Origin of the sequence: uncultured Nostoc sp. (assembly GCF_964247315.1) — a bacterium.
Taxonomy (GTDB): domain Bacteria; phylum Cyanobacteriota; class Cyanobacteriia; order Cyanobacteriales; family Nostocaceae; genus Nostoc.
Genome location: NZ_CAXTTT010000058.1, coordinates 1 through 46,331, shown reverse-complemented (window position 1 = coordinate 46,331; position 46,331 = coordinate 1). Strand labels below are relative to the sequence as shown.

Below are 46,331 nucleotides of genomic sequence, written 5' to 3'. Positions count from 1 at the left end.
ATTCAATAAACGACTGCCCGAATTCAATAAACGACTGCCCGAATTCAATAAACGATCGCCCGAATTCAATATAGAAACTTAGCTAATTTGCTTTGATTAAACACGGAAGCGATACCTACGGTAAGCTACGCTAACGCCATTGTCTGCAAGATCACTCAAATCAGCAAGCGATCGCTTGACTTGACTCTGACTCCTGAGTTCTTTTTTTGATAAATCGTGTATTCATAAAGGTTTAAGAGAAATAAAGTTTATGGATGGCGATCAGTGATGAACCAATACTCAAGATTAATTCGCAATGCTAGCGATAGCGTCCGCTCTGCATAAGCGCCGATTTGTCGGTTCGCAATCTGGGACAAACGCACTTAATCCTTATTCTTTTATTTCGTGTTTTTTCTAACCGTTTTAAAAATAAGCGAACCACTTTTCAAAAAACCTTTGAACTAGTACTCGTTTTTTCATTATTAGTAATACTTAGTTATTAACCAAAAAGTATTGCTAAGTAATACTCGTATCAAATGCCAAATACTAAGAATTTCTTAACCCTACGCCAACCTAAAATTACCCGAATTAATATCATTAATGGGCAAGCTAATACATTTGTTTTCTACTGAGAAAAAGTGAGACAATCTTTAATGAGCGATCTATTGTTAGACAATGATGTAAATATTTTAGTAATTGGGGCGGGAGTAAGTGGTCTGACAACTGCTATATGTCTGAGAGAGGCAGGGTTTAGTGTTGTGATTGTTGCTGATCGTTTTGCCCCAGATTTAACCTCTGTTGTAGCAGGTGCATTGTGGGAATGGCCACCAGCAGTCTGTGGTCGTCATGGATCTCCTAGATCCCTGGAACGCTCTAAAAAGTGGTGTATAACTACCTATAATAAATTCAAAAAAATACACGCAGAGTTTGGTTCAGAAAAAACAGGAATTTATTTAAGGGATGCGTATTTCTATTTTAAGGATGTTTTGGAAAATCGACCTACTGAACTTCGCAAAATGAATGAGTTGAAGGATAAGGTTGATGGATTTGAAAGAGGCTTACAAATTGTCAAAAAAACGATTGATTTGAATTTTCAAGGAGGTATAAAAGATGCTTATAAACACATGGCTCCGATGACAAACACTGATGTCTACATGAAATGGTTACTTCAATACGTAAAGAATATTGGATGTAAGATTATCCAAGAAAAAATCACTGTAAATGTGGTTGAAAATGAACAGGAATTACTTCGTCGTTTTAATGCAAGAGTAATTGTTAATTGTGCTGGACTAGGTTCGATCGCAACTACAGGAGATACTTCCATGTATCCCTTGAGGGGCGCACTTGTCAGGGTTAAGAATTTAGGAAAAGCTGTGACAGAGGCTCATTGTATTTCCCACGAAGAATCTTCTTCAAGTGAGCAAGACATCGTTTACATAGTTCCTAAAGGGGATGATTTGGTGGTCTTGGGAGGATTGACACAGCAAGACCAATGGGATACCAACTTATCTCTTGAGGTTCCAATTATCCGACAGATGTATGATGGCTGTTTGGAGTTTTTACAGGAATTAAGAAAACTCCCACTAGATGAGAAGGAGCCTGTTAGAACTGGTTTACGACCATTAACAGAGGAAAATGTTTGTGTGGAAAGGGTTTTGAACACACACGTATTTTATAATTATGGACATGGAGGGTCAGGAGTAACTCTGTCATGGGGATGTTCGCAGGAAATTCTCCAGTTGATACAAAAAATGCTCCGTGAGGAGGCAAATCCAGCTGCCTTGGACAGTAGTAAGATAAATAGCAATAAGCAGACTGTTTTTGTGCTGCATGATATGCTTCCCTACGAAACTGATTTTAAGCATATCCAATCGGATAATAGAAATCTGGTTTTACTCTGTAGTAGACGAGGACTCAGTAAGGTTGTACCCTCCCAGTATCAGTACTTGGATCTTGTGCAGATTGTAGAACCTTATAATTTGCAAAATCTGCTCCAAACCTATCAACAGATTCAGACTGATTATAAACTTTTGGATAACAATCGGATTGTTACCAATGATGAGTATTCAGTGTTGTTAGCTGCACAGTTACGTGAAGCTCTAAATTTAGTAGGCGATCGCCCAACGATGATCCGCCAGTTTACCGATAAGAGTTACCTCAAATCTGCCCTGAAAAATTCCCTGATTCGGGTGCCAAAGTATCTGATTTTTGCTCAAGACCAATACCGTAAAGACCCAGTTTCCTACTTAAAGTTTGTTCTAGAAGAACTAGGTAATCACATCTTTATCAAACCAGTTACCGGAGCAGGAAGTGAAAAAATTAGAAGAATTCATACTGTTGATGATTTGAAAGCTTGGTGTGACAGCAATGTAGATTCAGATGAAGAATTTGAATTTGATGAATTCATTAAAGGTCAATTATACAATACAAGTGTTGTCATCAAAAATGGTCAAGCTTGTTATTTTGCTGCTTGCAAGCACTATCGACCTAATGATGAGTTTGTTTATGGTCATCAAATCGGCAATATTGTTGTTAGAGAAGAAGATCCAGAATTTCAGAAACTTTGGCAATTTTCAAGTGATACGTTACAAAGTTTAGAACACGGTTATCCTAAAAATGGTGTAATCAATATTGATTTCTTCCTACAAGAAGGTAGCGAAAAACCGATTCTGATGGAAGTAGCTGCACGCAGCCCTGGAGAGCTTGTATCGAGAATGTTTGACATATATCAGGGGGTACGTCTAAACGAGTTACATCTTCAATTACAGATTGGTGATTCCCCGGACATCATTCTCAAGGATAGGAATGAGTGGAAGTACAGTGCTTACTCGATTCATCCTCAGCAGGATGGTGTTGTTACAGCAATTGAGAAGCCAATTCTCGAAAGTGATGTGAAAGTTTATTGGCAGATTGATTTGGGAGAGAGACTCAAAGGATCGCAAAGTATGATGGATGTTGCCATTGCCATTGTTTTGAGCCATCATGACTTTTCAATTCTTCAAAGGGATTATGAAGTAGCCAATTCTACGAATTTCTATAGTACTAAGAAAACGTGAGTTCGATGAGTTAAAGTCAGTAGACCGAAAACTTTTGCGATACCTGCGGCGGGCGTAGCGATCGCAGCCAAGCGTCCACTGCTATTAACACATTAATACTTGTAATGCTTATGCAGCATAGTTTATAGCTTTTCTTAGTGCCATTCCACATAGGCGATCGCTACTACAACCATCGCCAAAATATCATGCAAACACGCCAAGAAGGATTAACCAAAACCTACAACCGCTTCCACAACCCTGACGAAACCGCCACCGACATTCAACAATTGCGCGAATTGCACATAGAGATGGATAATGCTGTAGCTGCTGCTTACGATTGGCAAGATTTAGAATTATCTCATGATTTCCACCAAACCAAACAAGGCTTACGTTTCACCATTAGCGAAACTGCACGGCAAGAAGTGCTAGATAGATTATTAGAATTAAATCACCAACGCTATGCTGAAGAGGTAGCACAGGGTTTACATGATAAAGGTAAATCTGGAGGTAAAAAGAAGGCGCAAGCGGAATCTAAAAAGCAAGATAATGATAGTGAGCAATTAAGCTTGTTTTAGGTTGAGAATATGGAAGATGAACCCTCACCCCAACCCTCTCCCAGAGGGCTACGGTGTACACACAAGTATGATCAGCATAGGTTTCAACTCTTATAGTAGTTTCGTAGGGTGCGTTATAGACACGCAAAAATAACAAATGCGCTCGCCGAAATAACAAATGCGTTGGCGTAGCCCGCCGCAGGCATCGCCATGATTGCAACAATTTAGCTTTGTCACGCCAGCGTAACGCACCCTTCTCCTATCGGAGACGCTACGCGAACGGGTTCAGCAGTCGCCTGCAAAGGAGCCAGTGCGGTCTTGGGGTCTCCCCAAGTGGAGCATCTGGCGTTGGAAACCCTCCCGCAGCACTGCTTCACCGCAAATCTTTGGTAGATGAAGTTTTTCCGACTTGTGTGTACACCGTAGCCTTTTTAAGGGGAGGGTTAGAGAGGGGTATTGTTGTACTTCATTAACTTGCAATCTGTTGTAAGATGCTCGCGTTGAGTTCCAGTTCCTTTATGAAGTGGTTTTTTGGATAGGAACTTTGAGCGAGGTTTTTTGACAACTCTGGGATTATTTCTTCGATTGTATCGGACAAAAAGGGGCGATGCCTACGGCGGGCGGGTACGCAAGCTAATTGTCTAATTTTCTTGATCGTCTGGGGACGTATTCTCACATCCAAAGAGGCAGAAGCCTCATCCAAAAGCAGCAATTTGGAATCAGCAACTAAACCGCAGGCAATGTCGCCAGCGTAATTTCGGTTTAATGATGTATGAAGTTACTCTCCATCGCACTATTTCAAGGTAGGTAGGTTTTACATTCCCTAGTGGGCTGCGATCGCAACGATGATCCTAGAAGAACTTGAAGATGAACTCGCTGGGATGAGTCGTTTGCGCGTTCCCCATTGAAGTTGATGGTAAGCGCTGTCATAGTAGGGTGACATGATAGATCCACAATGTAATTTGCTGTAGGGGCGCACGTCTGTACGCTCTTACTACAATTAGCTTGACATGATTCAAGCAATATGTTAATAATAATAGTTTGTGGAAACTTTACTTCTTAAGATAAGCTCTTGGCTAACGTCATTGTCATAGGTGCCCAATGGGGCGATGAAGGAAAAGGTAAAATAACTGACTTACTCAGCCGTTCCGCAGATGTTGTGGTGCGTTACCAAGGGGGTGTCAATGCTGGACACACGATTGTAGTTAAAGGTCAGACCTTTAAACTGCACTTGATTCCCTCTGGGATTTTGTATCCAAATACCGATTGCATTATCGGCTGTGGAACAGTCATCGATCCACAGATTTTGATCGCAGAACTCGACCAATTAAAAGAGTTAAATATTTCCACTGACCACCTGCTGATATCTGAGACAGCCCACGTAACGATGCCTTATCATCGATTGATTGACCAAGCATCTGAAGAACGACGGGGAAGCTATAAGATCGGCACAACAGGTCGGGGCATTGGGCCGACTTATGCTGACAAATCTGAACGTACAGGCATTCGGGTTTTAGACTTGATGGAGCCTAATGGGCTACGCGAGCAGTTAGAGTGGACGATTAATTATAAAAACGTCATTTTAGAAAAGCTTTACAACTTGCCGCCTCTAGATCCACAAGAGGTGATTGAGCAATACTTGGGGTACGCAGAACGCTTGCGACCTTACGTTGTTGATACATCGTTGAAAATATCCGATGCAATTCAGCGACGACGTAATATTTTGTTTGAAGGCGCACAAGGTACGCTTCTAGACTTAGATCATGGAACTTATCCTTATGTTACCTCCTCTAACCCGGTAGCGGGTGGGGCTTGCGTTGGAACTGGGGTAGGACCGACAACGATTGACCGGGTAATTGGGGTGTCGAAAGCCTATACAACCCGTGTGGGAGAGGGGCCATTTCCCACTGAATTGGATGGAAAGTTGGGAGAATTGTTGTGCGATCGCGGTGCCGAATTTGGCACAACCACCGGACGCAAACGGCGCTGTGGCTGGTTTGATGCTGTCATCGGTCGCTATGCCGTGCGGATTAACGGCATGGATTGTATGGCGCTGACCAAACTGGATGTTCTCGATGAATTAGAGTCAATCCAAGTTTGTGTCGCTTATGACATAGATGGTCAACGCAGCGAACACTTCCCCACAAGTTCTCGTCAATTTGCTAGATGTCGTCCCATCTACAAAACCTTACCGGGGTGGAAAGTGTCAACAACCCACTGCCGCACCCTAGAAGACTTGCCACAAGCAGCATTAGATTATCTCAAATTCTTAGCCGAATTGATGGAAGTTCCGATTGCGATCGTCTCACTAGGAGCTAGCCGCGATCAAACCATAATCGTAGAAGACCCTATCCACGGGCCCAAACGCGCTTTATTGCACCCCGACGGCACACCTGCTACCCTACTTAGTGCTTAGTGAGTGCTGAGTGCTGAGTACTGAGTGCTGAGTGCTGAGTATTAAAATTTAATGACAAAGGACAACTGACAAAGGACAACTTTTATGGCTATTACAGTCGAATCTCAAAAACGTCCAGAAGGCAGCAAGCCAAGAGCTTTGCGCCGTGCTGGACTGATACCTGCCAATTTGTATGGTCATAAGGGTACAGAATCCATTTCTTTGACCATTGATGCCAAAACTGTTGAGCGCTTGCTCAAAAGAGCTTCCGTCAACAACACCTTGATTGATTTAAATATTACCGATGCACCTTGGCGCGGTAATACCTTGTTGCGGGAACTTCAGATTCATCCTGCAAAAGGTACGCCTTACCACCTCAGCTTTTTCGCGGTTGCGGGCCATGGCGACACCACTGTAGAAGTACGGCTGCGTTTTGTGGGAACTGCTGTTGGTGTTAAACAAGAAGGTGGTTTTTTAGACACTGTTATCACTGAGTTGCAAGTGACCTGTGCGCCAGAAAACATCCCAGAAATAATTGAAATTGATGTCTCTAACCTGCAAATCGGAGACAGCTTGCGTATTCACGAGCTAGTCTTGCCTCAAGGTGTCACAGTTCTTGGCGATATGGAGCAAGTCGTAGTTAGCGTCTCGCAGCCGCAAATCAGCGCTGCTGCTGAGGATGAAGCTGAGTCAGAGACTGAAACAACCTCTGAAGCTACGTAAGTGTGTAATAATTTTTGATGATAGCCAGGGGGAAACTCCTGGTTTTTTTGTATTTAAACCCGCAGAGCAAACAGATGACAGAAGTAACTCTTCCAGCTTTTATTGAGCAAATGTTGCAGCCGGGATTTTATCCTCATGCGGTAACAGAACCCATTCAACTGATTCAAACCCACATTTCTTATGTGGTGTTGACTGGAGATTACGCCTATAAACTGAAAAAACCTGTGAATTTTGGCTTTTTGGACTTTTCCACCTTAGATAAGCGGCAGCATTTTTGTCAGGAAGAGTTACGGTTAAATCAGCGGGGTGCTGGTGAACTGTATTTAGAAGTTTTGCCCATAACTTTGGTAGGGGAGCAATACCATTTAGGGGGAACTGTTGAGCCTGTAGAATACGCGCTGAAGATGCGTCAGTTTCCTGAAGAGTCGCTATTAAGTACACTGTTTGAACAGGGTAAGTTAAATGAGACACTCCTAGATGAGTTGGGACGGGTGGTGGCTCAATATCATGCCGAAGCACAGACGAATGATTACATTCGCACTTTTGGCGAAGTGCCAAATGTTCGGGCTGCCTTTGATGAGAATTATCAGCAAACTGAGAAGTATATTGGCGGCCCCCAGACTCAGGCGCAATTTACAGAAACAAAGCAATATACAGATAACTTTTTTGCCGAACGTCCAGAATTATTTGCCAGCAGAATTCACAACAATTATATTCGTGAATGTCACGGAGACTTACACCTGAGAAATATTGCCCTGTGGCACGATAAAATTTTGTTGTTCGATTGCATTGAATTTAATGAGCCGTTTCGCTTTGTCGATGTGATGTATGATGTGGCGTTCACGGTGATGGATTTGTCAGCTCGTCAGCGTAAAGATTTGGGTAATGCATTTTTGAATGCCTATATAGAGCAAACTGGAGACTGGGAAGGCTTACAGGTGCTGCCTTTGTATTTAAGTCGTCAGGCTTATGTCCGGGCTAAGGTGACATCATTTTTACTAGACGATCCGAGTGTACCTGCGACGGTAAAAGAAGAAGCGACAAAAACGGCTGCTGATTATTACAAACAGGCTTGGGAATACACTAAACCAAACTTGGGACAACTAATTTTGATGTCGGGGTTGTCGGGTTCTGGTAAAAGTACCACAGCAAGGTCTTTAGCGCGTCAACAGGGAGCGATTCACCTGCGTTCTGATGCGGTGCGGAAGCATTTAGGGGGAATTCCTTTGTGGGAAAAGGGTGGCGATGATTTGTATACACCGGAGATGACCGAGAAAACTTACACACGGCTATTGGAATTGGGGATTATCTTGGCTAAACAAGGTTTTTCGGTAATTTTAGATGCCAAGTATGATAAACAACAATTACGGCAAGAAGCGATCGCACAAGCTACAAAGCATCAACTTCCCCTTCAGATTATCCAATGCACAGCGCCACTTGAAGTTCTAAAAGAGCGTTTGAACAATCGCACTGGTGATATTGCTGATGCCACCGCCGATTTATTAGCCTCACAAATCAAACAAGCTGAACCTTTCACTGAAGAGGAACAACCTTATGTAAAGATTTGGGATACAACTCAACCAGAACAGGCACAATTAAAATAATTCGTAATTCTTAATTCGTAATTCGTAATTGAATTGAAAATTACGAATTACAAATTAGTAATTGGTTAATAAGTTTTTTATTCTATGGCAGACAAAAAGAACGACTTATTCAGTATTTCTCCCAGCTTCTTTTCTCAACTATTATTTGGGGCATTTTTAACATTTATATTAATAATGACCGGCTCCGCACCAGCCCTGAGCATCTTCTTAGGAATTATGGGCGGTTTCATCTTAATCTGGATCACAAATATAACTGATAATAGCCCCCAAGCTCCAGCTGTTGCCTCCTCTGATGGTGTTGATGCAGGACTGAAATATTGGTTATTTTTCATGCTGGGCTTTGTATATTTGGGCTATCCAGCACCTATGAGCATTTTGCTAGGTGGATTAGGCGCTTTAGCTGGAGGCTGGATTACTGCTTGGTGGGGAAGTAAGGAAGAAACTAGAACTCAGTTGCAAGTTGAAGAGTCTGAAGAGGGCGAAGTTGAACCAACAACTGAAAGAACCAACAAACGGCAAACCAGAAGAGTTGGCCGCCGTTACCGCCGCGTTCCTGGAGGTGGTTTCAATTTCAGGTTTTGGGAAAGGTAATAATTTGGGAATTGGGCATTGGGAATTGGGCATTGGTGAATAATCAATAGTTTTTCTTCACCACTTCCTCATCTCCTATTTTCCATGCCCCATGACGCCACTTGCTCCACTTGGGGAGACCCCAAGACCGCAGTGGCTCCCCTATTCCCCATGCCGTAATAATATGTTTTTATATCTCTCTAAATTACTGCCACTATTTTTTTATCCACTAGGATTAGCCTGTGTAAGCTTGGTAGTAGCATTAGTGACTTTGTGGAAACAGCTGCGGACTGCGGCGATCGCAATTGCTTTTGCCCTAACTTTATTGCTATTTTGTAGCAATGCTTGGATCGCGAAATCCTTAGTGCGATCGTTAGAATGGCAAAATCTTCCATCTGCTCAAATACCTAATGCAGAAGCGATTGTGGTTTTGGGTGGCGCAACTAAATCAGCTTTTTTCCCAAGACCGACCGTCGATTTAAGTGAAGCAGGTGATGCCTACGGCGGGCTACGCCTACGTGTCATCTACGCCGCACAACTGTATCGCCAGAAAAAAGCCCCTCTAATCATTCTGAGCGGCGGCCGCATTGATTGGCGTGGAAGTGGTTCGCCAGAGTCGGCAGATATGGCAACAATACTTACATCTATTGGTATTCCATCTGAGGCGATTATCTAAGAACCTGACTCTCTGAATACTTATCAAAATGCTGTAAATGTCCGCAAAATTTTGTTATCTCGTGGCATTAATCAGGTATTATTAGTAACTTCGGCTATGCATTTACCGCGATCGCTTCAGATTTTCCAGCGTCAATGAATCAATGCTATTCCTGCACCCACTGGCTTTTTAGTTAGTCAGGGTGAGTTGCAAGAACTCGGTAGTACTCCCAAAGCCGCTATACTAAATTTATTACCTGATACCGACAATTTACATCAATTTACCATCGCTCTAAAAGAGTATATTGGTTCTTTAGTTTATCGCTTACGCGGTTGGCTTTAATTAAAGTTAGGAGTTGTTAGAAAGTTATGAGTTATGAATTATGAGTTATTAATTAGGAAGTGCGGTAATTACCTGAATTCAAAACAGACGCGATTAATCGCGTCTCTACTACTCTTAATTTTATGTCAAAAAATTTACCTTATATTATTCCAGTTGCTCAACCCCAAGTTGAAGAAGCTTTTGCCTCTTACCAAACAACTCATCAGTTTTACCACGAAGTTCGGTCACGGTCAGAGTTTCAGCGTCATTGTGATTGGTATTATACCACAGCAGAACAAAACCGCCAAGACCTTAAAAAAATGCGCGGCGAACTGAATATTTTTCAGTGGTTTCGCCGCCGATAAGCGATTTAGATGATTTCTAACTCATTTTCACGTAAATGGGCTTTAAACTTTTTACTAAACTGGACTAAAATCGGCAGATTAGCGCTTACTGGTCTGTCTCGCCATTGGGTGGTAATAGCTACTACATCGCCTTCTGTGCCTTTTATGTCAAAAGGCTGACTCCGATGTTCAGGATGATGATACACCACTACTGAATCTTTAACGCGGACGCGATCGCCAACTTTCATAACAACATTTACACCTAGCATTTTCTTTTCCACAAGTATCTGCTACAAAATATATGATTAAATCGCTTAGAATTTGATTTAATCAGCTATTTCTTGACGCTTCATCGGGGTGCAACGGCTTAACCCTCTGCGTCCAGGCACGTCTTAGCAATCCGTGCGTACTTTTTTAAGTTTTTTGCCGCGTTAATAAGTATCGCCTATAGCCTTCCTCTTTAACCCAAAAGCAGGGAAATGAAAGAAAATCAGGCGATATCGGATGTGCTTAGTACTTTGACAAGATATCCAACCCTTTTATCTTGACTCTAGGATGTTCCCCAGGTCAACTCTCTTACAAATTTTTGTGTATGGCAGATGCTTTGTTATTGCGATCGCGCAAATTAGCGGAGCGTTTCCGTAGTTGCTTTGAGTTTTATATAGCAACGGACAGGGAGCTTAGGACAGCAATGAAATCACAAAGTACGCTGTTAAGACGCGTTTCCCGCAAACTGTCCTAACGGCTTTGGCGACTGCTAGACCTATTGCTAAACCTACAAGCATTGCTCATGAGGTTGAAGTTGCAAACTACAGCAAAATATCATTATAGAAAACTACAAATTAGTACAAAATAATCCTTCTAGTATTTTGTCAAGTTAGTTTTGAGAGTTTGTAGTAAGGACTTTAGTGCTGAGAAAATAAGGGCTAAAGTCCTTACTACGAACATGTTGACAAACAATGCTTATCGACTTTGTACTATGGACTCTTGAATAGAGTTTTCAAACTCTGGAAAATCTACTCTGGAAGGTTTCCAGCCTCCCACCCAAGCAAGGCACAGATGACGGAAACGATCGCCCCGCACCTCAAAATTCGGGTACTGGTCGAAACTCGCACAAGCCGGAGATAGCAACACCACACGCGCTTGATACTGCTTGGCTAATTCTGCCGACTTGGGAACTGCCCTTTCCATAGTTTTCACAATATGGTAGTTATGATATCCTACCTCTTGCAGACGTTTGGCAAATGCAGGTGCAGCAGAGCCAATCAATAACACAGCAGCAGCTTTGGTTTGAATTTGTGTTAGCCAGCCACTATCATCACCTGCTTTAGCTTCTCCACCAGCAATTAAAATCGCTGGACTGTTAACAGATGCTAAACCAACTTCAGCAGCATCATAGTTGGTGGCTTTGCTGTCGTTAATGAAATCAATACCTTCCCATGTGCAGATATGCTCCAAACGATGGGCAACACCAGGAAATTCCCGAACTGCACGCGCGATCGCATCACGATTAATTCCCGCTAATCTTGCTGTTGCTACTGCCATCAAAAGATTTTGCTGGTTATGTTCTCCCACCATTCGCAAACTAGATACTTTCACAATCGGTTCTGGTGCAGAGGTTGCAGTCAATTTTTCCACAACCCAACCGTCTTCAATGTAAAAGCCTTTTTCGCTAATCAGAAAATCTTTTCCTCTGACACTTGTCCAATAGGCATCAGGCCAAGCACTTAAACCTAGCTGGCTCAAGTAGGCATCATCCCCATTGAATACTTGCAACTCGGACTGACGTAATAACTTGGCTTTGATGTTGTAATAGTTCTCTAAAGTCTGATGACGACTGAGGTGATCCGGTGTGAAAGTCGTCCAAACACCAATCCGGGGAGCAAGAGAACTCGAAGATTCTATTTGATAGCTGCTAACTTCCGCAATTACCCAATCAATATGATTTTGGATTGCAGTTTCTTCACCTCTACCTCTCTGCCCCTCTGCCCCTCTGCCCGCGTGAGATAGGGCAACTTCACAAGCGGCGTAGCCAATATTACCGCAAGCGGGTGCATTTAATTCTGCTGCTTGAAAAATGGCAGCAATTAAAGCTGTGGTAGTAGTTTTACCGTTAGTGCCAGTAATTCCTACCCAAGGTAGCGATTGCAAATTTCGCCAAGCGAGTTCTATTTCCCCAATAGTTTTAATACCTAATTGGCGTGCCTCAATTAATACGGGAATATCCCAAGGCACGCCAGGACTAACGACTATTAATTGGGGTAAATTAGCACCATTCAATTCTAGGGATTGTCCTAATTTAACGGTTATTTGCTCGGCAGCGAGTTCTTGTTGTTGTTCTAGGAGGGTTTCGGAGGTGTTGCGATCGCTCAACTCTACCTCCCAACCTTCCCGTTTCAACAATCTCGCCGCAGCAACACCGGACTTTCCCAATCCAATAACAGTAGCTCTAGGCATAGATTGCAGCAGAGTGTCCCTGGTTAAGCACTCCCTATACTAGCGCTTATTGGCAAAAATTACACAAGTTTTTGTTAACCTACGCTACAGATTTTTGACGATCGCACCAAAGTCAGCTAAAACACGGGCATGATTGCGAACTAATCCGAGCAGATGTAACCGATTACGCTTAACTTCTGGATCGGAGTCCATAACTAAAACGCTATCCGGGCCATCAAAGAAGTTACTAACGGTCGGAGCAATTTTTGCTAATGCTGCTACTAATAGTTGATAATTTCGTGTCTGCTGTGCTGCCCAGGTAAGCGGTACTGATTCGATTAGCGCATTATACAAGGCTATCTCAGAGGGTTTTTGGAATAATTCTTGACGGACTACGGTTGTTGGTTCTAGCTGTTTTGTATCTAAATCACCTTGAGCGGCTAATCGTGTGGAACGATTAACGGTTTCGTAGATGTTATCTAAAGTACTATCGTTGCGGATTTGTTGTAAATATAAGGCGCGATCGCGGACATCCAATAAATCTTTTAACGTCCGTTCTGTGTATTCTGGGTCATTTTCTCCCAAAACTGCATTTACTAAGTCGTAATCAATTTGCTTTTCTTCTTGTAGTAAAGTGCGGATGCGTTGCAAGAAAAACTCTTGTAATGCTGCGGTTAATGATGCCCGGTCTTTATGATATTTGGCTGTAAAGTCCGTGGCTATTTGTACCAAGAGATCATCTAAATTTATCGGTAAATTATCAACCCAAATAATTTTAACTACAGCATTGGCAGCACGGCGCAAGGCGAAGGGATCGGATGAACCGGAAGGAATTAAGCCTAAACCAAAGATACTCACTAAAGTATCTAATCTATCTGCCAAACCAACAATTTTACCCGTGAGTGTTTCAGGTAAAATATCACCGGCTCCCTTTGGCAAATAATGTTGATAAATTGCTTTTGCTACTTCGGCATCTTCACCACTAGCTAAGGCATATTTTTCTCCCATAATGCCTTGTAATTCGGGAAATTCATACACCATCTGTGTCACCAAATCTGCTTTACATAATAAAGCAGCCCGTTGGATTCTTTGGCTTTGATTTTCCGCTAATTCTAATTGACTGCTAATTTGCTCGGCAATTTCAACTATTCTATCTACCTTGGCACGCACTGAACCCAATTCTTCTTGAAAAGTGACTTTTTCTAACTGGGGTAAAAAGCTTTCTAACGGCTTAGTTAAATCAGCTTCGTAGAAAAATCTGCCATCAGCTAATCTGGCACGAATTACCCTTTCATTGCCGACGGCAACAATGTCTGATTTTTTCGGATCGCCGTTAGAAATGGTGATGAAATTGGGCAATAATTCTTGCTGAAAACTCCCTGGTTTGAATATAGGAAAATAACGTTGATGAGTAACCATGACCTCAGTAATTACCTCAGTTGGTAATTCCAAAAATTCTGGTTCAAATTTTCCAACAACTACGGAAGGATATTCTACAAGGTTGGTTACTTCCGCTAACAAATCGGGGTAAATTACTGTATATCCGCCTAAATTCTCTGCTACTGCATTTACTTGTTCTTTAATCAGATTTGACCGTTCTTCTGGATCAACAGTGACATAAGCAGACTTGAGGTCGGTAACATAATCAGTAGCTTGGGCAATTGTCACAGGTTCAGGATGCAAGACCCGATGACCTTGGGTCAGGCGATCGCTCTGAATCGTTTTAGAACCATTCACTAATTCTAAAGGTAGCACCGTCTCATCTAACAAAGCCACCAGCCAACGAATTGGTCGGGAAAACCTGGCATCCCCATTCCCCCAACGCATTAACCGCTTACCTTCCAAACCCCAAATCCATTGGGGAACCAGTTCTGTCAATATTTCCGCCACAGGACGACCGGGAATTCTTTTTTCCACAAATACAAATTCCCCTTTGTCAGTGGGGCGAACAGATAGCGCATCCAGTTTTACACCTTGCTTTTTAGCAAAGCCTGCTGCTGCTGCTGTCGGCTGACCATTTTTAAAGGCGGCTTGGGCGGGGGGCCCTTTAATTTCTTCTCGGTGGTCTGGTTGCTGAGATGGTAAACCTTTAATCACTACCGCCAGCCGCCGAGGAGTACCATACACCTGGACACTTTCGCCCTTGAGGCTGTTTACTTCCAGGCTTTGGGGAATGCGTTCCTGCCATTGCACTAAAGCATCACTGAGAAAACTTGCAGGTAGTTCTTCTGTACCAACTTCTAATAGAAACCCAGGCATAGGACACTGTTTTCAACTTTGCGTAGCTCAACTTTATCAGTTATTCTCAAGCGATCGCTCGTGATTTTTAGCTAAATCGATCATCGAAGAGGATAAGGGGAAAATCCCATAGATATAGTACTTACGTACAGATCACGCAAAATCCAACCACAAAGAAGCCAGTGCGTTGGGCGGGTTTCCCGACTTGTTCGCGCAGCGTCTCCCCTTGGGAGAAGCAACTGGCGCGACGCAGAGAACACGGAGGAATAAGAGTTATAGAGGTTTTTTGCGTAAGTCCTAAGATAAATCAGGGATGGAAGTTAGATCGAATTATGATTATATACAAAAGAGCGGCTTGTCGTCAGACATCGCTATAGACCTGACATTTTATACAAAACTTTATAAAATAAGTGCTTATATTCATAGATTCATTACATTAGATACCGTATTTTATGCGGTATTTACGGGTATATATTTCTATCGTAAGCTTAGTGTTGATTGATGCATTGATATATGCATCGTGACAATCAATTTTGGAGTTATGACCATGAAAAATATTTTCGCCAAAATCACTGCGATCGCAGCAACCAGTGTTGCGATCGCGGCTGGTGCTAACAACCCAGCCCAAGCTCTTGAATTAAACTTTAACTGGCAAGGTGATGCTGGTTACTCAGCAACAGGTTCATTCAGCTACGACGAAACTACAGCACCAACAATCATTTCAGAAACTGGTAGTGGAGCAACCAACTTTTTACAATCCTTGAATGTCTCCTTCTTAGACCCATCTAAAAATATTCTGGGAACCTATAACACCGTTAGTGGTGGAGTGTCAGAATCTAGCTTCTTCGCTTTCAACTTTAATACTTCCACTCAGACATTATTTGGCCCCTTTGATGTTGCAGGAGGGACGGGTGTAATTGGAGAATATTTCTTCCAGGGAACAGTTGGCGACTCTTTGTTCTTACGTCAGGATGTAAATCAACAGGATACGTCAATAACACTAGATCAAAATTTTGGCTCTATTCAGGTATCCAAAGTCCCTGAACCTGCTTCTCTCCTGGGTTTGCTAGCATTTGCTGGGTTGGGTGTAGCTTCAACTTTAAAGAAAAAGCAAGGCTCTTGCTAGAAATTAGGGCTTTCTAGTCAGAGCTTGCCAAATTTACTGAATCTCTATTCTAGCCCTACTAGTTCAGTAAACTGGTAGGGTTATCTTTAACCTCATTATAAATATTGAGTGAAAAAGAATGTATAGACGTAGCATTGTTAACTCTCTACAAGGATTCTGGATAATGCATATTTAATTTCACCAGATGTCTAATAGTTGGTCATTAACACTTTTACAAAGCTCAGTGCTGAGTGCAATTAATTTTACTTTTACCTCAGCACTCATTACTCAGCACTCAACAGTGTTTTGGTCAGTGTCTTTAAACTACTTAAAAAGTGGGATTCTTTCTAATTAATACAATATTGATGATTTGGTTAAAAATACTTCATGTGCCAGTTTAAAAGGCGGAATGAGGGTTATATGCATAATACTGAATATAATGCTACAATTTCCCCAGTGTAAATTTAGGCATTAGTTCGGAAATAAACAGACTAACTATTGTCATAATCACCAGAAAATAAAGCCTCTATTTATCAATAGCCTAACTCGTTTATACAAAGTCATATTTTTATTTTTAAGTGTTCTATGCAGTATAAAAATTATCTTTTAAAAACTACTAGGAAAATTTCTAATCTAATGTTTAACACAATTTTAATCAAACAATTTTACAAGTCAAAATACAGTATTTGCAAATAAACGAGGTACAAAATGCAGGGATACAAATCAGATATAAACAGTTTCTATCTCTGCCTTTTACCTCCAAACCAGTAGCTTTGTACTTTATGCGAAAAAACGCTGTAAGTAATAAAAATAGCAGCCCTCACTGTCTATTTAAGTAAGTAATCCGATCGTCTCATCTGTCTTCACAAAATTCACAATATAGTTCATGCATATTCTGATTTATTCCTACAACTATCATCCAGAGCCAATTGGAATTGCTCCGTTAATGACTGAATTGGCAGAAGGACTAGTAAAACGAGGTTATAAAGTGCGAGTGATTACGGGAATGCCCAACTATCCTCAGCGCGAAATTTACGAGGGGTATCAAAATAGATGGTATCTTACAGAACAAAAAAATGGCGTCACAATTGCGCGAAGTTACGTCCGAATTAAGTCTAAACCAAACCTCATAGATCGGCTGTTACTTGAATTGAGCTTTGTTTTCACAAGCTTGCCCCAAGCCTTCAAAGGTGGGCGACCAGATGTGATTATTTTAACAGTGCCGCCGCTATTAGGTACGTTACCAGCAACAATATTAGGCTGGTTATACAACTGCCCAGTAGTTCTAAATGTGCAAGATATTTTACCAGAAGCTGCTGTGCGTATCGGGTTATTAAAAAACAAGTGGATGATCCGAACTCTTGCAGCTTTAGAGAAATTTGCATATCGGACTGCACACACTATTAGTGTGATTGCTGATGGGTTTCGTGAGAATTTAGTAAATAAAGGAGTACCTGTTAATAAAATCGTTTGTATTCCCAATTGGGTAAATGTAAATTTCATTCGCCCGTTACCGAAACAGAGCAACTCTTGGATATCTAACCATCAACTAAACGGGAAATTTGTAGTACTTTATTCAGGCAACATTGCTCTAACGCAAGGTTTAGAGACAGTAATAGAAGCAGCCGTTTGTTTACGTCATATCAAAGATATTGTTTTTGTCATTGTTGGCGAATCAAGAGCATTGCAAAGGTTGCATGAATATTGTCTTTCAAATGGAGCCGATAATGTTTTGCTACTACCGTTACAGCCGCGAGAAAAATTACCTGAAATGCTAGCAGCTTCTGATGTCGGGCTAATTGTGCAAAAGCACAATGTGATTTCGTTCAATATGCCTTCAAAAATACCACTGTTATTGGCGAGTGGTCGCCCAATTGTGGGTTCAGTTCCCGCCACTGGTACTGCTGCTAGAGCGATCGAACTCAGTGGTGGTGGGATAGTTGTTGAGCCAGAATCACCCCAAGCAATGGCTGCTGCGGTGCATGATTTATATGCTAATCCTGCTCTAGCAACGAAGCTAGGTAAAACAGGAAGACAATTTGCCCAAGAAAACTACTCCTTAGAGCAAGCGCTCGATCGGTATGAGTGGCTTTTTTATCATATTGTTACCAACCGAAAATCAACTGTGGGTATCTTACCAAAATTCGATTCTAAGAAATCAGTTGTGGATGGTTGAACAGGATTGAGGATTTCTCACTCGTTAGCTACCCAAACGAAACCCCGATTGGGATAAATAAAATCACCCATTCGGGTGAGTTAAAGATCAACCGATCGGGTGAACTAACTGTAGGAAGTTGAGACTGGTCAAAAATAGGAATCTAGAGAATACTGATTGATTGCACGTCATTCTTGGTGAGGATAACTTGATGATTAATAGAGCTGAATTAATCAGTGTAGGCGTAGCCTGCCGTACCCATACGGGAAAGCAAGCCACGCGTTGGCGGAGCCTCTCGTAGAGAAGGCATCGCTCTAGACTCTTTTCTTCCTTAAGATCAGTATTCAGTACTACTCAAGAGCGATAAACTCATTTGTAAATAATACCAATCTCCTCTGCTATGTGGTTATAATGCAAGCAAGCGCTTGCAAACACTTATAGAAAGCAATAGCATCAAGTACGGCACAAACTTATGCACCCTTGATCCAGTCAGCAACTAAGGTATTTGCAACGACAGGTTTAACCACAGCGACAACGCGAGCAATTACTTGTGTTGCTGCGGTTAATGAGGTAAATTGATTTCGTCATTTCCAGAACTAAAGAGCAACTACTAACTTGCTTTGATTACCGAAGCGATCGCTTTACAGGCACAAGGTTTAGCTGCAACAACATGAACCATCCTTTCTCTCTGAGCTAAAGCACTGTGTTTATACTTACTAACAAAAAAACTATAAACTACACTTTAAGAAATTGAACGGAGTTAAGTAATGTACAAATCAACCATAATGTGCTAAACAAAATTGGTTTATTTTAGGTGCTAGACATCGTGAGCGATCGCCCAAATACCCAAACATATTTTTTACCAACATAGAGAAAAAAGGCTAAATAACTATTCAAATCATTAATGCTTTTTTAGCACAAAGTAGATTGCCCAAGTCTAAATCCACAAGACGAGAAAACGAAGATGCCCCATTCTGAGTTCCCTGACTCTCCCCTTTCCATTGAAACAGAACAGCCTGCTGTTACTGATTCTAGTCAAGAATCGCAACAATTGCCAGAGCGATCGCCTAAGCCACCTCAAAAACGGCCTTGGCCCCTGATATTAGGAATCATTTTATTAATTGCAGGTGTAGGTTTTGGTTGGCGTTGGTGGCAAACTAGTAATGCTAGCAAAGCACCAGCGGCTGGGGCAGATGCTGCTCAACCTAGAGCAGTTCCGGTCAAGCTAAGGACTGTACAAACTGAGACTGTGCAGCAAAGTTCGGAGTTTATTGGCTCCTTAGAGGCTCCACGTTCAATAATCATCAAGCCACAGGTTGAAGGACGAATTACCGAAATTTTCATCCAAGAGGGCAACCGCGTTCAACAAGGACAAGTCATTATTAGTCTGCAAAGTGATGATGTCCAAGCTCAATTGTTACAAGCTAGAGGCTCACTGCAACAAGCCCAGGCACGTCTTGCTGAACTCAAAGCAGGTACGCGAAAAGAAGAAGTTGCCCAAGCTAGAGCGCAGTTAGCCCAAGCCCAAGCTCGCATTAGAGATGCCCAATCGGGATCGCAACCAGAAGAAATTGCTCAGGCTGAGGCTCAAATTCAGTCAGCTAAATCCGATGTGGAACTAACACAGTCACGCGCCAAACGATACGCACAATTGAGAAAAGAGGGCGCAGTTTCTCAAGATACCTTAGAAGGATATGTTAAAGAACAACAAAGCGCTGAAGCTGCCTTGGTTGTAGCCCAGAAACGCCTAGATCAACTCCGCCAAAGCAGAAAATCTAGTATCAATGAGTTAGCTGGTGCCTTGGAACAACAGAAACAAAACTTAAGACAACTAGAAAATGGTTCTCGTCCAGAAGAAATTGCCCAAGCGCAATCGCAAGTAACTCAAGCAGCTGCCCAAGTTCAAGCTGCCCAAGTCCAATTGCAATACACAAAAGTTCTAGCACCTTTCACTGGCATTGTTGGTGATATTCCAGCAAAGGTGGGAGATTATGTGGAAAAAGCCGATCAACTCACTACACTGACTAGAAATGACTCTTTAGAACTGAATATTTCCGTTCCGCTAGAAGATGCCAAAAAGCTGCGCTTGGGATTACCAGTGCAAATGCTAAACGCCCAAAGCAATCCCATAGCAAGGGGTAAAGTGAGTTTTATCTCCCCAAACGCTAGTTTAGATTCGCAGACAGTTTTAGTAAAAGCCAACTTTGGCAATTCGAGAAATCGACTGCTTAATCTTCAGTCAGTGCAAACTAGAGTAATCTGGGACGAACGTCCAGGAATTTTAATTCCAGTTACAGCAGTATCTCGCTTGGGTGGAGAGACTTTTGTATTTGTGGCGCAAGCGCCAGCAGAAAAGTCTAAACCTGGAGCGCCATCTTTAGTAGCTCAACAAAAGCCGGTGAGATTGGAACAATATCATACTCAGGGGACTAATTATCAAGTTATCGAAGGACTAAAAGCGGGGGAGAAAATTGTTGTTTCCGGCATTCTTAACTTAACCAATGGCGCTCCCATTACTCCTGAAACACAAGAAGTTGGTAGTCAGAAGCCTTAGCAGAAGAGAAGATGAGGGAACAAGGGCAAGACAAGGGAGATAAGTAGAATAAACAATACCCTTTAGGAGTGCTGTTAGCTCTCTTCTCTTCTTAGGCTGCGCCAACGGGGCTTTTAGCCCATGCTGAGTGGGGAATCTCACTTCTTTACTCAGCGCTCAGTGTTTGTACCAGTGGCGTTTTTTCTGGGAACCACAGGCGCACTTTATCGGTAATTTGCGCTGACGATCGCTTTTTCCATTGCAATTTCTACATTTCTAGCTTTGACTCTGACACCTTCTTTATGTGTGCTGCTGCTGCGTCAAGGACAAAAACCTTCAGGCTTATTGAGTTGTTTTCTTACCATATTAATCCGCTTTTTAGACTAAGTACAGCATGGCTATAAGCGATCGCTTACCTTTCTCATACGCATCAAAGGTATGTCTTTGGGCTGTTTATCGTCTCCTTGGGATATAGCTAAAGAAAAAATTTAATTTTCGATTGCAAAAATTTTACAACGCCCTCAAAATTTCCATCTGGGCACGATCACAAACCGGAATGTATAGTAGTACAAAAGTACGCTGAAATCAAGACAATGGTAACAATAGCAGTCAATCCCTATCTCGATGGCAATTTTGCTCCAGTCCATGAAGAAATCACCACCGACAAATTGTCAGTCATCGGTGAATTACCCCTCGACCTATCAGGAATGTTTGTGCGGAATGGCCCTAACCCTCAATGGACGCCTATCGGTCAATATCATTGGTTTGATGGGGATGGGATGTTGCATGGTGTGCAAATTAGCAACGGCATAGCCACTTATCGTAATCGCTACGTCCAGACAGTCGGATGGAAAAAGGAACGAGAAGCGGGTAAAGCTATTTGGAGTGGGTTGTTAGAACCACCACAAATGGATAATCCTTACGGTGCTTACAAAAATACTGCCAATACTGCGTTGGTGTGGCACGCTGGTCAGATGTTGGCGCTGAATGAGGGGGGTAAACCTCACGCCATCAAGCTGCCTGAATTAGAAACAATTGGTGAGTATACTTACAATGGCAAGCTGGTTTCTGCCTTCACAGCCCATCCCAAGGTAGACCCGGTTACTGGAGAAATGATCTTTTTTGGCTATTCTCTGTTTGCGCCACCGTATCTGCAATATAGTGTAGTCTCAGCACAAGGCAAACTGTTGCGGACAGTGCCAATTGAACTGCCAATAGGAGTGATGATGCACGATTTCGCCATCACTGAAAACTACACGATTTTTATGGATTTGCCGCTGACTTTTAACCCAGAGCGATCGCAACGCGGAGAACCTGTAATGATGTTTGAGCGCGATCGCCCCAGTCGCTTTGGCATTCTACCACGTCACGGTGACAACAGTAATATCCGCTGGTTTGAAAGTCCTGCTTGCTATGTCTTCCATACCCTCAACGCCTATGAAGAGGGAGACGAAGTAGTGCTGATTGCCTGTCGTATGAGTTCTACAAGTGTTTTGAGTTCTGATGATTCGCAACCCGATCCAAACGCAAATATTCCCCGTTTGCATCGCTGGCGATTTAATCTCAGCACGGGGACAGTACGTGAAGAGATGTTGGATGATGTAGCTTCGGAATTTCCCCGCGTCAACGAAAACCGATTGGGGCGACAAAACCGATATGGCTACACTAACAAAGCGGCAAACAGTCCCGTACCTTTATTTGAAGGTATCATCAAATACGACTTCAGCAATGGAAAATCTCAAATACATGAATTTGGACAGGGGCGCTATAGCGGTGAAACTGTATTTGCGCTGCGTCCTGGTGCAACGGCTGAGGATGATGGTTGGCTGATGACTTTCGTCCACGATGAGAATTCAAATACTTCAGAATTAGTAGTAGTGAATGCCCAAGATGTGACGGCTAAACCTATAGCGCGGGTGATAATTCCGCAACGAGTGCCTTATGGGTTTCATGGTGCTTGGTTTGCCGAAAAATAGCTAAATGGGCAATTAGAAACTGCGTCTACACAGACAAAACCCGCCTAAGCGGGTTTTAAATTCTTTGGCAGGTGGACTTGGTTTGTATAGCCGCGATTTCTAATCGCCAGCTATTCCTCCCTATTTCCTCAAATTAGTTTTCACTATACCCCCCAGCGTAGTCAATCACGCAGATTGTTCTATATGATTTGTGAGTTCCATAAGCAACACCAGAGACTTTAAAAGCGCCGTTAAAAATGTTTTTTCGATGGCCGCGATCGCGCACACCATCATCAATAATTAACTGCATAACGATATCTTGAGCGCTGTTTGGCCCATAACTGATATTTTCACCTGCGGTTGTTTGCCATCTACCATAGCGATTAATGCGAGTAAAAGGGTTGCTACCATCGCTACCATCATGACCTGTAGCACCTTTTGGGCCTTGGTCTTTTACGTGGTCTCTTGCTCCTAAAGACATACCTTTAGATGCACTCAAGGCTCCTATAGGACGTGCTGATTTGAGAAATGCGATCGCTTCATCAACTGCTTTGACTCCTTCTTGAGTTCGCAGATAAGTATTATTAGAAGTTTTGACTCGGTTCCCTTCAAAGCGCTTTCTATAGTTTTCCAGAATTGGCAGGTATGCTTTAGGATTTGTTCTTACCTTATTTGTTTCAACAATTACCTGTTGTTCCAACGGTGAAAGGTAACTCGCCTTTGCTAATAAAGTTGGACTAGTTTGTACTGCTGGGTTAGGGTTGGCTACAGACGGGTTAGATTGAAGTAGTTGATTTGAGCAGCCCAATATCAAGGTAATTGGCAAAAATACCCAAAAATTCATGCGACGCATCGATTACCTCACAATTTTTCTATGGATTAATTTAGTGAATTAGAAGAAATAAGAATTTTCAACGCACAGATAAGTCTGTAGACGCTTCTGCCGTTAGAAACAATATCAGGACTTTAGTGAGTTCGCTAAAGAAAGCGCAGATTAACGCGCCAATAATATTGATAAAGTTGCAATTACCTTTGTTCCTAAAGTGTTGCAAATCTATCACTTAACACTTGTTGTAACATTGAAAACACGAAAACGTAAATAATAACAAAAATCTTTTTTATACTTTCAGAAACCAGCGTTGCCGATACATCACAAAACCAACAGCCCACCACAACAACACTGTGACTAAGGCAAATAACAGGGAACCATTCAGCACACCCGCCCAAGATGCGAAAAAATTCTGGTAAATCCAATTGTAGGTACTGGGAGCGTCTTTGCCAGTGCCAATAGTAGTTTTGACTAAAATTTTAATTAACAAAACTGATGCAACGAAAAGAGCGATCGCATTTAAGCCCATAATTTCAAAAGGTTTACTCCAGCGACGCATCAGCCGTACTTCGATGAGTTCATAACAAGCTGTTAGCAATAGTAACGCCCAACCTGTTGTAAATACTACATAAGAACTTGTCCACAGCTTTTTGTTAATAGGGAATGTCCACCCCCACACCCAACCGATAATTAAGCAACCAACTCCAAATAATGCTAAACCGATACTTGTACGTGACTGTACAGGTTGACTGCGTATCCATTGACCAGTAAAATAGCCAGCGAGGACGCTTACTATGGCGGGAATTGTACTAAAAAGTCCTTCTGGATCTCCCATAAAGTTGAAACCATCACCTTTATATAAATGTGCATTGGGAATAATCAGGCGGTCAACATAAGCACCGAAATTACCTTCTCGCGTCAAAACTCCCGCACCATATTCTGGCACTGCTACATACATCATCGTTAGCCAGTAGACAATGAGTAGCACTGCTGTTAGTATCCATTGATATTTGCGCGGAAGGTTGAGAACAGCTAGGGAAGCCAGCAGATAAGTAAGGCTGATACGCTGCAACACTCCCATAATGCGGATACTATTCAAATCAAAAGTCCAAATACCTTGATTCCAAAAGCCATTTAGTAGCAATCCCAAGGTAAAGAGAATAGCGGCGCGGCGCAATATCCGCCAGTAAACAGCTGAGGTAGGTTTATTGCCCTCGGTGTATTTTGACAGCGAGAAAGTCATTGCTACACCGATAATGAAGAGAAAGAAGGGAAATACCAAGTCCGTTGGCGTGCAGCCGTGCCAATCGGCGTGGGCTAAGGGAGGATATACATCATCTGCAACACCCGCCATATTGACGAGAATCATTCCAGCGATAGTAATGCCACGAAAAACATCCAGTGAAGTCAGGCGCATAGACGAAATCTTGTATTAGATGAGTATCTAAGTTACCCCGGTTGATGAAGGTAATCAAGCAAAATTTATAGGTCTACTTGCCAAATATAGTTTTTTATCAAGGTTCCTGCCCATACTATCTTGTACAAATTAGAAGTACGCGATCGCTGCAATTATCCCAGCCCAGAATAGCCGTTGGGGAAATATTTGTATAATAAGTTGCAACTTGTTAATTTTTACGCCCAGTCTTTGGTATTTAAAGTATTAATTATAACAAAAATTATATTTATCTAAAGTAGGACTAGCATTTTAAAATCCAGGATTAAGCTATTATCAAAAAAATTCATCCTAAAATCAAATATCCAGTAAATTTACGTATGCGGATTGAAGTCTTCTCAATGAATAGTAGAATTAGCCCATACAGGAGAAGACTGTGACGCTCTTAAATGAAGCTCAAGTAGAGCAACTAAAGGAAATAACCAGACGCTTGCGACAAGTAAGACAAGAAAAATCTATCCGCATAGAAGAAATAGCCTCTCAGACGATGCTTCGAGTAGGTATTTTGCAAGCTTTAGAAGAAGATCGATTTGAAGAATTGCCTGAGCCAATTTTTCTTCAAGGATTTATCCGTCGTTATGGAGATGCTTTAGGACTGGATGGAAATGCTTTATCGTACAGCCTTGTAACCAATGTTGTCTGTCAAGATTCTAAAAATGCTCATCACAATTCAGACAATAAACAAAATACATACATACCTCTTGTTCTGACCTATATTTTATTATTGGTCGGTGCATCTGCTGGTCTTCTTCATATACTTAATCCACAATTTACAGCTGAATCCCTAACTCCAGAAGACAATAATCAACAGTCAATAGTCAGCAATCAGACTAACAAATGACCAAAAAGTCCGAGGAAGTGGAGAGACGCAATTAATCGCGTCTGTACCGAGTAAAGGAAAAAAATTAATGACCAATGACAAATGACAATTTTCAAGATATTTGCGGTTTACGCAGATGCCAAGTAGTAGATTGTTCATAAGCATAAGCTACCTGAAACAGTAGGTCTTCTCGCAGCACATTGCCAATTAGCTGTAATCCTATCGGTAGCCCTTGATCGTCAAAACCACATGGCAAACTTAAACTAGGTAACCCAGCAAGATTCACAGGAATAGTCATCAAGTCATTTAAATACATACTTAAGGGGTCAGTAGTTTTTTCCCCTGCCTTGAATGCTGTAGTGGGAGATGTGGGACAAACTAACACATCAACCGCGCCAAAAGCCCTTTCAAAGTCTTGCTTAATCAAAGTGCGAACTTTTTGCGCTTTCAGGTAGTAAGCGTCATAATAGCCAGCCGAAAGGGCGTAAGTGCCAATCATAATCCGGCGTTTGACTTCTGTACCAAAACCGGCTGCACGGGTACGAGTGTACATTGATAGCAGATTATCTGCATCAGGAGCGCGATACCCATATTTAACGCCATCGTAACGAGCTAGGTTTGCTGATGCTTCTGATGGGGCGATAATGTAGTAGGTGGGTAAGCCATAGCGAAAGCGAGGACAAGAAATTATATGAATTTCCGCTCCCAGACTTTGTAGTTGATCTACTGCTTTGGTAACAGCTTGTTCCACTACAGAGTCTAAACCTTCACCAAAAGTTTCTTTAATGATACCAATTCTTAGCTGACCTCTGGGTTTGAAGTTTGGTTTTAAGCTAGCAGCATAGTCGGGAATGGCAACCTTCAGGCTGGTAGAGTCTTTGGAATCGTAACCTGCGATCGCACTTAATAATATTGCGGCATCTTCCACTGTGTTTCCAAATGGCCCAATTTGATCCAAAGATGAAGCGTAAGCCACCAAACCATAACGAGAAACCAAACCATAAGTGGGTTTCATTCCCACCACACCGCAGAAAGATGCAGGTTGGCGAATCGAACCGCCAGTATCAGAACCAAGAGCAACTACACATTCTTGGGCCGCTACCGCCGCTGCCGAACCCCCTGAAGAACCACCTGGAACTCGTGACAAATCCCAAGGATTAGCCGTGACTTGATAGGCAGAGTTTTCTGTAGAACTACCCATTGCAAACTCATCCAAGTTGGTTTTGCCTACCATTACCGCCCCAGCATCTGCCAGTTTTTGCGTTGCTGTTGATTCATAAGGCGGCACGAAATTTTCCAAAATCCGGGAGGCGCAGGTGGTAGGAACTCCCTTGGTACACATATTGTCCTTGATACCCACAGGAATGCCCGCTAGTAGCCCAATTTCTTCTCTTGCGGCAATTTTGGCATCCACAGCACCCGCCTGCTCTAATGCCCGATCTGCCGTCACACATAAAAAGCTGTGCAATTTCGGCTCTAACGCTTGAATGCGCTCTAAAGCTTCTTGGGTAATTTCAACGGCAGAACGTTCTTTTTTAACCAGCTGTTGGTGCAACTCGCGGATGGATGCCATGATTGCTCTCTTTGTGACTCAAGTCATTGATTCTAGTACATATTGGTCAAAATTGGGTATTGGTTATTGGGCTTTGGGCATTGCTTATTGTCCTCTGGTTGCCATTCCCCATTCATCTGACTAAGCGGATTAATATGTATTGAAATGTGTTTAATACGTTTTGAAAAACAGCAAATACATGGCTATCAACCATCTATTGAATAGTTTGCCAAAGTTTTCATATATATTGGCTACTTTTGTGTAAGAGTATAGCAGTGTTTTCTAATGATATAATTTTGTATTACAACCTTATTAATACTACAAAATTCATAATTTTATCAATTCCACAAAATTTTTCGAGGTAAGGTAGGATGATTAAAATAGCCACACGTAAATATTTAGGCAAACAGAATGTCTATGACATTGGGGTTGAGCGTGACCATAATTTTACGATAAAAAATGGCTTCATAGCTTCCAATTGTTTCAATAAATCCCATTCAACAGCCTATGGTTATGTAACTTATCAAACAGCATATTTAAAAGCTAATTACCCATTGGAATATATGGCGGCACTGTTAACAGCTAACAGTGGTGATACCGATAAGGTACAGAGATACATTACTAACTGTACAAATATGGGGATATCCATAGATCCGCCAGATATCAATCGTTCTGGTGTTGATTTTACGCCAACGGCAGGCAAGATTCTGTTTGGATTTTCGGCAGTGCGTAACGTGGGACAAAATGCGATCGCTTGTATTTTGGAGGCAAGAAATGAGACAGGAGAGTTTAAATCACTCGCTGATTTTTGCGATCGCGTCGATTTACGTGCTGTTAACCGCCGAACCCTAGAGTCGCTAATTTACTGTGGAGCCTTTGACAAAATTGAACCCAACCGCCAACAGTTAATTAACGACTCAGAATTAGTGTATGATTGGGCACAATCTCGTGCGAAAGATAGAGCTAGTGGTCAAGGGAATCTATTTGATTTATTGGGCGACGGCTTTTCTTCAACTCAGAATAAAAGAACAAATAATGCCTTTGAAACTGCTCCCAAATCTAAACCTGTAACGGATTTACCTCCACAGAAAAAGTTGCAAATGGAAAAAGAATTACTAGGCTTTTATGTATCAGATCATCCCTTAAAATGCTTACGACAAATAGCACCACTTTTGACACCAATTAACCTTTCGCAGCTGGGAGAACAAAGAGAAGATACAAGGCTTTGTGCAGTTGTGATGTTAAATAACGTCAAAAAAGTAGTGACAAAAAAAGGCGATCAGATGGCAATATTACAAATAGAAGACCTAACTACACAATCAGAAGCTGTAGTTTTTCCTAAAACTTATGAACGTATTAGTTCCCTACTCCAAGTTGATACTAGATTGATTATTTGGGGAAAAGTAGATCGACGTGACGAGCAAACCCAATTTATTCTTGAAGATGCAGAACCAGTGGAAACAGTACAAATGGTAATGGTGGAATTAAATCCCCAGCAAGCAAGTAATATGGAAGATTTACATCGGTTAAAAACAATTTTACAAGACCATTCAGTAGACAAAGAAAAGGCAAAAATGCCAGTGATTGGAATTATCCAAACTGAAACTTCTCGTAAACTTGTTCGCTTAGGTTGGCAATTTTGTGTACAAGATTCTCGAATAACTGTTCAAGCTTTACAAAATGCCAGTTTTCCTGCTCATATAAAATCCCTGACTGGTAGCTGAGGCCAGCAGTGAAAAATCCACCAATACTGGAAAGCAGCTTAAGAATTAGTTTTATTGAACTGTCAACAGTAAATTGCCTTAAATATTCAGGATTTTAATCGTTTTTTTAGTTACTTACGCGGATGAGAATTTCCTTGAGGTAGTGGTATCTTTTTATGCTAACACCCTTGAGGCTGCGACCGGGGGAAGGAGTTAGAACTTGATGATCGTCAACGAGCTACATAGATTTGTTTCATACTGTAAAAAAATTCAACCCCAAACTCACGAGGACATTCAAAAATTTTTTGAAGGAGTGATATTATTTCCTTATGATAAGGAACTTTTATTGCAAGCTTATTTATTTCTGAATATTAAAGAATTGTTTCCCTCGTGCGCTGAATTGCTGTTATTTGAAAAGTCTCCAATTTCAGATTACACAGATTTAGGGAAGTGTGATTTTGTCTTCCTGACTTTTAAAGGTAGTCTGTTTTTAATTGAAACTAAGTTTATTGACACAGAAGCAACTGGAGCAACGGAACGAAAAAGAAGAAATAAGCATAGAAACAAGGTATTTGAGCAAGTTATTACTTTAAAAGGTCGATTTAGCGAATATTGGAATATGAGGCTAGATCAATTAGAGTGCGGGGTTTTCACAACAGATGCAGAAGTTGCTTGGCGAGGAAATGGTGTGAATGTCACATCTAAATCAATATCTATAGATAAGCTCGAACAATGGCGAAGAAATTATCACAGTAGTGAAAAGTTTTTATCTCATCAAGATGGGTCAAAGTTTGAGGAAAGGTTAAATTTGAAAGGTTGAACTAAGACCCAAGTTTAGTTATTACAGTGAATGGTGTATGGGGCATAAAAGTAATTAACAATGCCACATACACCAACCCAGATAATTTATCTGGGTTTTCCTTCCCATCAATCTTTACTGCCAAACATAGATTAGGACAAACAAAATAATCCAGATAACATCGACAAAGTGCCAAAACAATGAGGTTGCATTTACGCCGTAGTGACCTGTGTCGTAATTGCCAGGTAGGAAAGAACGTACCAAAATTATCAACTGCAACAAAATACCAGTGAAAACGTGCAAACCGTGGAAGCCTGTAAGCAGATAGAATGTACTACCAAATACGCCGGAGGTGAAACCAAAGGTAAGACCGTTCCATTCAATCGCCTGTCCAACTAAAAAGTAAGTTCCCATCGCCATTGTTGCCAACAGAAACAGGCGAAATTTTACTAAGTCGTGGCGTTGAAGGGCGCGTTCTGCTAAGTAAATTACAAAGCTACTAGCAACAAGAATTACTGTGTTGATTGCTGGTTCTTTTACTTCTAGTCCAGAAACACCTGCTGGTAGCCAATTAGGTGTTGTTGTTTTGTAGATGGCATATCCGGCGAAAAAACTCAAGAAAATGACGCTTTCTGATAGTAGGAAGACAATGAAGCCAAACATTTTATTGCCTTCTTCGTCGTGGCTGTGTTCTGCGCTTGTATGGGGCAATTTGTGGGAATTGATATAGCTGTCCATTTTGTTTTTTGAGGGATGAATTTGAAACGCAAAGTAACGCAGAGGGAAGCGCAGAGGTACGCGGAGGGTTTTTGCGTCTTCTTGATAGTTTGGGTTTATTCTGGGAGGTTGGCTGTTAAGGGTTCTGATTTGCCGTAGCCGTAGGGTTCGGAGATGATGATGGGAATTTCTTCAAAGTTTTCTACTGGGGGGGGTGAAGAAACTAACCACTCTAGTCCAATTGCTCGCCAAGGGTTAGCGGGTGCTTTCTCGCCTTGCATCCAAGAAATCACCATGTTGAAAATGAAGGGCAGGGTGGACATTCCCAATAGGAATCCGCCGAGGCTAGCGATGACATTCCAGAATTGATACTCTGGGGCGTAGGAAGCAACTCGGCGTAACATTCCTTGCAATCCTAATGGGTGCATGGGCAAAAAGTTGAGGTTGGTGCCGATGAATGCTAGCCAGAAGTGGATTTTACCCCAGCTTTCCGAGTACATCCGCCCGGTCATTTTGGGAAACCAGTGATAGATGGCAGCATACAAGCCCATCGTCACAGTGCCGTAGAGAACGTAGTGGAAGTGTCCCACCACAAAGTAAGTGTTATTTACGTGGACATCCACAGGCACAGAGGAAAGCATAATGCCTGTGATACCTGCGAAGACAAACATGATCAATGCACCCAAGGCGAACAGCATCGGTGTATGTAGTCGCAGTTTACCGCCCCAAATCGTTGCCACCCAAGCGAATACTTTAATTCCTGTGGGGACAGATACACACATTGTCGTCATCATGAAAATCAACCGCATCCAACCTGATGTACCGCTGGTGTACATGTGGTGTACCCAAACGATACCGCTGACTACGGCAATCAAGATCGATGAAACGGCAACTACTTTGTAACCAAATAGGGGTTTACGCGAATAAACTGGGAAGATTTCTGAGAAAATCGCAAAGACAGGCAAAATAATCACGTAAACGGCGGGGTGGGAGTAGAACCAGAAGTAATGCTGGAACATAACTGGATTCCCACCCTTGGCGGGGTCAAAAAAGCTCGTGCCAACTGTGAGGTCGAGTAGCAGCATCACCGCGCCTGCTGTCAGTGCAGGTAGTCCGAATAATTGGATAATCTGAGCGCTAAATACTCCCCAGACAAACAGAGGCATCCGAAAAAAGCCCATTCCTGGGGCCCGCATCTTGACGATTGTGGTGACAAAGTTGACTGCCCCCATAATTGAGGATACGCCAGATATTGCTACCGCCAAGAGCCAGATAACTTGACCATTAATTAAGTTACCTGTGGGATTCTGGAGACTGACTGGCGGGTAAGACCACCAGCCGGCTTGGGCTGGGCCACCAGGAACAAAGAAGCTACCCATCATCAAAATCCCAACTACTGGCACCATCCAAAAGGCGACGGCATTCAGGCGGGGAAATGCCATATCTCGCGCCCCAATCATCAGGGGTACTAGATAGTTGGCAAAACCAACCAGTGAGGGAAATGTCCACAAAAACAGCATCACGGTGCCGTGCATGGTGAACATACCGTTGTAGACGGTGCGATCAACTAAATCTGATTCGGGTGTCATCAGTTCTCCCCGCATCACCATCGCAAAGATACCGCCGACGAGAAAGAAGAAGAATGAGGTAACGAGATACTGGATACCAATAACTTTATGGTCAGTACTAAAGCTGAAGTATTCTTTCCAGTTACTTGGAGATTCGTGCTTGGGCTTCTCATTAGGGAGAAGGATGCCTTCAATAGGAATATTAGTCATCAGTTACTTTCCTTTTAACCAGGAGAATTGACTAGAGGAGGTGCAGCAGGTGGAACTGTAACCCAACCAGTTTGGACTGATTGATTGGATGTTTGAGCATACTCAGAAGCCGCTTGATTCTTTGCTGGAGATGGCTTTTGGGTTGCAGCTTGGGCTAGCCACTGCTGATAATCTTCAGGAGATTCAACGATTACATTCGCTTGCATCGTCGCAAAGTATGTACCGCTATATTGGGAATCGGTCAATCGGTATTGTCCGGCAAGGATGGGAGTAAATTCAAAGTCGATCGCATGGTTAGGAATAATATCCTGCTTGAGGCGGAACGCAGGAATATAGAAGCCGTGGAGAACATCCTGTGATTTCAGTGCTAAACGTACTCGGCGATCGCTTGGTAAATGCAATTCGGTACTAGTAATATCTCTTTCTGGGTAGTGAAAAACCCACGCCCACTGTTTAGCTAGTACGTCAATTTTCTCAACAGGTTCTGCTAAGGCGTTAGCTGGTGCTGCATAAGCTGATTCCATCGCCAGGGGATTATGCAGATGAACTAGTTCTGATGGGCCTTGAATTCCCATTTGTTCGTAAACTTGGTAGCTGTAGCCTGCAATCCAAAATACCAAGAGAATTGGGATTGCTGTCCAGACAACTTCTAGGGTGACGTTACCTTCAATCGGGGGGCCGTCAGTGAAGTCATCTTTGACTGCCCGATGGAAGATGACAGAATACATCAAAGTACTTGTTACTCCCAAGAAGATGAAGGCACCGAGGGTTACTAAGAAGCTAATCAAATCATCAATGAGTAGGGATTCGGCTGCTGCTTGGGGAGGAAGCCAGGAGTAAGCCTGCTTGCCGATCCAGAGACTAGTAGAAGTCACTGCGATCGCGCCTGTAAGCAGCGTCAAAATATTTAAAATCTTCTGGATTTTCATGGTCTTTGGTTATTGGGCATTGGGCAAATGACTTATTTGAGTGTTGTGTTGAGGTCTTGACCTAATCGCAGCAAATTATCTGCTGTATTGTGTACGCCAAATTCGGTGGCTAGTTGCGCTCCTAGTGTGCCGTGAATGTACATAATGAACATGATTGCTATGCCTGCAAACAGGTAGATCCATTGCACTTCTCTATCTGTCTGTTTATATTCTTGTTTGCCCCAAACGAAGCGTTGCCATCCTCTCCAGATGGTCATGCCAACAATCAACGCTAATAAGAATACACCACCCATACTATGCCAGAGCATAGTTTCCATTGCTTGCAATCCCCAGGCACTCTTCATATCAGCTGGTGGTGTTGCCAATAGCATTTCGTAAAAGCCTGCCCCAACAGTGAAAAATGTGATGATGCTGCAAGCTAAAATGTTGTACCAGCCAACATCAAATAAGTTGTTACGTTCCACAGTAATTGCTAAAAATTTGAAAACCCATTTTTCAAACGGGAACAGAACACCAACGATATCAAAGGTCATGCCAATGATGAACAAACCTATTGTCAGATGGACTAAGTTGGGATGAATGGGAATTGTGTAAGGTAATCCGTTTGCGCCTAGAGAGCCGCTCAATTGGTCAATTAATTCTAAGTTCATCGCAACAAACCATCCTTTACTGCTTCCACAACTGGCACGGTATGCAATCCATATACCCAAACAAGCTCATCTCCGAGATATACCTGCAAGCCAACTATTAGGGTTAAAACTAATCCGGCTCCCAAATAATAAATCGGTACTTTTTGCGGATTACGGGCACGAATTACATAGCGCCAAGCTGTAATCGCTGTGATAATTCCTGAAAGCGACCAACCAATTAGCGTATGCAAATTTAGCACCGATTTCGCTAGGCTGTAAGGCTGTGCTAATCCGGCTTCAAACTGACCAAAAATAATTGCGACGAAGATGGCGATCGTGGCAACTAACATATTCCACCAACTCACCTCAAAAAGACCGGATTTACCAGTAAAATAGCCAATTACATCGCAGAAGAAGGAAAACAACACCATCGCAATTACGAAGTGGACAACGATGGGATGAACCGTATCTGGATAGGGCAAATTGTGGTCGTTCAAGGATGTCAAATACTCAAGCATCGTCTTCTCCTGGACATATCTACCGCACTTTGGTCAATAAATTTTGGATTTTGGATTGGCTCGCGCACTCTTAGCGAGCGTCTTTTAGATTTATTCCGTCCCAGACGAGATATAAACTAGAAGACCTAATCAAAAATCTAAAATCGCTAGTCAAGCTTCAATAATTGATGGACACTCACTAACATCACCACAAGTATCCATCCATAACTGACCGAATTCTGTTCAATATCTGCGCGGTGCAATAGCCTTAATCATGTCTTAGCTTTTTGTAGCCAAATTTGGTTAAATTTTACATGAAATAATTTTGGTTTTGATTCATTTCCTTATGCTCATAATCTGCAACAGCAATTTTTGATGTAGCTAAATCAAATCGCTGTCGTTTGTTGATTTGCTTAACCTATCTTTAGCTTAAGTAAATTTTTATGAATTGTCAAAACAATTAAGATTAAACTTTTAAAAGTTCGTTATCTAACAAAAAACTATTTTCATAATGTATTTAAATCTGCATTATTTTAAATAGGAAAAACTCCAAATATAAGATTTGTCTGTCAGGGATTTCACAATAATCAAATATTTGTTTGTAATGTAAATAACAAAAATGTTTGAACCACTCCAAAAGCCCCTTAAAATAAGAAAAGGAAGTAATCAAAGTACAAAAGTGTCGAATCCAGGTTAAGTCAGAACCCAGAAATACAGTTTATTGCAACAGTTCGCTTTTTTCCTCTAATATTATTTTCATAATTCTTTCATTTTTTATTACTTCTGCTAAAGTGAGACAAAAGTGAGAAGATTATGAAACTGCTATAATAAGATTTAATATCAATAACTTTCAGATGCAACTACCGCAGTACGGACAAAAATTGGCTATAGCGTCTGGGCTGCTATTGGGGCTATGTTTGGCTGGGTGTAGCCCGTCAGCCTCCAATTCTCAACCACAGTTAAGTCCAAATTCAGCCACAACTACCACCACCAATCTAGATAAAAAAGGTAAAAAAGTAGTTCTTACCACCTTTACAGTCATTGCAGATATGGCGCAAAACGTGGCGGGAGACAAGGTGATTGTTGAATCCCTCACCAAACCAGGGGCGGAAATTCATGGTTACGAACCAACTCCTAGCGATTTGGTGAGGGCGCAAAAAGCAGACCTAATTTTGAATAATGGTCTTAATTTAGAGCGTTGGGCACAGAAATTGTATAATAGCGTCCCTAATGTCCCTCACGTTACTCTAAGTGAGGGAATTAAACCTGTAGAAATTACGGAGGATGCCTATAAGGGGAAACCTAATCCCCATGCTTGGATGTCACCACAAAATGCCTTGATTTACGTAGAGAATATTCGTAAGGCATTAGTTAATTTAGACTCAGCGAATGCAGATACTTATAATACCAATGCCAAAGCATACAGCCAAAAAATTAAAGAAGTTGATGAGAAACTGCGAAAAAGCGTGTCGGTAGTTCCAGCAGACAAGCGCTACATGGTAAGCTGTGAAGGCGCGTTCTCATACGTCACCCGCGATTATGGCTTGAAAGAAGCTTATCTTTGGGCAGTCAACTCTGAACAGCAAGCTACTCCCAAACAGCTAGAAAAAGTCATTGATATAGTTAAAAAAAATAAAATACCTGTAGTTTTCTGTGAAAGTACAGTAAACGATGGAGCGCAACGTCAGGTAGCTAGAGAATCAGGAGCAAGGTTTGGTGGAGTGTTTTACGTTGATTCCCTGTCTCCAGCAAACGGGCCAGCACCAACTTATCTCAAGTTGCTAGAACTTAATATTACTACTCTAACTCAGGGATTAGAGGAAAAATGAGCAAGTATGTAAGAATAAATTTAATTATTTAAAATTAGCCTGTAGTAAGGACTTTAGTCCTATTTTGTTCTCTGGAAAACATTACGTGTTCGCAAAAATGCTGGAGCCGCTCACTACAAACTAATGATTAATCTTAGAGGTGATTTTTAGTGAAATCTATTAGTATTGATGTCGAAAATTTGACAGTTGCTTACCACGGTAAAGTTGCTTTACATGGTGCTTCTTTACAAATCCAAGCAGGTTCAATTAGTGGTTTAGTGGGGATGAATGGTAGTGGTAAATCAACCCTATTTAAAGCAATTATGGGTTTTTTGAAGCCAGTTACAGGACAGGTTTTAATTAATGGCTTACCGATAAAAACTGTACAGAAAAAAAGCTTGGTTGCTTATGTACCACAGTCAGAAGAAGTGGACTGGAATTTTCCAGTCAGTGTCCATGATGTGGTGATGATGGGGCGCTATGGATACATGAATATACTGCGAATTCCTGGGGCAAAAGATCAAAGTATCGTGAGAGAGAGTTTGGAGAGAGTGCAAATGTGGTCAATGCGCGATCGCCAAATAGGAGAACTCTCTGGTGGACAGAAAAAACGTGCCTTTCTCGCCCGCGCTTTAGCACAACAGGGAACAGTTTTGCTATTAGATGAACCTTTCACCGGGGTAGATATCAAAACAGAAAAAGCGATGATTGACTTATTGCTGGAATTGCGAGAAGAAGGTCATACAATTTTAATTTCTACCCATGACTTAGCTTCTATCACTACTTTTTGCGATCAAGTAGTACTTATCAATCGTACTATTTTAGCTTATGGTAATACATCTGAAGTCTTCACAGAAGAGAATCTCTCTCGGACTTTTGGCGGTTCTCTTGGAGATTTATCTTTCAGCAAAAGTCAGATAATCCGTGCAAATAAAAGTGAATCTGATTAATTACTAATAAATATTGTTAAAAATATGAATACTCTTGCATTCCTAGATTGGTTAACCACACCTTTACAGCATGAATTCATGGTGAAGGCAATTTGTGTAAGTGCCTTGGTTGGGGTAGTCTGTTCTGTTTTATCTTGTTTTATGACCCTAAAAGGTTGGGCATTGATGGGAGATGCTGTTTCCCATGCGGTAATGCCTGGGGTAGTAATTGCTTATGTTTTAAATATCCCTTTTGCTGTGGGCGCTTTTATTTTTGGAGTGGGTTCAGTTATTGCGATCGGTTATATCAAAGCGAAGACGAGAATTAAAGAAGATACTGTCATCGGACTTGTATTTACAGGATTTTTCGCTCTGGGTTTGGTACTAGTTTCCAAAACTCCAAGCAGCGTAGACTTGACGCATATTTTGTTTGGAAATGTCTTGGGTATTTCTAATGAAGACATTATCCAAACGGTGATTATTAGCGTAATTACTTTAGTAACAATAGCTCTTTTACGCAAAGACCTCCTATTATTTTGTTTTGACCCCACTCATGCACGTTCCATTGGCTTGAATACAGGAGCGCTGCACTATATTTTACTATCATTACTTTCGTTAACTGCTGTCGCCGGACTTCAGACAGTGGGAATTATTCTAGTTGTCGCTATGTTAGTTACTCCGGGAGCAACGGCTTATTTGTTAACAGACCGTTTCGACCACATGATACTAATTGCAATGGCATCGGGAGTATTTTCTAGTGTTATGGGGACTTACATCAGCTATCATATCGATGGTGCAACAGGGGGTTGCATAGTTGTGTTACAAACCTTGTTGTTTGTCGTAGCAATGATTTTTGCACCTAAACATGGGTTACTGGTAAGAGCAAAGAAGCAAGAAAACACTGACTGATTCAGGATGAAATAGCCTTTGCTATTTACGTAACCCCCATTCTGCAGGTGTGAGGGCGAAACAAGTGTCGTTTAAAATTGTGGTAATTGGAACTTCTTTAGGCGGATTATCAGCATTGAAAATCGTCCTGGGAAATTTACCAGCAGACTTCCCTGTGCCGATCGCGATCGTGCAACACCGTCACAAAGAGTCTAGCAACACACTCCAGGATTTATTACAAGAATCCACTTTATTAAAAATTCGCGAAGTGGAAGATAAGGACGAAATACTACCGGGACATATCTACATAGCCCCAGCAGATTATCACTTACTGGTTGAACCAGGTCACTTTGCCCTTTCGACTGATGAGCCTGTTTCTTATGCTAGACCATCTATTGATGTGCTGTTTGAGTCGGCAGCCGATGTCTACACAGAGGAAGTTATTGGTGTAATATTGACAGGAGCAAACCAAGATGGTGTGCAAGGTCTTAAGAAAATAAAAGCGCGGGGAGGAATTACCATTGTACAAGAACCTGCCACAGCTGAAAGCGATGTTATGCCAGAGGCAGCAATCTCTGCTGTTGAAGTAGACTGGATTTTGACACTCTCAAACATTGCTTCCCAAATGGTCAAGCTTTGTCAATCATCACCGAAATAAACCGATGCAGATGGAATCCAAAGTCAACATCCTCCTAGTAGATGATAAACTAGAAAATTTGCTGGCACTAGAAGCAATCCTAGAAAAACTAGGGGAAAATCTTGTGAGAGCTACTTCTGGGGAAGAAGCTTTGAGGTGTCTGCTGCATCAAGATTTTGCGGTGATTTTGCTGGATGTGCAAATGCCAGGGATGGATGGCTTTGAAACTGCTACCTTAATTCGCAATCGGGGGCGATCGCGTCACACTCCAATTATCTTTCTCACCGCCTTTAGCACCAGCGACCAAATGCTGTTTAAAGGCTATGCCTTGGGTGCGGTTGATTATCTGCTCAAACCACTAGACCCCAATATCTTGACTTCTAAAGTCACAGTATTTGTAGAACTATTTAAGAAAACAGAAGCCGTCAAGCAACAAACAGCGCAACTAGTAGCTGTGAATACCGAACTCAGGCAAAGTGAAGAACGATTCCGATCGCTAAGTACCTGCTCACCCGTTGGCATTTTTGAAACTGATACCGAAGGCGACTGTAAATATACGAATCCCCGCTATCAGGCAATTTGTGGCTTGAAAGCGTCAGAGAGTTTAGAAAAGAGATGGCTGGAATCTGTTCATCCAGAAGACAAAGAACGAGCGATCGCTAGTTGGTCAGCTTACATTTGTGCAGGTCGGGAATACTCAGAAGAATTTCGCTTTCAAGCTGCTCACGGTAACATTCGTTGGGTTCAAGTTCGTTCATCACCAATGCTTTCCAGTCAAGGAGACTTGTTGGGTTATGTAGGTACTCTTGAAGATATTACCGAACGAAAGCAAGCAGAAGAAGTCCGCGCTCAAGTGATTCGCGAACAAACGGCAAGACAGGAAGCAGAAGCTGCGAATCGCATGAAAGATGAGTTTCTAGCTGTTCTCTCCCACGAACTCCGCACACCTCTAACCTCGATGCTCGGCTGGTCAAAAATCCTCCGCACCAAGAAACTTGACGAAAAAGCCACTTCCCGCGCCTTGGAGGCGATCGAACGCAACGCTATATCTCAGATGCAACTAATTGAGGATATCCTGGACGTATCCCGGATTATCCGCGGTCAGTTGCGGTTAAACGTATCGGCAGTGAATCTAATCTCGGTGATGGAGGCAGCTTTAGAGGCAGTGCGTCCCCTAGCAGAGCCAAAAGATATTCAATTAAATACTGTGCTGGATACTTCGATAGGGTCAGTCTATGGCGATCCAGCCCGTTTACAGCAAATTGTCTGGAATCTACTAACTAATGCAATAAAGTTTACCCCTAAAGGCGGTAGGGTAGAAGTCAGGCTGTCAAAGCATTTTGGATTGCCGATTTCAGACTTTGGTGTGGGTGCTACTTCCACAACCATCAGTACAAGCCAGTCGAACAATTTGAGATTTGAATCTGATAGTGAAAATTTAGACTCTGCAAATACTGATGAAAGCAATAATCTAAAATCTAAAATCCAAAATCCAAAATCCCAGTACGCCCAAATTCAAGTTATTGATACAGGTATTGGTATCAGTTCCGAGTTTTTACCCAAAGTATTTGACCGCTTCCGGCAAGCAGACAGTACCACAACGCGATCGCACAATGGATTAGGACTAGGATTAGCGATCGTCCGTCATCTAGTGGAACTGCACAAAGGTACAATCTTTGCCCAAAGTTCAGGTAGTGAACAAGGAGCAACCTTTACTGTGAGACTACCACTGCTACAAGACAATAGGGGTAGCAGGGCGAGTAGAGAAGCCACAGGAGAAATTTCTTCCCCTGTGGCATCGACGCCCCTTGCTGGATTAAGAGTTTTAGTTGTAGATGATGAAGCAGATACCCGTAACTTTCTTAGTTTTATGTTTGAGGAGTATGGGGCTTTTGCCACTGCCGTACCATCAGTTGATGAAGCGCTAGTAGTACTTGAACAAACAAAACCAGATATTTTGATTAGCGACATCGGCATGTCAGAGCAAGATGGTTATACACTGATTAGGAAACTGCGCTCTTTAGAACCAGAAAAAGGCGGACGCATCCCCGCGATCGCTTTAACAGCATACACGCGAGAGGAAGACCGTTTGAAAGCGCTTTCAGCAGGGTTTCAGCAGCATTTATCTAAGCCAATTGACCCGAATAAATTGATTGCTGCGGTTGCCAATATATTAGAACTGCCTCTGCAAGTTCCAGTGAGTTGATTTGGAATGGAGAGTGGGCAGTGGGGAAAGCAGGGGAAAAAGAAATATTAATTCTTGCAATGCCCCATGCCCTATCCCCCATGCCCAATCCCCAATCAAGAGGAAGTTAGAGCATGTTTTTTCAGTTCGTCTAGAGAAACCACTTCTAAAGCTCTAGCATGGGTTGCTGAAAGTATTACAGGTGGAGCAACGCCAGCTTCTAGAGCTTCTTGCCAGCGAGAAGCACACAAACACCAGCGATCGCCAGGCTTCAGTCCAGGAAAATTAGAATCAGGAACAGGTGTGCTCAGGTCGTTCCCCCGCGATTTAGTGAACTCCAGGAATTCTGATGTCAGTTCGGCACATACGACATGCGCCCCAAAATCCTGACCACCTGTGCGACAAAAACCGTCGCGGTAAAACCCAGTCATGGGAGAAGTGCAGCAGGCCTCTAGGTTTGCACCGATTACGTTTTTAGCTTCTGTCATCGTTAATTCGTTGCACTTGATTTTTTCACTTCGATATAAGCCTATATTGACACTTCTCTAGTTGAATTAAAATCGCTATCCCTTATTAATTTGGAAAAGCAGGGAATTCTAGAATCACTACTCATCCCAAGTTGTCAACCTTACAGTTATTAAGAATGGTGCAATATCTCAGTAGAATCCCCAGGCGCAGACAAAATTGCCACTGTGGCAATTAAAGTTTTAAGAAGTTATAAGGGTTTGATGTGCTACTCAAAAGCGCTATCTTTAATCAGATTTTTGGCTATCACCCTTTGCGATCGCTACTATAAAGCGGGCGAGTACGCCATCGCACTTCATAAACTTGGTAACAGGTTATTCTACCCAGAATTTAATATAGGGCACTGCTGAGGAGACAATTCACCAGCAGTAATCAAACTCATCAATAAAATTGTGTATCGTACCAAAATACTTATTTTGAGCGATGCCAGCAAAACGGCATACTCTACCCTCAACTAAATAGAACTTGCCAGCAATCAATTTAATTATCACTCTAATTGCGATCGCACTCCTGAAAGTTGGTAATAGATTTATACCAAGGTAGATACTCATCTGGGGTAAGCTTGCCAAGAAAAATACAAGCGTTTGCTCTATAAAAGGTTACTTCTCAGTGTACTTAGGAAAATTCAACTTTAATCGCTACATATGCGTTCGCAAAGCGTTTGTATAGGAGAATTGCTCCTAAATTTGCGAACAGACAGATGCTTCCTAGTCCCAATAAAATGTATGTGGGAGCCATGACAACTCCAATCATGAACCAAGCAAATACGTGGAGTATCATTAATAAAGCAAAGGTACTGGCAATTGCAGCACTTCGCCAAATCTCAAAAGCTGGACGACACAATAATGTCAAACCTATTGTTAACGAGGTAGCAATTAGGTTGACTGGGATTAGAAAGGCACAAATACCAATGCAGTAAGTGCTTGAGAATACCGTCAAAGTGTTGAAGTCCAATATTAATTCTCCTAGATTAAATTGCCAAATTTTAGATGAATATTTGTCCTGATATCCTTCAAGGCTAGTCAGACTTTAAAAGATTTGTAGGTTAGCCGAAACTATTGGGTTACTCAGATATTAGTGAAGACACACTAAAAATTTGAACCACCAAGAAGCTGGTGGTTCAGAGTTATACTTCGTATTAACTACTAGTCAAGCACTTAAGCAGGAAATATTGTCCGGGTAATCAGTGCGCTAGCGAACCCAGAAACACTAAGACCTAGCAAAATACTAGTAAACAAAACACCTATTCGAGGGTTAGAATCTAGTTTGTTGTCTTCTCTACCACCTGTAAAGAATAAAGACCAAGCTTGGGAAGCATTGATAGTCTTAAAGCTATTAAAATCAGTTCTGAAAACAACAGAACCAAATAGCTCAGGAGATTTGAAGTCTAAATTATTGTTCATGTAAATAAGTATAACAACAATATTGTCATAAAGCTAGCTTTATGATATATACCTACAGATAAAGGCAAGGTAGATATGTCGAGGGCAGCGAGCGCCGACGTTGACTGTTGATTTTTCAGAGGGAGATGAGGAACGGATATCACTCAAAATGTATCAAATGGTGATACCGTGACCACCAGCAGTAATATACATACATTTACAAAACCTAACCAGCACTAGAACAACTGCTGACCTACAGAAGGCCCCAAAAGTGAAGGAAGCCTTGACCAGAAAATAGTTCAATTAGGGCGGCACACAAAAAGCCAATCATCGCCAAACGACCGTTCCAAAGTTCAGCCTGAGGTGTAAATCCCCAACGCCAGGCATTGCGATTATCGATGATTGGGGGGTTAATGTTTGTGTTCGCTGACATAGACATAGTTAATAATCCAAGTTTTGTAACTGTAATAACTTACTGGCGTTGTGCAAAGTAAGGATTGCTTCCCGGTTTTACAATGAGACGAAATCCATATCTAGTTTCCACTTGTGTTTGAGGATTTCTTTAAACATCGTTTCCCGAATCATCATCTGCTTATAGTGCAAGATCAAGAACTCTTGAGCTTGTTCACGGGACATCTGCTGCACTTGATCGCTAAAGGAACGAATGCTAAATTCTTGTTCTAAAGATAATTTGATTGGCTGATTCATTATTGCCTCTTGTAATCCACTTAGGGTAAAAACTGTCAAATTAATGTTGCAGAGCACTATCTTCAAATCTGGGTCTGAAGCTGAACGACTCGCTATATTTAACGCCTAGCTAACCGCAAAGGCAGTTAATGAAGTCAGTATCATCAGCGGCATAGCAACGCTTCAAGCAAAGAATAACAATGGCGCTCTTTAGACCTAGAACAATCAGATAGGTGAGTCGGTTTTTCTAGTTGCATAGGCATTGAGTGCACCTCTGTCATCAGTGGTGTACAGGGCTGTATTGCCTAATTGTTACTTTATGTAAATTATTATAACAGATTATTTACATATTTAGACATTTTTGACTGAGTATGATACTTCAGTCTTTAGGCTAATCAAGCAATTAGCACCGTTCAAATTACATTTATTGCCTCTGTGCCATTTTTTGCTGACGCTACTCGATACCCTGACTGCTCTAGTCCAAGTCGCAGTTCTTTCCGGATAAAATGCTTCATCGTCCAATAAATGCAAAATCCTGCACTGGTCTTGAATTTTGTCGAAGCGTTGCGATTGATCGCACTTGTTGCACTAATCTATCAATATCCACGACAGAAAGCTGGGTAAATTCTTCTCGGTCAAGAAATTTTGCCGGGGATTAGTAGTAATCTCCCGCCAGCTTGTAGTTTCCTGCCATCTGACTGATTTTAGTTGATCTTTGGCTCTAGTTTTATAAGCTCAGTTTATCATTCATCTTTAGCAACCAGCTTTTATACGTTTCCTGACAAAGGGTATCATAAACTACTATTTTTTGGCGCTCACAGAACTTTTCGGTCTACTCAATGTTGATAGCAGTAGTTACTGATCATCGTAATAATTTAAATGTTTTTATCTCCTAAAATTAATTTATTCTTATAACTTATAATTTTATACAAATTATAGTTTTATCTCCTAAAATTAATTTATTCCTATAACTTATACATTTTATACAAATTATACGCTATAAAAACATTTACTTAAACATACTTTTTAACAATAGGATGTTAAAGTAAAAATTGTAAAAAAAAAATTTATGTTTAGCAGAGCCAATAAATTGTTGATATTGGTAATGCTGCCATGAAAGCTAGTTCCTTTAGTATATTAGTTGCTGCAATCAAAGCTGCTGGTAGATACTTTTAAAGGTAATAGCCCGTTCACCGTTTTTGTACCTACTCATGAGACGTTTGCTGAACTTCAAGCAAGCACAATAGATGCAGTGCTTAAGGACATTTCAAAGCTCAATAAAATCTCAAATTTGGAACTGTGATGTATCTAAATAATAGATTTCCTATTAATTCTTCATTTCTGAAAGGGCTACGAATATTCCTTGTAGATAATGATGTCAATTTCTGCAGTACGTTCATGCTGATGTTGCAATCATATGGTGTGAAGGTGCAAGCGGCATTTTTAGGAGAGCAAGCTCTGGAAATATTTGTGCAATGGCAACCTGATGTCCTGTTGAGTGATATTTCCTCGCCAAAGGAGGATGGCTATGCTCTGATTCACCAAGTGAGAACACTTACGGGAGAGCGAGGGAAAGTAGTACCAGCCATTGCTCTGACAGCCGCTGTCACTGAAGATATGTATCAACATGCTCTCTTAGCTGGGTTTAACCTATGCTTCCTTAAACCCCTAGTTCTTGATGATTTTGTTGCTGTGCTTGGCATTTTAGCAATTGCCAATAGTCCTCATTCACCCTCATGCTAACTAGCTCTAATTAATATCTTAGATATAGTAGTCTAAGTTTTGGGAAGTAATGATATGGGTCATTTATTGGTGAGAACCATTATTTTGAAAATGCTACTAATGAACTTGATAAACGATAGGATTAATCTTATGAGTTATCAAATGTATGTTTCGACTCAATTAGTTTTACTCTTGAGTAGCGGAATTATTGGGATTGGATTTATTTTAGCTTCATACTTATTGGCAGTAATTTGGATTTAGTAAAATTAAATTGTTTATAGTTTATATTTTTGGAATAGTTTTACCGCTAATGCCTTCCTCACCTCGCGGGTATATGGACGAATATCTGTAAATTCTTGTAGTTCTGCGTTAGCGTTCGCGGAGCGTCTCTTAGAGAAGCTTACCGTTCGTGTAGGATCTCGCAGATTTTGACCAATGGAGGATCAAAGCAATACAAACGCGCAAGACACAAGTTTTGCTACGTTTGTGGAAGATATTGCGAGGAAGATGAGTTGTACTTTCCTAAAACCGTACAGTGTAGCTTATCTACACCTTGCAAGATTTCAGGAAGCGAAAAATTTTTTTAGAGTTCCACAATTACTAGAGTGAAGTTCCAATAAAAACCCCTGGTAGTTAGCCAGGGGTAATGCAAGTCAGTACTTTTCGCATGGAATGTATCCTACTCAAATACCATAGCAACCGTCTAATTTAGAGATATGCCATTTTGCCAAACAAAAAAAGCCTTCAGTGGTAAGCCGAGGGTTAATTTTTTTTGGAATAGCGGTAATCTACAAAGCTATTATTCGCAGATGAGTCGGCAATAAAACCAAAATATAAGAATTTCTACAACTATCTATTAGACTTCTTGCATGAATCAAAAGCCCTCTCCCAAACTAGGGAGAGGGACTTTGAAATTGGCTCCCCTTCTCCCAAAAGTTGGGAGAAGGGATTGGGGGATGTAGCAAGATCCCGCAGGGTGGGCAAGTTTTACATTCGTGCAAGAGGTCTATTATATTGTGATGTCATACAAAAAAGAGCTTCGGCGTATCCTGACCTCGTTGCTTGCCTTTAAATAAGTAAAACTAATAACTTATATCAGCTTTACTGAAGTAATAAAACTTGATTAAAAATTGTAAAGCATTGTAAATTACATTTACAGGCAAAAACAAAACCGCCTGATTCATAAACAACCAAACGCACTTATAAAACCATGACAACAACCTTACAACGTCGCGAAAGCGCCAACGTATGGGATCGATT

The 46,331-nt window shown here is 41.7% G+C and carries 38 protein-coding genes and 2 pseudogenes; 24 read left to right on the top strand and 16 right to left on the bottom strand.

All coding sequences use genetic code 11. The features are described from left to right. Positions 1-632 precede the first annotated feature (632 nt). From ACFE93_RS18290 to ACFE93_RS18255, 8 genes and pseudogenes are all read left to right on the top strand, one after another. Positions 633-3,035, top strand: a complete 2,403-nt coding sequence (locus ACFE93_RS18290; protein WP_375474877.1) for an FAD-dependent oxidoreductase — start codon at positions 633-635, stop codon at positions 3,033-3,035. 137 nt (positions 3,036-3,172) lie between these two features. Then, a complete protein-coding gene (locus ACFE93_RS18285; RefSeq protein WP_375474875.1) occupies positions 3,173-3,589 on the top strand; it encodes a hypothetical protein in 417 nt (138 codons plus the stop codon). Positions 3,590-4,640: 1,051 nt separating this feature from the next. Beyond that, positions 4,641-5,984 carry an adenylosuccinate synthase gene (locus tag ACFE93_RS18280; protein ID WP_375474873.1) on the top strand — a complete coding sequence of 448 codons (1,344 nt, stop codon included), beginning with the start codon at positions 4,641-4,643 and terminating at the stop codon, positions 5,982-5,984. Positions 5,985-6,068: 84 nt separating this feature from the next. Beyond that, entirely contained in the window at positions 6,069-6,686 is a 618-nt protein-coding gene (locus ACFE93_RS18275; RefSeq protein WP_375474871.1) for a 50S ribosomal protein L25/general stress protein Ctc, read from the top strand. Between the two features lie 74 nt (positions 6,687-6,760). After that, positions 6,761-8,290 (top strand): AAA family ATPase, encoded by a 1,530-nt coding sequence (locus ACFE93_RS18270; protein WP_375474869.1) that lies wholly within the window; start codon positions 6,761-6,763, stop codon positions 8,288-8,290. A gap of 84 nt (positions 8,291-8,374) precedes the next feature. Continuing rightward, positions 8,375-8,881 carry a hypothetical protein gene (locus ACFE93_RS18265; protein WP_375474867.1) on the top strand — a complete coding sequence of 169 codons (507 nt, stop codon included), beginning with the start codon at positions 8,375-8,377 and terminating at the stop codon, positions 8,879-8,881. A gap of 163 nt (positions 8,882-9,044) precedes the next feature. After that, positions 9,045-9,857, top strand: a pseudogene (locus ACFE93_RS18260) (YdcF family protein). A 122-nt stretch (positions 9,858-9,979) separates the two neighbouring features. Next, positions 9,980-10,201, top strand: coding sequence for a hypothetical protein (locus tag ACFE93_RS18255; RefSeq protein ID WP_375474865.1), 222 nt, complete (start codon positions 9,980-9,982; stop codon positions 10,199-10,201). Positions 10,202-10,206: 5 nt separating this feature from the next. Here ACFE93_RS18255 and ACFE93_RS18250 read toward each other — a convergent pair whose 3' ends face one another. The 3 genes from ACFE93_RS18250 to glyS form a co-directional block, all read right to left on the bottom strand. Beyond that, positions 10,207-10,428, bottom strand: coding sequence for a ferredoxin-thioredoxin reductase variable chain (locus ACFE93_RS18250; protein ID WP_292865053.1), 222 nt, complete (start codon positions 10,426-10,428; stop codon positions 10,207-10,209). A gap of 715 nt (positions 10,429-11,143) precedes the next feature. Continuing rightward, positions 11,144-12,637, bottom strand: a complete 1,494-nt coding sequence (gene murD, locus ACFE93_RS18245; RefSeq protein ID WP_375474863.1) for a UDP-N-acetylmuramoyl-L-alanine--D-glutamate ligase — start codon at positions 12,635-12,637, stop codon at positions 11,144-11,146. Positions 12,638-12,721: 84 nt separating this feature from the next. Beyond that, a complete protein-coding gene (gene glyS, locus ACFE93_RS18240) occupies positions 12,722-14,875 on the bottom strand; it encodes a glycine--tRNA ligase subunit beta (RefSeq protein WP_375474861.1) in 2,154 nt (717 codons plus the stop codon). Between the two features lie 526 nt (positions 14,876-15,401). Here glyS and ACFE93_RS18235 point away from each other — a divergent pair. The 5 genes and pseudogenes from ACFE93_RS18235 to ACFE93_RS18215 all read left to right on the top strand — a co-directional run bounded on the left by ACFE93_RS18235 (position 15,402) and on the right by ACFE93_RS18215 (position 22,623). Beyond that, positions 15,402-15,980: a PEP-CTERM sorting domain-containing protein gene (locus ACFE93_RS18235; RefSeq protein ID WP_375474859.1), complete on the top strand. Its 579-nt coding sequence runs from the start codon at positions 15,402-15,404 to the stop codon at positions 15,978-15,980. 865 nt (positions 15,981-16,845) lie between these two features. Next, entirely contained in the window at positions 16,846-18,135 is a 1,290-nt protein-coding gene (locus ACFE93_RS18230; RefSeq protein ID WP_375474857.1) for a glycosyltransferase family 4 protein, read from the top strand. A 943-nt stretch (positions 18,136-19,078) separates the two neighbouring features. Continuing rightward, positions 19,079-20,668 (top strand): efflux RND transporter periplasmic adaptor subunit, encoded by a 1,590-nt coding sequence (locus ACFE93_RS18225; RefSeq protein ID WP_375474855.1) that lies wholly within the window; start codon positions 19,079-19,081, stop codon positions 20,666-20,668. A 156-nt stretch (positions 20,669-20,824) separates the two neighbouring features. After that, positions 20,825-21,117: pseudogene (locus tag ACFE93_RS18220) on the top strand (efflux RND transporter permease subunit); the annotation flags it as partial. A 123-nt stretch (positions 21,118-21,240) separates the two neighbouring features. Then, positions 21,241-22,623, top strand: a complete 1,383-nt coding sequence (locus ACFE93_RS18215) for a carotenoid oxygenase family protein (protein WP_375474853.1) — start codon at positions 21,241-21,243, stop codon at positions 22,621-22,623. A gap of 133 nt (positions 22,624-22,756) precedes the next feature. Here the strand turns inward: ACFE93_RS18215 and ACFE93_RS18210 are convergent, their stop codons facing one another. Further along, positions 22,757-23,455: a CAP domain-containing protein gene (locus tag ACFE93_RS18210; protein ID WP_375474851.1), complete on the bottom strand. Its 699-nt coding sequence runs from the start codon at positions 23,453-23,455 to the stop codon at positions 22,757-22,759. A gap of 265 nt (positions 23,456-23,720) precedes the next feature. Next, on the bottom strand, positions 23,721-24,848 hold the full coding sequence (locus ACFE93_RS18205; RefSeq protein ID WP_375474849.1) for an acyltransferase family protein: 1,128 nt from the start codon (positions 24,846-24,848) through the stop codon (positions 23,721-23,723). A 412-nt stretch (positions 24,849-25,260) separates the two neighbouring features. On the opposite strand from ACFE93_RS18205, the gene ACFE93_RS18200 reads away from it, so the two are divergent. Further along, a complete protein-coding gene (locus tag ACFE93_RS18200) occupies positions 25,261-25,725 on the top strand; it encodes a helix-turn-helix domain-containing protein (RefSeq protein ID WP_375474847.1) in 465 nt (154 codons plus the stop codon). A 91-nt stretch (positions 25,726-25,816) separates the two neighbouring features. Here the strand turns inward: ACFE93_RS18200 and gatA are convergent, their stop codons facing one another. Continuing rightward, the gene (gene gatA / locus ACFE93_RS18195; RefSeq protein ID WP_375474845.1) at positions 25,817-27,277 is read right to left on the bottom strand and encodes an Asp-tRNA(Asn)/Glu-tRNA(Gln) amidotransferase subunit GatA; all 1,461 of its coding nucleotides are present in this window, start codon (positions 27,275-27,277) and stop codon (positions 25,817-25,819) included. Here gatA and ACFE93_RS18190 point away from each other — a divergent pair. The 3 genes from ACFE93_RS18190 (at position 27,276) to ACFE93_RS18180 (ending at position 29,779) form a co-directional block, all read left to right on the top strand. Next, positions 27,276-27,401 (top strand): hypothetical protein, encoded by a 126-nt coding sequence (locus ACFE93_RS18190; protein ID WP_375474843.1) that lies wholly within the window; start codon positions 27,276-27,278, stop codon positions 27,399-27,401. The two genes, gatA and ACFE93_RS18190, sit on opposite strands and share 2 nt — an antisense overlap. A gap of 226 nt (positions 27,402-27,627) precedes the next feature. Continuing rightward, positions 27,628-28,980, top strand: coding sequence for an OB-fold nucleic acid binding domain-containing protein (locus tag ACFE93_RS18185; protein ID WP_375474841.1), 1,353 nt, complete (start codon positions 27,628-27,630; stop codon positions 28,978-28,980). Positions 28,981-29,182: 202 nt separating this feature from the next. Next, positions 29,183-29,779 carry a hypothetical protein gene (locus ACFE93_RS18180; RefSeq protein ID WP_375474881.1) on the top strand — a complete coding sequence of 199 codons (597 nt, stop codon included), beginning with the start codon at positions 29,183-29,185 and terminating at the stop codon, positions 29,777-29,779. A gap of 114 nt (positions 29,780-29,893) precedes the next feature. On the opposite strand, the gene ACFE93_RS18175 is transcribed toward ACFE93_RS18180, so the two are convergent. The 5 genes from ACFE93_RS18175 to ACFE93_RS18155 form a co-directional block, all read right to left on the bottom strand. Further along, positions 29,894-30,496, bottom strand: coding sequence for a heme-copper oxidase subunit III (locus tag ACFE93_RS18175; RefSeq protein ID WP_375474839.1), 603 nt, complete (start codon positions 30,494-30,496; stop codon positions 29,894-29,896). Between the two features lie 95 nt (positions 30,497-30,591). Beyond that, positions 30,592-32,253 (bottom strand): cytochrome c oxidase subunit I, encoded by a 1,662-nt coding sequence (gene ctaD / locus ACFE93_RS18170; RefSeq protein WP_375474837.1) that lies wholly within the window; start codon positions 32,251-32,253, stop codon positions 30,592-30,594. 14 nt (positions 32,254-32,267) lie between these two features. Next, positions 32,268-33,182, bottom strand: coding sequence for a cytochrome c oxidase subunit II (locus ACFE93_RS18165; protein ID WP_375474835.1), 915 nt, complete (start codon positions 33,180-33,182; stop codon positions 32,268-32,270). 32 nt (positions 33,183-33,214) lie between these two features. After that, the gene (locus ACFE93_RS18160; RefSeq protein ID WP_375474833.1) at positions 33,215-33,832 is read right to left on the bottom strand and encodes a DUF2231 domain-containing protein; all 618 of its coding nucleotides are present in this window, start codon (positions 33,830-33,832) and stop codon (positions 33,215-33,217) included. Then, entirely contained in the window at positions 33,829-34,329 is a 501-nt protein-coding gene (locus ACFE93_RS18155; protein ID WP_334823982.1) for a DUF2231 domain-containing protein, read from the bottom strand. Before ACFE93_RS18155 ends, ACFE93_RS18160 begins: the two co-directional genes overlap by 4 nt. An 833-nt stretch (positions 34,330-35,162) precedes the next feature. Between ACFE93_RS18155 and ACFE93_RS18150 the strand changes: the two genes are divergently transcribed. The 5 genes from ACFE93_RS18150 to ACFE93_RS18130 all read left to right on the top strand — a co-directional run bounded on the left by ACFE93_RS18150 (position 35,163) and on the right by ACFE93_RS18130 (position 40,776). Then, the gene (locus ACFE93_RS18150) at positions 35,163-36,137 is read left to right on the top strand and encodes a metal ABC transporter substrate-binding protein (protein WP_375474830.1); all 975 of its coding nucleotides are present in this window, start codon (positions 35,163-35,165) and stop codon (positions 36,135-36,137) included. Between the two features lie 149 nt (positions 36,138-36,286). Further along, a complete protein-coding gene (locus ACFE93_RS18145) occupies positions 36,287-37,066 on the top strand; it encodes a metal ABC transporter ATP-binding protein (RefSeq protein WP_375474828.1) in 780 nt (259 codons plus the stop codon). A 24-nt stretch (positions 37,067-37,090) separates the two neighbouring features. Further along, positions 37,091-37,954, top strand: a complete 864-nt coding sequence (locus ACFE93_RS18140) for a metal ABC transporter permease (protein ID WP_375474826.1) — start codon at positions 37,091-37,093, stop codon at positions 37,952-37,954. 64 nt (positions 37,955-38,018) lie between these two features. After that, entirely contained in the window at positions 38,019-38,591 is a 573-nt protein-coding gene (locus ACFE93_RS18135) for a chemotaxis protein CheB (RefSeq protein WP_375474824.1), read from the top strand. A gap of 4 nt (positions 38,592-38,595) precedes the next feature. After that, on the top strand, positions 38,596-40,776 hold the full coding sequence (locus ACFE93_RS18130; protein WP_375474822.1) for a response regulator: 2,181 nt from the start codon (positions 38,596-38,598) through the stop codon (positions 40,774-40,776). A 95-nt stretch (positions 40,777-40,871) separates the two neighbouring features. On the opposite strand, the gene ACFE93_RS18125 is transcribed toward ACFE93_RS18130, so the two are convergent. From ACFE93_RS18125 to ACFE93_RS18105, 5 genes are all read right to left on the bottom strand, one after another. Beyond that, on the bottom strand, positions 40,872-41,243 hold the full coding sequence (locus tag ACFE93_RS18125; RefSeq protein ID WP_104906893.1) for a DUF2237 family protein: 372 nt from the start codon (positions 41,241-41,243) through the stop codon (positions 40,872-40,874). A 652-nt stretch (positions 41,244-41,895) separates the two neighbouring features. Then, positions 41,896-42,237 carry a hypothetical protein gene (locus tag ACFE93_RS18120; RefSeq protein WP_375474879.1) on the bottom strand — a complete coding sequence of 114 codons (342 nt, stop codon included), beginning with the start codon at positions 42,235-42,237 and terminating at the stop codon, positions 41,896-41,898. Positions 42,238-42,437: 200 nt separating this feature from the next. After that, the gene (locus ACFE93_RS18115) at positions 42,438-42,683 is read right to left on the bottom strand and encodes a hypothetical protein (RefSeq protein ID WP_375474820.1); all 246 of its coding nucleotides are present in this window, start codon (positions 42,681-42,683) and stop codon (positions 42,438-42,440) included. Between the two features lie 232 nt (positions 42,684-42,915). After that, entirely contained in the window at positions 42,916-43,095 is a 180-nt protein-coding gene (locus ACFE93_RS18110; protein WP_375474818.1) for a chlorophyll a/b-binding protein, read from the bottom strand. Positions 43,096-43,172: 77 nt separating this feature from the next. Beyond that, complete coding sequence (locus ACFE93_RS18105; RefSeq protein ID WP_375474816.1) at positions 43,173-43,370, bottom strand: NblA/ycf18 family protein; 198 nt, start codon at positions 43,368-43,370, stop codon at positions 43,173-43,175. Positions 43,371-44,490: 1,120 nt separating this feature from the next. Here ACFE93_RS18105 and ACFE93_RS18100 point away from each other — a divergent pair. Then, complete coding sequence (locus ACFE93_RS18100) at positions 44,491-44,652, top strand: fasciclin domain-containing protein (protein ID WP_375474814.1); 162 nt, start codon at positions 44,491-44,493, stop codon at positions 44,650-44,652. Then, entirely contained in the window at positions 44,652-45,092 is a 441-nt protein-coding gene (locus ACFE93_RS18095) for a response regulator (protein WP_375474812.1), read from the top strand. The genes ACFE93_RS18100 and ACFE93_RS18095 overlap by 1 nt, the downstream gene beginning before the upstream one ends. The last annotated feature ends 1,239 nt before the right edge of the window (positions 45,093-46,331 follow it).

What these genes read in the sequence shown, in the direction of transcription:
- ACFE93_RS18290 (WP_375474877.1), top strand. Translation starts at nt 633, where the DNA reads ATGAGCGATCTATTGTTAGACAATGATGTAAATATTTTAGTAATTGGG.
- ACFE93_RS18275 (WP_375474871.1), top strand. Translation starts at nt 6,069, where the DNA reads ATGGCTATTACAGTCGAATCTCAAAAACGTCCAGAAGGCAGCAAGCCA.
- ACFE93_RS18270 (WP_375474869.1), top strand. Translation starts at nt 6,761, where the DNA reads ATGACAGAAGTAACTCTTCCAGCTTTTATTGAGCAAATGTTGCAGCCG.
- ACFE93_RS18265 (WP_375474867.1), top strand. Translation starts at nt 8,375, where the DNA reads ATGGCAGACAAAAAGAACGACTTATTCAGTATTTCTCCCAGCTTCTTT.
- ACFE93_RS18255 (WP_375474865.1), top strand. Translation starts at nt 9,980, where the DNA reads ATGTCAAAAAATTTACCTTATATTATTCCAGTTGCTCAACCCCAAGTT.
- ACFE93_RS18250 (WP_292865053.1), bottom strand. Translation starts at nt 10,428, where the DNA reads ATGAAAGTTGGCGATCGCGTCCGCGTTAAAGATTCAGTAGTGGTGTAT.
- murD (WP_375474863.1), bottom strand. Translation starts at nt 12,637, where the DNA reads ATGCCTAGAGCTACTGTTATTGGATTGGGAAAGTCCGGTGTTGCTGCG.
- glyS (WP_375474861.1), bottom strand. Translation starts at nt 14,875, where the DNA reads ATGCCTGGGTTTCTATTAGAAGTTGGTACAGAAGAACTACCTGCAAGT.
- ACFE93_RS18235 (WP_375474859.1), top strand. Translation starts at nt 15,402, where the DNA reads ATGAAAAATATTTTCGCCAAAATCACTGCGATCGCAGCAACCAGTGTT.
- ACFE93_RS18230 (WP_375474857.1), top strand. Translation starts at nt 16,846, where the DNA reads ATGCATATTCTGATTTATTCCTACAACTATCATCCAGAGCCAATTGGA.
- ACFE93_RS18225 (WP_375474855.1), top strand. Translation starts at nt 19,079, where the DNA reads ATGCCCCATTCTGAGTTCCCTGACTCTCCCCTTTCCATTGAAACAGAA.
- ACFE93_RS18215 (WP_375474853.1), top strand. Translation starts at nt 21,241, where the DNA reads ATGGTAACAATAGCAGTCAATCCCTATCTCGATGGCAATTTTGCTCCA.
- ACFE93_RS18210 (WP_375474851.1), bottom strand. Translation starts at nt 23,455, where the DNA reads ATGCGTCGCATGAATTTTTGGGTATTTTTGCCAATTACCTTGATATTG.
- ACFE93_RS18205 (WP_375474849.1), bottom strand. Translation starts at nt 24,848, where the DNA reads ATGCGCCTGACTTCACTGGATGTTTTTCGTGGCATTACTATCGCTGGA.
- ACFE93_RS18190 (WP_375474843.1), top strand. Translation starts at nt 27,276, where the DNA reads ATGATTGCTCTCTTTGTGACTCAAGTCATTGATTCTAGTACATATTGG.
- gatA (WP_375474845.1), bottom strand. Translation starts at nt 27,277, where the DNA reads ATGGCATCCATCCGCGAGTTGCACCAACAGCTGGTTAAAAAAGAACGT.
- ACFE93_RS18185 (WP_375474841.1), top strand. Translation starts at nt 27,628, where the DNA reads ATGATTAAAATAGCCACACGTAAATATTTAGGCAAACAGAATGTCTAT.
- ACFE93_RS18180 (WP_375474881.1), top strand. Translation starts at nt 29,183, where the DNA reads ATGATCGTCAACGAGCTACATAGATTTGTTTCATACTGTAAAAAAATT.
- ACFE93_RS18175 (WP_375474839.1), bottom strand. Translation starts at nt 30,496, where the DNA reads ATGGACAGCTATATCAATTCCCACAAATTGCCCCATACAAGCGCAGAA.
- ctaD (WP_375474837.1), bottom strand. Translation starts at nt 32,253, where the DNA reads ATGACTAATATTCCTATTGAAGGCATCCTTCTCCCTAATGAGAAGCCC.
- ACFE93_RS18165 (WP_375474835.1), bottom strand. Translation starts at nt 33,182, where the DNA reads ATGAAAATCCAGAAGATTTTAAATATTTTGACGCTGCTTACAGGCGCG.
- ACFE93_RS18160 (WP_375474833.1), bottom strand. Translation starts at nt 33,832, where the DNA reads ATGAACTTAGAATTAATTGACCAATTGAGCGGCTCTCTAGGCGCAAAC.
- ACFE93_RS18155 (WP_334823982.1), bottom strand. Translation starts at nt 34,329, where the DNA reads ATGCTTGAGTATTTGACATCCTTGAACGACCACAATTTGCCCTATCCA.
- ACFE93_RS18150 (WP_375474830.1), top strand. Translation starts at nt 35,163, where the DNA reads ATGCAACTACCGCAGTACGGACAAAAATTGGCTATAGCGTCTGGGCTG.
- ACFE93_RS18140 (WP_375474826.1), top strand. Translation starts at nt 37,091, where the DNA reads ATGAATACTCTTGCATTCCTAGATTGGTTAACCACACCTTTACAGCAT.
- ACFE93_RS18130 (WP_375474822.1), top strand. Translation starts at nt 38,596, where the DNA reads ATGCAGATGGAATCCAAAGTCAACATCCTCCTAGTAGATGATAAACTA.
- ACFE93_RS18125 (WP_104906893.1), bottom strand. Translation starts at nt 41,243, where the DNA reads ATGACAGAAGCTAAAAACGTAATCGGTGCAAACCTAGAGGCCTGCTGC.
- ACFE93_RS18115 (WP_375474820.1), bottom strand. Translation starts at nt 42,683, where the DNA reads ATGAACAATAATTTAGACTTCAAATCTCCTGAGCTATTTGGTTCTGTT.
- ACFE93_RS18110 (WP_375474818.1), bottom strand. Translation starts at nt 43,095, where the DNA reads ATGTCAGCGAACACAAACATTAACCCCCCAATCATCGATAATCGCAAT.
- ACFE93_RS18105 (WP_375474816.1), bottom strand. Translation starts at nt 43,370, where the DNA reads ATGAATCAGCCAATCAAATTATCTTTAGAACAAGAATTTAGCATTCGT.
- ACFE93_RS18095 (WP_375474812.1), top strand. Translation starts at nt 44,652, where the DNA reads ATGTATCTAAATAATAGATTTCCTATTAATTCTTCATTTCTGAAAGGG.